The 46692-nt window shown below is 46.1% G+C and carries 31 protein-coding genes; 21 read left to right on the top strand and 10 right to left on the bottom strand.

Going from position 1 to position 46692, the window contains the following annotated elements:
• Positions 1-33: 33 nt before the first annotated feature.
• The 3 genes from AC3A8L_RS02575 (at position 34) to AC3A8L_RS02565 (ending at position 3485) form a co-directional block, all read left to right on the top strand.
• Positions 34-399, top strand: coding sequence for a response regulator (locus AC3A8L_RS02575; protein ID WP_487960659.1), 366 nt, complete (start codon positions 34-36; stop codon positions 397-399).
• A gap of 488 nt (positions 400-887) precedes the next feature.
• Entirely contained in the window at positions 888-2084 is a 1197-nt protein-coding gene (locus AC3A8L_RS02570) for an amino acid aminotransferase (protein WP_487960658.1), read from the top strand.
• A gap of 174 nt (positions 2085-2258) precedes the next feature.
• A complete protein-coding gene (locus AC3A8L_RS02565) occupies positions 2259-3485 on the top strand; it encodes a cyclic di-GMP phosphodiesterase (RefSeq protein WP_487960657.1) in 1227 nt (408 codons plus the stop codon).
• A 28-nt stretch (positions 3486-3513) separates the two neighbouring features.
• Here AC3A8L_RS02565 and AC3A8L_RS02560 read toward each other — a convergent pair whose 3' ends face one another.
• Positions 3514-4164 carry an RluA family pseudouridine synthase gene (locus tag AC3A8L_RS02560; RefSeq protein WP_487960656.1) on the bottom strand — a complete coding sequence of 217 codons (651 nt, stop codon included), beginning with the start codon at positions 4162-4164 and terminating at the stop codon, positions 3514-3516.
• Between the two features lie 349 nt (positions 4165-4513).
• On the opposite strand from AC3A8L_RS02560, the gene AC3A8L_RS02555 reads away from it, so the two are divergent.
• The 8 genes from AC3A8L_RS02555 to AC3A8L_RS02520 all read left to right on the top strand — a co-directional run bounded on the left by AC3A8L_RS02555 (position 4514) and on the right by AC3A8L_RS02520 (position 10758).
• Complete coding sequence (locus AC3A8L_RS02555) at positions 4514-5524, top strand: DNA polymerase III subunit delta' (RefSeq protein ID WP_487960655.1); 1011 nt, start codon at positions 4514-4516, stop codon at positions 5522-5524.
• 143 nt (positions 5525-5667) lie between these two features.
• On the top strand, positions 5668-6018 hold the full coding sequence (locus AC3A8L_RS02550) for a PilZ domain-containing protein (RefSeq protein ID WP_487960654.1): 351 nt from the start codon (positions 5668-5670) through the stop codon (positions 6016-6018).
• A gap of 135 nt (positions 6019-6153) precedes the next feature.
• The gene (locus AC3A8L_RS02545; RefSeq protein WP_487960653.1) at positions 6154-6930 is read left to right on the top strand and encodes a TatD family hydrolase; all 777 of its coding nucleotides are present in this window, start codon (positions 6154-6156) and stop codon (positions 6928-6930) included.
• Positions 6927-7406: a transcription elongation factor GreB gene (gene greB, locus AC3A8L_RS02540; protein WP_487960652.1), complete on the top strand. Its 480-nt coding sequence runs from the start codon at positions 6927-6929 to the stop codon at positions 7404-7406. Before AC3A8L_RS02545 ends, greB begins: the two co-directional genes overlap by 4 nt.
• Before the next feature lie 267 nt (positions 7407-7673).
• Positions 7674-8465, top strand: coding sequence for a head GIN domain-containing protein (locus AC3A8L_RS02535; RefSeq protein ID WP_487960651.1), 792 nt, complete (start codon positions 7674-7676; stop codon positions 8463-8465).
• A 55-nt stretch (positions 8466-8520) separates the two neighbouring features.
• Positions 8521-8907, top strand: coding sequence for a GntR family transcriptional regulator (locus tag AC3A8L_RS02530; RefSeq protein WP_487960650.1), 387 nt, complete (start codon positions 8521-8523; stop codon positions 8905-8907).
• Position 8908: 1 nt separating this feature from the next.
• Positions 8909-9796, top strand: a complete 888-nt coding sequence (locus tag AC3A8L_RS02525) for an ATP-binding cassette domain-containing protein (protein WP_487960649.1) — start codon at positions 8909-8911, stop codon at positions 9794-9796.
• Positions 9796-10758 carry a hypothetical protein gene (locus tag AC3A8L_RS02520; protein ID WP_487960648.1) on the top strand — a complete coding sequence of 321 codons (963 nt, stop codon included), beginning with the start codon at positions 9796-9798 and terminating at the stop codon, positions 10756-10758. Before AC3A8L_RS02525 ends, AC3A8L_RS02520 begins: the two co-directional genes overlap by 1 nt.
• A 109-nt stretch (positions 10759-10867) precedes the next feature.
• Here AC3A8L_RS02520 and AC3A8L_RS02515 read toward each other — a convergent pair whose 3' ends face one another.
• The 7 genes from AC3A8L_RS02515 to AC3A8L_RS02485 all read right to left on the bottom strand — a co-directional run bounded on the left by AC3A8L_RS02515 (position 10868) and on the right by AC3A8L_RS02485 (position 22177).
• Positions 10868-11527: an RluA family pseudouridine synthase gene (locus AC3A8L_RS02515; RefSeq protein WP_487960647.1), complete on the bottom strand. Its 660-nt coding sequence runs from the start codon at positions 11525-11527 to the stop codon at positions 10868-10870.
• Positions 11528-11546: 19 nt separating this feature from the next.
• Positions 11547-12770 carry a heme biosynthesis HemY N-terminal domain-containing protein gene (locus AC3A8L_RS02510; protein ID WP_487960646.1) on the bottom strand — a complete coding sequence of 408 codons (1224 nt, stop codon included), beginning with the start codon at positions 12768-12770 and terminating at the stop codon, positions 11547-11549.
• Positions 12770-14224, bottom strand: a complete 1455-nt coding sequence (locus AC3A8L_RS02505; RefSeq protein ID WP_487960645.1) for a uroporphyrinogen-III C-methyltransferase — start codon at positions 14222-14224, stop codon at positions 12770-12772. Before AC3A8L_RS02505 ends, AC3A8L_RS02510 begins: the two co-directional genes overlap by 1 nt.
• A 9-nt stretch (positions 14225-14233) precedes the next feature.
• Positions 14234-15001, bottom strand: a complete 768-nt coding sequence (locus AC3A8L_RS02500; protein WP_487960644.1) for a uroporphyrinogen-III synthase — start codon at positions 14999-15001, stop codon at positions 14234-14236.
• Between the two features lie 625 nt (positions 15002-15626).
• Positions 15627-18497, bottom strand: a complete 2871-nt coding sequence (locus AC3A8L_RS02495) for a S8 family serine peptidase (protein WP_487960643.1) — start codon at positions 18495-18497, stop codon at positions 15627-15629.
• A 1002-nt stretch (positions 18498-19499) separates the two neighbouring features.
• On the bottom strand, positions 19500-20903 hold the full coding sequence (locus tag AC3A8L_RS02490; RefSeq protein ID WP_487960642.1) for a type VI secretion system contractile sheath domain-containing protein: 1404 nt from the start codon (positions 20901-20903) through the stop codon (positions 19500-19502).
• A gap of 176 nt (positions 20904-21079) precedes the next feature.
• The gene (locus tag AC3A8L_RS02485) at positions 21080-22177 is read right to left on the bottom strand and encodes a diguanylate cyclase (protein WP_487960641.1); all 1098 of its coding nucleotides are present in this window, start codon (positions 22175-22177) and stop codon (positions 21080-21082) included.
• A gap of 677 nt (positions 22178-22854) precedes the next feature.
• Between AC3A8L_RS02485 and AC3A8L_RS02480 the strand changes: the two genes are divergently transcribed.
• Genes AC3A8L_RS02480 through AC3A8L_RS02465 form a run of 4 tightly spaced genes read left to right on the top strand, consistent with a single transcriptional unit; the run spans position 22855 to position 32735 of the window.
• Complete coding sequence (locus AC3A8L_RS02480) at positions 22855-24435, top strand: ShlB/FhaC/HecB family hemolysin secretion/activation protein (protein ID WP_487960640.1); 1581 nt, start codon at positions 22855-22857, stop codon at positions 24433-24435.
• Complete coding sequence (locus tag AC3A8L_RS02475; protein WP_487960639.1) at positions 24401-30208, top strand: two-partner secretion domain-containing protein; 5808 nt, start codon at positions 24401-24403, stop codon at positions 30206-30208. The genes AC3A8L_RS02480 and AC3A8L_RS02475 overlap by 35 nt, the downstream gene beginning before the upstream one ends.
• Before the next feature lie 2 nt (positions 30209-30210).
• Positions 30211-30786, top strand: coding sequence for a YfiR family protein (locus AC3A8L_RS02470; protein WP_487960638.1), 576 nt, complete (start codon positions 30211-30213; stop codon positions 30784-30786).
• Positions 30786-32735, top strand: a complete 1950-nt coding sequence (locus AC3A8L_RS02465; protein WP_487960637.1) for an ATP-binding protein — start codon at positions 30786-30788, stop codon at positions 32733-32735. Before AC3A8L_RS02470 ends, AC3A8L_RS02465 begins: the two co-directional genes overlap by 1 nt.
• 49 nt (positions 32736-32784) lie before the next feature.
• On the opposite strand, the gene AC3A8L_RS02460 is transcribed toward AC3A8L_RS02465, so the two are convergent.
• Entirely contained in the window at positions 32785-36867 is a 4083-nt protein-coding gene (locus AC3A8L_RS02460; protein ID WP_487960636.1) for a Calx-beta domain-containing protein, read from the bottom strand.
• Between the two features lie 409 nt (positions 36868-37276).
• On the opposite strand from AC3A8L_RS02460, the gene AC3A8L_RS02455 reads away from it, so the two are divergent.
• From AC3A8L_RS02455 to yfbR, 4 genes are all read left to right on the top strand, one after another.
• Positions 37277-39715 carry a glycoside hydrolase family 3 N-terminal domain-containing protein gene (locus AC3A8L_RS02455; protein WP_487960635.1) on the top strand — a complete coding sequence of 813 codons (2439 nt, stop codon included), beginning with the start codon at positions 37277-37279 and terminating at the stop codon, positions 39713-39715.
• A gap of 85 nt (positions 39716-39800) precedes the next feature.
• Positions 39801-41192: a helix-turn-helix domain-containing protein gene (locus tag AC3A8L_RS02450; protein ID WP_487960634.1), complete on the top strand. Its 1392-nt coding sequence runs from the start codon at positions 39801-39803 to the stop codon at positions 41190-41192.
• A 257-nt stretch (positions 41193-41449) separates the two neighbouring features.
• Positions 41450-42718: a sugar MFS transporter gene (locus tag AC3A8L_RS02445; protein ID WP_487960633.1), complete on the top strand. Its 1269-nt coding sequence runs from the start codon at positions 41450-41452 to the stop codon at positions 42716-42718.
• A 149-nt stretch (positions 42719-42867) separates the two neighbouring features.
• On the top strand, positions 42868-43530 hold the full coding sequence (yfbR, locus tag AC3A8L_RS02440) for a 5'-deoxynucleotidase (RefSeq protein ID WP_487960632.1): 663 nt from the start codon (positions 42868-42870) through the stop codon (positions 43528-43530).
• 184 nt (positions 43531-43714) lie between these two features.
• Here the strand turns inward: yfbR and AC3A8L_RS02435 are convergent, their stop codons facing one another.
• Complete coding sequence (locus tag AC3A8L_RS02435; RefSeq protein WP_487960631.1) at positions 43715-44164, bottom strand: hypothetical protein; 450 nt, start codon at positions 44162-44164, stop codon at positions 43715-43717.
• Between the two features lie 379 nt (positions 44165-44543).
• Here AC3A8L_RS02435 and AC3A8L_RS02430 point away from each other — a divergent pair, with 379 nt between their 5' ends.
• Positions 44544-45710 carry a ligand-binding sensor domain-containing protein gene (locus AC3A8L_RS02430; protein ID WP_487960630.1) on the top strand — a complete coding sequence of 389 codons (1167 nt, stop codon included), beginning with the start codon at positions 44544-44546 and terminating at the stop codon, positions 45708-45710.
• A 14-nt stretch (positions 45711-45724) separates the two neighbouring features.
• The coding region (locus AC3A8L_RS02425) for a ligand-binding sensor domain-containing protein (RefSeq protein ID WP_487960629.1) at positions 45725-46692 on the top strand (968 nt) is incomplete at its 3' end.

The following is a 46692-nucleotide window of genomic DNA, read 5'->3' as shown; positions in this document are numbered from 1 at the left end:
ACTCAAAGTGTTGATTGATAAAGGTTAGCCCGTATGGCAATCCCGCTACTGATATGTGATGACTCTAATATGGCCAGAAAGCAGGTCGCCAAATCGTTGCCTAGTGGCTGGGATGTGGATATCACCTTTGCTAAAAACGGCTTGGAGGGTGTGCAGGCTATACGTGAAGGCAAAGGTGAGATGGTTTTTTTAGATCTCACTATGCCGGAGCTGGATGGTTTTGGAGTATTAGAAACTATTCGCGCTGAAGACTTAAACGCAGTGGTGATTGTAATATCCGGTGATATTCAGCCCCAAGCTAAAGAGCGTGTTATGAATTTAGGGGCCTTGGAGTTTATCCATAAACCCATCAATGCAGATAAGTTAAGTAGTACCCTAGAGCGGTTTGGTTTGTTGTAGCTGCTCTATTTTGCTTCCTATCTTATTGATTAAAGGCGTTAGGGGCGAGGCAATAATAGTTTGTTCAATTAGACGAGGGCGCCTGCTTCTTCAACAAGGCGCTCAAAGGGGCGCATGCCGGGGCATGTAACGCTTTGAGTAACGCTGTTGAGGGAGTAGGAGGCAAGTATTATTGGATAAAGTATTTTTTCCTCGGCCCTTACATGCCTCGGTAACTGCTGTTGCATCATCCTGATAATGTATACCCCTAAACGAAACAAAGTCTAATAACCTGCCTCCTTGCAGGCTCCTTCGTCTAATTGGATGCGCTGTTATTGCCTCGTCCCAAGCAGTTACAGGTTAGTCGTGCGCGTGCATTATTTTATGCACTATTTCTCCTCATCTAATGACCTTGTATTTACCTGCCAAGGCAGGTGATAATCGCTCGCATAATGATTTCTCCCTGTGTAAATGGTTGAAATTAATCACCTTTTTGATGAGCGATGGTCATGTTTAACTCTTTACAGGCATTGCCTGCGGATCCGATTCTAGGTTTGATGCAGCGCTATCGCGAGGATGCTAATCCACGTAAAGTGGATTTAGGTGTGGGCGTTTATAAGAATGATGCCGGACAAACACCCGTTATGACGGCGGTAAAAACGGCAGAGGCGCAGCTGTTAGAGCAGCAAACGAGTAAAACGTATATTGGTCCAGCCGGTAACGAAACCTTTATTACGCATATGAAAGCGCTCGCATTCGGGGAGGCTTTATCCGCGTTTGATTCACGACTTGCAGCAATTCAAACGCCCGGCGGCTGTGGCGCTCTTAAGGTGGCTGCAGAGCTTATTAAGGCGGCATCGCCTTCCGCGACCATATGGGTGAGCAACCCTACTTGGGGAAATCATATTCCCTTGCTAGGTAATACCGGTTTGCAACTTTGCGAGTACGCCTATTTAAGCGAATGCCAAACAAAGCTGGATTGGCCGGCAATGCAAGCCGCTATCAAGCAGGTTAAGCGTGGTGATATTGTGTTGCTTCACGCCAGCTGCCATAACCCCACAGGCGTTGACCTGACGCTAGAGCAATGGCATTGGCTAACCGCTAAAGCGCAGGAGCAGGGCTTTATTCCTTTTGTCGACATGGCTTATCAGGGCTTTGGTGAGGGGCTTGATGAAGATGCCGCGGGCTTACGTTATATGGCCGGCGCGTTGCCAGAGCTTATATTGGCGGTATCTTGCTCAAAAAACTTTGGTTTATACCGTGAGCGCGTAGGCATGGTTGCGGTGCTATGCCCTAGCAGCATTACAGCACAGGCCGCAAAGACGCATATGTTAAGTATCGTTCGTGGTATTTACTCTATGCCACCGGACCACGGCGCTGCCATTGTGGCGCAACTATTATCGGATAAGGTACTAACGAATAGTTGGCAAGATGAGCTTAATGTTATGCGGGGTCGTATTCAGCAACTACGCTCCAAATTTGGCGTTATAATGACCGAACTGGGTTTACCTGAGTTTCAGTTTGTGGCGAATCAGCGCGGGATGTTTTCTTATTTGGGAATCTCGCAACCACAGGTAGCCTGGCTAGCCGAGAAAAAGAGTATTTATCTTTTGGGGAGCTCGCGCGCAAGTATCGCGGGCTTAAGTTACGATAATCTTGAGTATGTTTGTCATTCGCTAGCAGAATCTATTCATCGGGTGGGGTGATTTTTAATCAAATTGTTGTGTGAAGAGTGGAGTGAATGTCTCACTTTTGTCTGGTGTCGTGTGCTTGATTGCTTGCGTTGGCCTGCAGATCCACTAAAGTGGAGTTATACATGGAAGTTATCGAAATAAATACAAAATGCATTGAAGCATTAAAACGTTCGCCGAAGGTGCTGAATGTCTGATACCACTGTTAAAGTGCATGTCTCCGAGTTAAGGGTCGGCATGTATATTTCTAAGCTTGATCGCGAATGGCTCGATACGCCGTTCCTGATGCAAGGCTTTTACATCGAGTCTGTCGATGACGTGAATACTGTGTGTCAGTACTGCGAGAACGTGTGGGTGGATACAGCACGTAAAGCCAAAGCGAATGATGATACTAATACACCGACAGCATTTGCCAATGGCAATGACAAATACCCTCATCAAGCGGATGTGTATCAAGAGCATCGCCGCAGCACAGGTTTCTTTGGCCAAGCGCGTTCCTTAACTAAATCTCTGTTAGATGATATTCAACTTGGCGGTGCCATTAATACGGATTCCGCTAAAGCCACGGTTAACGAGTGCGTACAATCGGTCATTCGCCATCCCGATGCTCTCATGTGGATGACACGCCTACGTAACGAAAGTGAATATACTGCCGAGCATTGCTTAAATGTTTGTATTTTGGCTGTTGCCTTTGGTCGTCATCTCGGTTTGAGTGAAGAAGAGCTTCAGCAGCTAGGTCTGTGTGGCTTGCTGCACGATGTTGGTAAAATGCGAGTGCCGCCTCAGGTGCTGAATAAGCCCGATCGACTGACTCCCAAAGAAATGCGCATGATGATGGCGCATACGATTCACGGCCGCAATTTATTGCTCAGTGCGGGTAATATCTACACCGGTGCTATTGATGTGGCGTACAGTCACCATGAGCGTGTCGATGGTACTGGTTACCCCCGAAAATTGCCGGGAGAAGGGATCTCTCTCTTCTCTAAAATTATTGCCATTGTTGACGCCTATGATGCAATGACAGCTGATCGCTGTTACCAGAAAGCCCGCACGTCAACGGATGCCTTGAAAGTGATCTATCAAGAGCGGGGCAAGCAGTTTGATGAACAGCTGGCGTTGGCGTTTTTAGAAACTGTGGGCTTGTACCCTCCCGGCAGCGTTGTTGAGTTAGTCTCTGGCAAAATTGGTATTGTTATAGAGGCCAGCCAAAAATATCGCCATTTACCCTGCGTTTCCGTGATTTTGGATGCCGAGCATAAGCGTTTAGATAAACCCGAGATGTACAACCTGTCCTTAATTCAAACCGAAGGTTTGAGCAAAGAATACTTAATTCGACGTGTTCATCCCGACGGCTCTTTTGGTATATCGCTTCGTGAATTTCAAGAAAAAGGTCTCTTAAAATATACCGGTAGCTAGCGCTTATTCGGTATTGCTTCCTCGCCCCTTACGTAATCTGTTGAATTAGACCTTCAAGGCTAGCGGTGTGATTGATTTGCATTGCTGCGTCAGTTATCGGGTGGGTGAATGCAATCTCTGTCGCGTGAAGCAACAGCCTAGGTGCACGCAAGTGTGAATCATCGATGTTGTACAGATTGTCCCCTAATATCGGATGGCCCAGTTCTAAACAGTGAACACGTAATTGGTGAGAGCGGCCAGTAATTGGCGATAGCTTTACCAGTGACACATTGGCCTGTTCAAAGTGCGTGAGTAGTGAATATTGCGTCGTTGCTGGCTTGCCGGAATCAAAGCACACTTTTTGTTTGGGGCGATTAGGCCAGTCGCAGATCAGTGGTAGCTCTACGCTGCCGGTATCGAGCTTTGGTCGGCCCTGAATAATGGCTTGGTAGGTTTTGTGAATGTTACGCTTTTCAAATAATTGCCCCATTTCTTTTTGTGCATTATGGCTTTTAGCAAAAATCATAATGCCCGACGTGGCCATATCAAGCCGGTGAACCACGCGAATATTGGCGTTATAGGCCAGTGCGTGCGCTTGCAGGCAGTCGGGCTCTGTTTTACCGGGCACACTCAGTAAACCGGGTGGTTTATTGAGTATCAGTAGGTGTTCGTCCTCAAAAATAATATCTATAGCGGGCATAAGTGGGGCGGGATCGTTAAAAGCTAGTGGGAATCAAGCGATGTTGTTGTTTGCTTGAGCTGTGGGCGTTACGGTGCATTATCCTAAAAACCGCAGTCGAAGCGTCAAAGTATACGCATCCCCTTAGCGCACCTAACGTGCGGTAAAAATGACTCATCACCAATAAGGTGGCCACGCATTTTCACTGCATGCTATGCACACCAAGGGAATACGCATCTTTTTGACTCTCAACTACGGTTTTTAGGATTATCGCAAGAAAGCGGCACCGCTGGTATGCTGCCGACCTTGTTAGAGTGTAAATATTTTCAGCGGTGCCCATACGGCACTGTTTCAATTGAGTTAAGCCTTTATGAATTCGCCTACCACTGCTGCCTTTGCTCAACCGCCATACCCTTGGTTCTATGATTATTGGCAGCAGTTTGTCACGCAAGTGAATAGCCAGCGCTTGCCGCACGCGCTATTACTGAAAAGTATTGATGGCATGGGGACCCGTGGCCTGGCCATGGCTATGGCGCAGTTTTTGTTGTGTCGTTCGCCGGCGGAAACACAGTCGTGTGGTCGTTGCCGAGGGTGCGACTTAGTCGCAGCCGGATCACACCCCGATTTTGCTTTTTTGGAGCCCGAAGAAGGCAGTCATATTATTAAGATTGCTCAAGTTCGTGAACTCTCGCGTGTTGTTGCTAACACCGCACAGCAGGGTGGCCGTAAGGTGATACTGGTGGCTCCGGCAGAGGTGATGAATGTTGAAGCGGCCAATGCCATTTTGAAGAATTTAGAAGAACCTTCCGGTGATACCGTATTCCTGCTGGTGGGGTATCAGGCTGCACGTATATTGCCTACCATTCGCTCCAGGACGTCACAAATTGCACTGCCCACGCCCAGCTGGGATGAAGCGCTTGGGTGGTTATCGCGCAACCAAGTTAGCCAGCCTGAAGTTATTCTTCGGGCGGCAGGCGGCGCACCGGTAAAAGCATTGGAATGGCTTGATGGTAATCAGCTTGAGATTCATAACGATATTGCCGAGGCTTTAGCCAAAGGCTTAAGTGGTGCCTTGTCGCCAGTGGATGCGAGCAAAAAACTCGCGACGTTTGATGTACCGGTTGTTTTTGGTGTTGTGTTGCAGTGGTTGCAGCGCGCGATAAAAGTGAATTGCGCTGGAATGAAGGATGATCTTGAAGTTGTTGGGATATTGGCCCAGTTGCTGCCAGTGCATCTATACTCATTACTGGATACCGTTCAGGGTCGTTTGGCGCAGTTAAATGCGGGCAGTAATCCCAACAAAGTCTTAGCCTGCGAAGAGTTAATGCTAATTTTGTTAGGTTTTAAGGCCGAGCAGCAGCGCTTGGCGCGGCAAACCTAGACACTGGCGCGTTAAGCGCTTATTGTTCGCAGCAGCTTATAGAGGTTGGCTTTACTTGAAGGGCGCGATCTAGAAAAAACGCTCGTTATTTCAGTGGTACTGATTACCAGTGTGAAGCAAAATAATAAAAAAGAGGCAAAATTATGCAAGGTATTGGCGGTGCTCGTAACGGCATATTGTCGTTAACTATTCGTGATAAAGCAGTGTTATACGCCGCTTATATGCCGTTTATTAAGCATGGCGGCTTGTTTATCCCTACCAACAAATCTTATAGCCTGGGCGATGAAGTCTTTATGCTGCTCAACTTAATGGATGAGCCTGAGAAATTACCTGTCGCAGGTAAGGTGATTTGGATTACGCCTAAAGGAGCCCAGGGCAATCGTGCTGCAGGTATTGGCGTGCAGTTTGATGGTGATGATGAAACCGCCAACCGCAAAATAGAGACGTATCTTGCGGGTACGCTAGAATCGGATCGCCCTACGCATACAATGTAAGTACTAATACTGGGCTTAGGTCATTACCTAGCTCATAATCCGCGCAGCAATCGTTGCGGAAGATGTTTCGAAAGGCCGCTTGCGGCCTTTTTATGTTTTTATACTCCCTAAATTAAGTTATCAAGAGGTTCCTGCATGCTTACCGATTCACACTGCCACTTAGATAGGCTTGATCTGACCAAAAGCGATAACAGCGTTGAGGTTGCGTTGGACCAGGCGCAAGCGCGAGGCGTTAGTCGGTTTTTGTGTGTGTGCATCAGCGATGAAAACCGCAAAGCTGTGCTGGATATTGCAGCTAAGCGCGATAACGTTTTTGCGTCGGTGGGGATTCACCCTTGTGATGTTGGTGAGAGTGTTGTCAGCGATGCCACCTTAACCGATTGGTCTACGGCACCCAAGGTCGTTGCGATAGGGGAATCTGGATTAGATTATTTTCACAGTACCGACTTTGTTGAGCAGCAGAAGCAAAGTTTTGCTAACCATTTAATCGCCGGTAAAGCGCAGAAGTTACCTGTCATTGTGCATACTCGCAACGCAAAAGAGGATACTCTCTCGCTAATTGAAGAGCACGGCTGTCGAGAAGCTTCGGGCGTTATGCACTGTTTTACCGAAGATTGGGATATGGCTAAACGAGCGATGGACTTCAATTTTTACATTTCAATTTCAGGTATCGTTACCTTTAAAAATGCCGAAAGCCTGCGCGATGTTGTACGCAAAACCCCGTTAGATTATCTACTAGTAGAAACGGACTCGCCGTACTTGGCCCCCATCCCTTATCGCGGCAAGCCTAATATGCCCGCTTATGTGCGTGAAGTGGCCGAATATGTCGCCGATTTAAAAGGCATTAGTTACGATGCTTTGGCTGAAATTACCACCGCTAATTTTTTGCGTTTATTTAATCGCGCGCAATGAGCCGCTCTGCTTATATTACGCGCGTAGGCTATGAGGCGCTAAATGCCGAGCTAAAGCAGCTCTGGAAAGTAGAGCGTCCTCAGGTAACTCAACAGGTACATGATGCGGCCGCCCTCGGGGATCGCAGTGAAAATGCCGACTACATTTATGGCAAGCGGCGCTTACGCGAAATAGATCGCCGCGTGCGCTATTTGGCGAAGCGCTTAGATGTGATCACCGTTGTGGACTACTCCCCCCGCCAAGAAGGCAAGGTCTATTTTGGCGCGTATGCTGCGCTCGAAAATGAAGATGATGAGTTGGTGCATTACCGTATAGTCGGGAGTGATGAGATTGATGCACACTCCATTTGCATCTCTGTGGACTCGCCAATGGCAAAAGCGCTAATTGGTAAGTCTGTTGATGATGAAATTCGTGTCCAAACGCCAACAGGTTTGGCTGAATGGTGGATTACGGCCATTCAATATCAGCCGTTTTAGCGCTTCCCTCTGGCCTCTTAATACCTCCCATAACACCCTACTGGTAGTACTCTGCCGACTTTTTTAGCCTGGGGTCTATTATTTTTTTTGTTGTAACTCATTGATTTAAAATACATATATATTATTTGTTGAAGCAGGTGCCATATTTTTTTGGGGGTGAAGTTGCGCTTTTGAGTTATGGTGATATAGTTGTATATAACACTGGTTGACGGCAACGCCAGCTTCGGTGACTCAAATACAACTTAAACACATTGAAAGGATAAGGTTATGAAATTTATGCCAGTGGTTATCGGAGTATTGTTAGCGTGGGTGATGGTGCTTTGTACGCAAACAGCATTAGCCGAAGATATTGTTGAGCGCACGGTAGCAATCAGTGACGTTACTCAGTTACAGGTTGAGGGGGATGGGACACTGGTGTTACGTATAGGCGCCGAGCCACAACTGAAAATGACAGCCCCAATTTCGCAGCTTGATAAAGTCACCGTCAATGCTAAAGGTCCTATTTTACGCATACGTAAGAAAAATCGGTGGGGGTGGTTTTCTGAAAGCTCCAAAATCGCTTATGAAGTGACATTAACGCAATTGCAGTGGCTGGAGGTGTCGGGCGGAATGGAGGTTAATGTTCTTTCAGCGGTTAAGGCTGAAAATTTTGAATTAAATGTTAATGGTGGTAGTACCATTAATTTTTCAGAGCTTACGGTTAACAATAAGCTGCAATTGAAATTAAATGGCGGCTGTGATTTTAAAGTTGCCAGTTTAAATGCGAATGAATTAGAAATTCATGGTAATGGCGCGTCTGATATTACAGTTGCCGGTAATGTTAAAACGCAAACCCTTAAGTTTAATGGTGCATCAAATTATAACGCCTATGCCTTAGAAAGTAGTGTGGTCGATATACATAACGCGGGTGCAAGCGACGTTAAGTTATGGGTGAAAGAAAAATTAGATTTGCATTTAAATGGCGCCGGTACCGTCCACTATTACGGAGACCCGAAAGTTTATTCGAAAATATCTGGTGTGAGTGATGTTGTACGTAAAGGCGATGTTCCTCCTCTTTAGTGCGAGATTACAGTTATGGCTACAGTTTATTTATCATTAGTATTGAGGTGTGCTTATGCAGGATCAGTGGAATGATGATCAGCCCATTTATCGCCAGTTGCGCGACCGTATGGTGGGCTTAATTTTAGAAGGGGCGTTTGTTGAGGGTGATGCAATACCCTCCGTGCGCACAGTGTCAGCTGACTATCAAATTAATCATTTAACCGTATCAAAGGCTTATCAAGCATTGGTTGATGAAGGTTTAGTCGAAAAAAGAAGAGGGTTGGGTATGTTTGTTATTACTGGGGCACAAGATAAAATATTGAAAGCTGAAAAAACACAGTTTTTAACCGTTGAGTTACCTAAGCTAGTGCAGCGCATAGAGCAGTTAGGTATCTCTAAGCAAGAGTTGCTGGGTTATCTGCCTTTACAGAATACGCAACCTGAAAGTAAGGAGGCGTAACGTGAATATCGATACTAAGAGTGATTTTATTGCTAAGGCCGCGGGTGTTAATAAACGTTACGGAAGTCATCAAGCATTAAAAAATATTAATTTCACTATCGAGCCTGGGCGCATAGTCGGGCTTATTGGTCCGAATGGGGCAGGTAAAACAACGTTATTAAAAGGGTTGTTGGGTTTGGCCTCGGTGGACGGTGAGTTGAATGTGTTGGGTTTAAATCCAGCAAAGCAGCGTACCCAACTGATGGAGCAAGTCAGCTTTATTGCCGATACCGCTATTATGCCGCGCTGGTTAAAGGTGAGTCAGGCTGTCGATTATGTGGCTGGCGTACACCCACGTTTTAACCGTGAAAAAGCACAGCATTTTTTGGCCAAAACAAACATTAAATCCAATAGCCGTATCAGTGCTTTATCCAAAGGCATGATTACCCAACTTCATTTGGCTTTAGTAATGGCTATTGATAGTCGTTTATTGGTGTTGGATGAGCCCACATTGGGTTTGGATATTGTCTATCGTAAGCAGTTTTATAATGCGTTATTAAGTGATTATTTTGATGAACAAAAAACCATTATCATCACGACACATCAAGTGGAAGAGATTGAGAACATATTGACTGATTTGATGTTTATTAATCGCGGTGAGCTGGTATTGGATTTACCGATGGAATCTGTCGGGGAGCGCTTTACTGAATTGAGTGTGACGAAGGCGCAACAAGCCGAGGTTGAGCAGGCCGGTTATCGCCCGATTAGTGTGCAGCAACGCTTGGGTGGCGTAAGTCTGTTATTTGAAAATGTTTCGAGTGATTTATTGGCTCCGTTTGGGCAAGTGCGTACGCCAACCATTGCTGATTTGTTTGTCGCTAAGGTTAATCCAACAGAGGTGGGAGTATAATGGAACGCTATATTATTCCGGTTAAACGTGAAATGTGGGAGCATAACGGTGCGTTTATTAAGGCGCCTATCGTTATTTTTGTTTTGTTATGTGTGTCAATACTTGTTGCAATAGCCGTCGGGCGCGCATCAGAGTTTAGTCATAGTTACCAGTATGATAGCCACGAGGAAACACAGCATGAAGGTGATGTTCGTGAATTTGATTATCACGACATTGTCATAGGTGAAGAAGACGTGCCGCACAGCAATCATGCAGCAAGTACGATGCCTTTTCCGGATAAAGACGTGAGCGAAGGTGCCGGCATAATTAATAATGTTGGTTATATGGCTTTCTCGGGTATTTTATTTTTCATTTCACTGACGTATCTCTTAGGGTGTTTGTCGGCTGATAGAAAGGATGGCAGTATTTTATTTTGGAAGTCGATGCCTGTTAGCGAAACGCAAAATGTATTGACTAAAGTGGTTGTAGCTTCCTGCGTATTGCCGGCCATTGCGTGGTTGTGTGCCTTAGCCTTTAGCTTAGTATTGTTGTTGGTTGTTACGGTGCTTGCGGTAATGTCTGGTTTTGACGGGGCAATGGATATTGTCTGGGCTGAGCAAACATTTATAGGCTCAGCTTGGCAATATGTAGGATCATTTTTAGCTGCATCGCTATGGCGTTTACCTCTAGTCGCTGGGTTATTGCTAGCTTCGGCATATGCGAAAAAAACGCCTTTTCTCGTGGCTATTATTCCCTTGCTGGGCAGCGTGATTTTTGAAAAGATTGTCTTTGGTTCGACGGGAATGTTGTCGCTGTTTATGAGCTATATCTTTCCTGATTTTTCCACGGCGTCGAGCGCCTCTTCGGGTTGGGGTGATTTGTTTGCGGTCTTAACTTTAATGCAGTTTTGGGTAGGTACTATTATCGCGGCTGGTATGTTGTACGGTGTTGTTTGGTTGCGAGAAAATCGTTACGAAAATTAATTTTTCAATATGTTATTGAGTTTTACCGCATAAAAAAACCCCGTTAAGGCTTAGTGTTAACGGGGTTTTTTTATGACTAAAAGGGTGCGCGTCTATCTGTTGCGTGTACTTATAAAAACGATGTGCTTGTATCGATGATTATTTCTTTGTGGGTAAATGGGTGTTTGAACTGTAAGGTCTTAGCGTGTAAACAAAGGCGCGGTTTATTACTCTGAGATTCTTGATGGCCATAAAAGGGGTCGCCTAAAATAGGGTGGCCGATAGCGTCTAGGTGTACGCGTAATTGGTGGGTTCGGCCGGTGAGTGGGCGTAGCTCAAGCAGTGCGATATTTTGTTCGGGGTTGCTTTCAAGTATCGTGTAATGGGTTACGGCTTCTTTACCGTTGGCATCTACTTTTTGAAGTGGAATATCATCCGGATTTGAGGCTAGCCTTAAATCAATACTCCCTTTCTTTTGTGCTGGAATACCCCATGCCAGTGCGTGATACGTTTTTTGTACTTTACGCTCTTGTAGCTGCTTTTTTAAGGCGCCTTCGGCTTTTTTCTGTTTGGCAAAAATCAATACGCCAGAAGTATCACAGTCTAGGCGATGCACTAAATGGATTTCATCAAATGCCGACTGTAATCGGGTTAGTGCGCAGTCGTTTGTATGCGCCGCTCGCCCTGGGTTACTCAGTAAACCGCTGGGTTTATTGATGGCCAGGTAGTATTCGTCTTGAAAAATAACGGGCGGTAAGCCCGCTGGAGGTTGATAACTAAATATACGCATTGAAAGGGGATGTTCCGGTTTAAGGGATAGTTTTGCTGGGTAGCGATGTATTGGCGCTGTGCAATAAGCCTTGCTGAAATAATGCATTGCTATTCTTGTGTTCACCTAAATGGCTTAGTAAGCGAGCCAGTTCTGCATAGGTTTCGGGCGCTGGTTTAAGCTTTAGGCTTTGTTCTAAATAGTCGCGCGCTTTACCCCAGAGTTCACAGCGCAATGCAATTCGCCCTAGGGCTAGCAGCAATATGGGGTTGTCGCCTTTGTGGTCTAACCAGCGCTCGGCGTATTGCAGTTGTAAGGCGGTATCTTCAACTTTGGTGCGGGCAAAAAGATTAATTAATTCATCGTCGTAATGTTTTTTAAGTAGTTTTCGTAGGATGGGTTCGGCCGTTGTATCGCACTTCAAATTAAGTAGCTGTTGAATGTAGGCGTATTCCAGTGTGCGATCTTGTTTGTTGCCTTTAGGTATCGTTTGCCACACGCTACTGAGGGCATCTGGTGTTGTGGCGCAAGTAATCAGGCCTTGGTAAATATTGCGTTCGAGGTTTACTTGTTCATCATTCGATAATATACGGGCTTTTTGGAAGCGAGGGAGTAGTGCATGCAAGGCGGGCCAATCTTGTTGGTCGCGATGTAAGTTCAGTAGCATGGTTAATAAACCGTGATGCAAGCGGTGTTGGCTGAGTGCGGTATTAATCAAGCGCAAGGCTGCATCGGTTTGCCCCTGCTTTTGGTGATAGCGCGCGCGGCTCATCAATAATGTTACCGCATGGGCTTTGTCATCTAGGCGCTCGGCTTGCGATAAAAAGCTGTCGGCTTCATTAAATTGATTTAAATCGGCAGCGGTATTAGCGGCGTTAATTAGGCTAAGTGTGTCGGTGTCCTGGCCTTTAGTTTTTGCAATTTTTACAAAGTTGCGGTGGGCTTCATGAATATTGCCTTCCCAGAGTGCGGCCATGGCGCGCTCTTGGCGTTTCCACAGTAAGCTTTGTGATTTAGCGGGCCACCAAGTAACGGTTTTAAGGGTGGCCTTCCATGTTCCTTTGATCAGCGCTATTGACCACCAAATACTGATGAGAATTAATATGAAAAGCAGTACTGCCATCCCAAAACGCATTTCGATAATCTGACCGCCTACAGCGATTAATACGTAGCCAGGGTCGCGCTGCATCATCGGAATGAGGAACATTGCAGCGCAGCCGATAAAAATAAAGGGACAAAACACCCACACTAAAAACTTACGCATTAGCGCGCTCCTTTTGTCTTGCTGTTGTTTAAGCCCGCGCTAGGTGCATTTAAACGGTGTTGCTCAGCAATATAGCTGTGTAATAGTTTTAGTGAGTGTGAAATGTCGGGTAGTATCGGTGCAATATCTTTTTGCGCGAGTGCAATCACTTCTTCGGCAAAGGCGGCGCGTTTAGGGGATTCAAAATAATATTGATTAACGAGTTCGCTGGCCGCTTTGAGACTTTCTTGGTAACTGACGGTATCTTCTTTAAGTAATGATATTTGTGCTTGTTCTAATAACAGGCGCGTATTCAATTGCATTAGCTGTAAACGCTGTTGTGAAACAATAGGGTTGGCGAGCTCTGTGTCTGGGTACATTTCGAAAGAGTTACTTAAAAAAGACAATACGTTGTCCATTTCACGTTTGAATGTTGCCCAGGTAGTTTCGCGCATAGGCTCTTTCTTTTTACTGTTGCTAAAGCGTTCCTCTTTGCCGGGTAGGGTGGGTAGTTGTTCAATGGCGCGAGCGAGCGAGCCTAACTTTAAATAGAGGCCTTGTGTGTCTACCGATTCGATTAAGCGCAGCGCTGTAATTTCTTCTGCGAGCAGCTTGCGTATAGCAAACAGTTCTCTATCGCCTAAGCCAGCGCTAACGCGTTCCATGATGGCGTCTGCACGGGTGAGTAACGCAACAGCATTGGCCGGTGTGCGCTCCATCAATACGCGCTGGTTGGCCAGCTTAAGAAGGTATTCCGCCTCGGCTAGTAACCAGTCTTCGCGTGATGTTGTTGAAAGGCCTGTTAGCCGCTCTTGCTGGCCATTTAAGCGTGCTTCATGTTCTTTTATTTGTAGCTTTAGTTTTTGAGACTCGGTTGTGGCTTCACGGCTGACTGCCTTGAGCTCACCGTCGACGGTTTGCCTTAATGCTTTTAGCTGATTGGACTGGCTTTGTTGATCACTAGAAAGTTGGCTCTCCAATTCACCCTTTAAGGTGGTTAAAGCACTTTGGATATCAATATTTTGTGTTTGGTAGCGCAGGGCTTGTTGATAGCCCCAATAGCCTGCGGCAGCAGTTGTTCCCCAGCCAATAACAATTAAGGTTCCAAGTAGCCAAAACCCTTTTTTTGAGGCTTTTGGGTTTTGTGTTGAAGCGGGTGGTGTTGTAGCCGTTGGTGTTTCAATTATATCGATGGCTTCGCTAGTGGGTTGTGGCTCGCTAACAATGATAGCTTCTGTAGCTTCTGTAGCTTCTGTAGCTTCTAAGGTCTCGGCCTCTGTATTGGCCACGGGTTGTTCTGGCGCTGGATTTTCTTCTATTAAATGGCTGTCAGTTTCGGTGCTGGTCGTTAATGCGTCGCTATTGTTATCGGGCAGAGACGTATTATCTTCTGCAGTATTCTGCGCCGACGTTACTGTCGCGTTATCGTCTGCTGGGGTATCGCTGGTAGCTGTATTGTTGGGCTTATCGTTCATCGATAATCCTTATTGTGAGCGTGAGTGAGTAAGGCATTGGCGTGTGGCGGCTAGCATGGCGTCTTGGCTGGCATTCGCCGCCACAGTCACGTTACTAAAGCCGGCTTCACGGGCCTGGGTGGCAACCCGTTGCGCGGGTACAATTAAGGTCGTTTCGTGTTTATTCATGGTAGAGGGTAGTGCTAAAAGCAAGTTTTGCAGTGTTTCTCCGCTAAATAGTGGAATTATATGCTGCCTATTCTCCGGTAATGCGGCACATTGCTGAGCTGCTTTGTTGGGCAATGTTCGCTGGTAAAGTTCACAATAACTTACTTTTGCGCCGCGCTGTTCGAGTACTTCGGCTAGTTTGGGGCGTCCACCTTGGCCGCGACAAATTAACACTTTTTGATGGCTTACCTGTTGCAAGCTAGGAAGCGCGAGCAAAGCCTCGCTATTCATCGCCTCGCCGCATTCAATAACGTCTGCTTGATGGCTGCGCACAGCCTCCGCGGTTTTGCTACCTACGGCATAAAACTGAATGCCGGCGGGCATTTGGGGCCAGTAGCGATCAAGCCAGTCAAATGCGTGAGCAACAGCATTTTGGCTAACAAAAAGGACATGCTCAAATTGATCTAAGTCTAACACCAAGCGTTTAATAGCTTGCTGAGCCGCTTCGCTACTGATCGGTACGATTTCGAGCAGTGGCAAGGCTACGGTTTCCCCTAGTGTCGACAACTGTTGCTGCCAGAGTGTGTTCTGGTGGCTAGGGCGAGTGGACCAAAAGAGGGGGCTGTGCATGATGATTCATGACCTTGTGTAATAAGGCATGAGTTTACTGCAAGTGCTGCAACAATCCCACTGGATAGCATTTTAGGGGGTAGTTGTGAGCAGAGTGGAATCCTTGTGTTTAAAAATCATGGTTACAGCGCCTAAGCAAGAAGTTTTCATCCGCATGCCTTCATTGTGCAGTGATGTGTCCTCGCTTTGGGGTTGCGGGCTAAAATACACGGGTCACCCACATTCGTGCTAAACGCTAAAATTTTATTAAGCTTTACTCTATCTATGTAGTTTCTGTTTGGGTGTCGTATAACTCAGTGCCTTAACAGTGGTGGAGCTATGTTATCTAAATCATTATCATTATGATTCTTGGATTGAGTTGGCGGGCACAAAAAAAGCGCAAAGCCATTAAGCAATTGCGCCTTTTAAATTTTCAGTTGATGCGGTTGGAGCTTCATCTCCAACCGCATTGTGAGTAAGTTAGGGACGAGGAAACAATATTTCATCCACTAATACTTGATATCGACTCCCCTACCTTCGTTGCTCAAAGCGTTACATGCCCCGGCATGCGCCCCTTTAAGCGCCTCGATAAGAAAGTCGATCTCTTCGCCTAATTGGATAAACTATTATTGCCTCGTCCCTTAGTTTAATTAATGTAATTATAGTTTGGGTTTAAGACAATATTGCCAATGGCGATATCGCCTTTCCAGCCATTTTGGTGATCATACCGAATACGGTATTTAGTTTTACCGTTTTGGCTGTTATCAGCATGGTGGCTCGCCCAGCCCGCCAAGTTAAGACTTACGTGCTGCCATTCATTTTTATTGGCTGCGCTGACATTGTGCCAAATGGGTACCCAGCTATCCCTGTCAGGGTAGTAGTACTCCACATACAGAACACCTTGGTTGCCGCCCCATTTGTGCATGTCGAAATCCAATATCCATTTCTTGGGGTTAATATAGCCTTCATTAAATTCAAGTATGGCATCGTCGTAGGTTTGGGTGAAGTCGGAACCCATACCTGAATAGTTGGAGGCTTCAAAATAAAAATAGTTAGAATTACCTTGGTGATCCATTTGTCCGGCCGGGCCTGCCGAAGGCCCAGTGCCTAATGATGGCGTTCCTTTGTAACCGAACATGTGACGCCAAGGGCGCTGGCCGCTCACCTTTAAGAAGGGGTTGTAGGTACTAGCAAGAATAATTTCAGCGCAGGAGCCTCCGTCACAAGTTGCGACAAGTGAAGCGTTTTCTGAGTCCAAACCTATATTGCGCGGATCAATAAATAGTTTGTATAACCCGGGTACAGGGTTTTTTATAAAAATATTTTCGATATTGTTGCGATTGTCTCGCTCGACACCACTTGTGCCCAGTAGGCTGTAATAGTCATTGCCAAAATTGTTACCGGCATACTGGTGCGTAACACTTCCATCTACATAGCGATAAGCGTAAAGGTTGAAGTCTAAGACAAGTGCATTCTGTGCGTTGGTGACAGCGGGTCGATCTATCCACGCCATTGTTACGTTAAGCTCTAGTGTGCCGGGCTTTACGTCAATGTAATAAGCTCCTTGCGTCGCGTGATTAATGCCTGCGTTGGCTTGATCGTAGCGATCACCGTGAGGCAGCGACCGCGATCCACCGAGGAGGGCGTCGTGAACCAGCGGCAATTCTTTTGCGAAAGGGTAAGCAGAAACATTACTGCGAACAGCGTTTTGGGCCATGGTAATATTTTCTACGTTTGCAACACCCCAACCTTGAGTGTTTTGTTCGAACTGGGTTAGCGGGTAGCGCTCTGCCGTATTGATCATAATGGCTTTCGCCATAGAGGTAGTTGGCCTGTTAGAAAAGGCTTCGGCAACTTCGCCTACCGCTAGCGATCCACCTTCACCGTCATCATTACCATGAATGGCACCTTCGGCCCACATCTGGTAAAGAATGCCGAACTGCCCAGCAACGTAGGGGGCGGCTAAACTTACTCCGCACACAGCTTGACTGGCAAGATTAATACTGGTGTCTGAGGAAGCTACTGCCGTGTTGTAACAATGCTCAGCAATAAGGTCGGGTTTTACACGATTATCGGGAGTAATCATTTTAACAGAGCTTAGCGTGTTGGTTGGTCCGAAGCCCCAAGTGTGATCACTCTTATCGGTGGAGCGGTTAAAGTGAATACTTCCTACAGCAACTCCATTTTTAGCGTAGGCAGGCTGCATTGTGCTCCGGCCATCGTCTGGATCACTGCCTCCTCTATTTCCCGTTGGCGTCACCATTAAAATATCATTGGCTCGAACAATTTCATCGACTTCACGTGCGATACTATTGTAACGATTAGAGTCCGCTATAGCATCGCCTGTGTAGGTTTGTTCTATACCGTCAACGGTTCGCGTTAATATTTCATAATGAGGGATGGAGAAATTTTTACTGCCAACTTGTATTGGGGTGCGTAATGGACCTGCTAATTCAGCAACCGCGTCGCTCAAGGATGTTTCCCCTACGCTCCAGCTAAGCCTCCCTGCAACTAAGTCGCCGAGTTTATGCCACTCACCGAGCAGAAAGTTGGCATTGGGTGTTGGGCCGGTGGTACATCGATGTATATCTGAAGATGAAGCGCTAATACCGTCACTGCCTATAACACTAAAAACCACCGTGCCGTGGCCCAAGGCGTTAAAATCACCACCGTTGCCGAGTTGGCTTTTACTGAGGGATATACCTTCATAGCTGCTTCTTGCGATTGTTTGTTGGCGCTGCATTACAAAATTATCAGTGCCGTCATCGTTTTGGAATGCCATGTGAGATTCGCGAAAACCGGAGTCCCATACTGCTATGTTAACGCCTTGGCCAGTGTAATGACCTACGCTGTTACAGGATTCGTCAAACGAAGAAAGTGGCGTAGTGCCATGGGCTGCTCGGCTAATTACGGAGTCTATAGTCAGTGTTTCGCTAACGTTATCGAGAGATGATTCGCTTACATTAATAACTAGGTCTGAACTTAGAACTGTGGTTAATTCTCCAGTATTCAACTCCAAAAGTATACTCGAACTTTTCGAGTGAATATTGATGTTGGCTTTAATTTCGTGTGCGATTAAAAACTGTTTAAACTGTTCTTTAGTGTTTTTTTTTGCGTTAGCCATTACCACAATGTAAGCGTCGCGCGGGCCAATATCGGCGATAATTTTTCTCGAAACTGATTTTTGTAGGCGCTCTGTTAGTTTCATCTCAGGTAAGTATTTTACAGCCCATTCAAAGGCATCGCCGTGAATCTCCCCAAAATCACCTTTGGCTAGATAAATGCCGGGCGCCACTATTTGCACAAGCTCTAGTGACTCACTTAGGTCCGCTTGTTTGGTGGTTTTTGAAATCTTTGTAAGATACAAACTGCCTTCGTTACTAATTTTACCCGTTAGCAGTAGTGGGGAAATCGCCCGTGTCTCGGTGTCTATTTGGAAATGCATATAGTCGACTATTTCTGCCTGCGAAATTACAGGCGTTAACGACGCCAGTATCGCAGCATACAACTTTTTCATTTTATATATTCCTTTGTTATAGTTTGATAATTATGCTGGTGATTAATAAGTGGGCGCTACACTGATTATGTGTTGGCCGTTATGTTTTATTTTTAGATTATTTTTTTCGGGCGGATAGTAGCACTAATTTTTTCGTTAATAAAAATAGTTTCTATGTGATGCGATTGTGTGTTTTTGCTTATATTGGAGAGGGTGGGAGTAGGCAATGAGCATTTCGATCAAGTGTTGTATCCATTTTGCTCATTTGGGATGTCTTGTTTTAGAATGTTATTTTTTATTATTTTTCCTATTGATATTCTGAAAATAATAATTTTTTTATGTGTTGTAGGCTGTTTTTTTGTTTGATATTTTTTGTTTTGAATGTGGGGGAGGCTTTTTGAATCGACGTGTGTTCGGGGGCGAGTGGTCATGCTGTCCAAAAAATATGTCCCTATCGCCGCTCTTGGGAAATAGTCGCGATGCAATAAAGTAGAGGTTGATTTCGAATTGGCTTTTTGTAGAGAAATTACCTATTAATTTTTATGAACTCGATAAGAATATTCAGCCGGCCGAAGTGTTGCTCGTAAGCAGTAAAGGCGAGACTATTTCGATAATGAGAAAAGATTTGATCTTTATGGTGTGAAAATGAAATAAGGGGGGGGAATGCATGCCTTGCGCTCCATCAAGGTATGCATCGAGTGTTCTGGGTGTAAATATTCGCAACTGTTTAGGTAGGCTCGGAAAAACGCATTTCCTCAAAAAACGAATTTTTTCTGAACGCTATTCGGATATGTGGTGCATCTGGATGTTGTCTAAGGATGGTTTGGGCGGCCCATGAAATAATTTGTGTGTGGGCTAAGGCCACCTCTAAAAATACACTTTTTCCGCGATAGCGGTGCTACCGTTTTTATGGCTTCTCGGGCGCTTACTTTAACTCTTTTAGGGTGTCATCTAACTCACCTCCGGTTCTGCAGGAGGTGAGCTAACTCTCTATGGCTGAATAGTTAAAAAAACCAATTGAATTTAGTGGGAAAAACTCACCCAGCGTTGGATTAATACCGCATCACTATGTTTTACCGATTGCACAACGGTGAGTCCCGTATTTTCCAGTTTTTCTACAGCTTTTGCGGGTAGATAGGCGCCGGTGGCGGGGACCAGTAGTTCGTCTCCGTCGCTATCGTAAGTAACGTGGAAGGGAAGGCCATCGATACTGTTATTGCCGTTAACCAAAGTCATTAATACTAAGTAAGCGCTGTTGGCCCACAGGTAAAAAGATTTTTTGGCGTTATTGTCGGGTAGTTCTTCAAAGCGAAGGCTATCGATTGGGCTAGTTTTGGCGCCGTAGGGTAGGCGAATCATAAATTGCGGGGCGCAGGCAAATAGGTTTTGGGCGCCGGCGGTAGTGCGTACTTGTTGCCAAGCGTCGCTTTGAGGCTTGGCGGCTTGATCGTCCAGTAAAGCTTCAACGCTGCTATAACCTGAGGTGCTAATGGTAGCGCCGGTCAATAGGCGAACATTGGCTGCCTGTGCAAAGCGGGCGAAAAACTGTAGAAGTTCGGCGTTGGCTTCTGCCATATTAATATCGACTAATATGGCATCGTAAGGTTTATTGCCGGCGACGGCTTTGTCTGCAATTAAATTGCGGTAAAGTTCAGAGGCTTCGATGCTGTTTGTATGCGTGTCTACATCGTGTTGGATCGCTTGCAAGTTTGCATCAACTATATGCAGGTGGCAGGCACGGTCGGTATCAAGTTTGCGGTTAATTAAATCGACACAGCGCCAGCTGGCTTCTAATTCTTTAAATTCACTAGCGTGCTTAATACTGCGCAATAAATCGCTGGCGGCGGCTTCTACAGCAGCAATATATTCTTCGGCGCGTGGATCTAATTGCGTTTCAATGTGGGGGGCAATGGTTTGGCGAATTAGTGCTTCTACCGAAAACCCAGTGTCACTTTGTTGTTTTGCACTGCTGAGCACCGAGTCTAATAAATTCTCAGGCAGAACATCGCGGGCTTTTGCGGCTATTTCTGTTTGCTCGATTAAACCGCGAGCCTGCAGTTGCGCAACGGCGTTTTGGAAGTGTGTTTTAGAGTGTAGTTTTTCGATGAGGTCGCGGTATTGGCTAAAGGCTGCAACGTTTTGATAAAGATAATCGGGGTTTAAGTCGTCAATGTCGTCAAAGCGAATGGTGTTATCGCAAATGGCGAGTTTCAGTTGTACGCTTAATCGTTCAAAGACTTCTTCAAAGTTATCTTTGGTGATGCGATGGTGTTTGCGCTTTAGCAGTGAGGCTTGTTTGCCGCTAGGGTGTAGGCCGCTGAAGTTACCAATCACGGCGACTTTCCAAGCGCCACTGCCTTTGGGCGCTAGCGGGGTGGCGTTTGTTTGGGGTTGGGTAATGTTGGATTGCACGCTGAGCTCTGGCAAAAGACACCTCATAAAGTGTTGGGTAGCTAGGGCGCGTCCTTGTGGCTGCAACCCTTATTCAAGGTGGCATGTTACGCAATCGTGCGGATAAAAACTATCGGCGATGTTGTTGTGGATGTTAGAAGTGAAGCGCGCGGCCAAGGCGGCCGCATAGATGTAGCGAGATGGTTTTGCTACTAATTCAAGGGGGATATTCGGAAATGATCGCGGCCGTTTTCTTTGACTTCATAAAGGCAGGTGTCTGCACGCTTCATTAGAGCTTCAGCGGTTTCTTCTCCGTCGCTTAAGGCGGCACCAATACTGGCCGACGGCGTACATTGCTTGCCACTTTCGAGCGTTATGACTTGTTTGATGGTATCGCGCAAACGAGTGAGCTGAGCTTCAAGTCCATCGATGGAGTCTACATCTACGAGAATAACCGTAAACTCGTCGCCACCTAAGCGTGAGACCGTATCCACTTCGCGTACAGATTCAACTAAACGTTGAGCGATTTTTTTCAACAAAACATCGCCCGCAGGGTGCCCTAGGGTATCGTTAATTGCTTTGAAGTGATCTAAGTCGAGGTAGACCAGCGAAATGAAGGTGCAATTGCGCCGGCTATTGCGCAAAGCTTGCTCTAGGCGTTCATCGAATAGGCGGCGGTTGGCCACGCCGGTAAGGTCATCTTTAAAGGCCAGTAATTCTAGATAATTACGGTCCTCTTGTAGCTCGCGAACTAGTCGATTCAGTGTGGATGTCATTTCGTTTTCAACATCAGCTTGGTCGCAGACATCGAGATTCTTTTCGCGGATAACACGCCGCGCAATATCAGCTAAGTGCTGCAGCTGTTTTTGGATCGACTGGTTGTCTTCTGTTGGGGTTGTTTTGGGGTTGGTTTCCAGCAGGGTAGAGGGTACATAAATACCACCATCAATAACCTGCTGAATGGCAAAAACAATATCTTCAGGGGCTAAGCTTTTAGGAATAAAACCACTGGCGCCGCTGCCCAGTGCACTCAAAATAACTTGGGGTTCATCGCGTCCAGAGACCATCGCAACGGGCAGTGCCGGGTCGAACTTTTTGAGTTTCTGTAATATATCCAAGCCGTGGTCGGCGCCTAGATTATAATCCAATAAAACGAGGTCGATCTCAGGATCTTGCGATTGAATATCCAGTGCTTCTTGACCGGTTGCAGCCTGCAATACGGCATCGCAAGCCAGCTGTGTAACCAGTAGCATTTCTAAGCCTTGGCGGAAAAGTCCATGGTCATCAACAATGAGTACTTTAATGCTCAACGGAATATGGCCTCATCTTCGGTTATTCTGTGTTTGGTGAAATCCTACCCACTAAGAATGGCTGATGCTTTGCCTGTTGGCAACTACTGCAGGCACTGCGCTGACGGGAGGTTCATGAAGTGTATACTGTAGCATTCTTTATACCCTATTAATCTATTAATAGTTATTTGTCAGAGCCCTAAACCCCGCGTCAGTCTAGAGTATTCGGTGCAATATGATATGACTGCAATAGCAGTTTGGTGGGGCTAAGCTATCATTTGAAGTACGTGTTTTTTATTGTAAATGGATTAATAGTCGTTCATTTGTTGACGGAATAATGACGCTAACGGGATTGTTGGTCGGGCGTAATTATTTTGTCAAAAACTAGTCACACTTTTTATTATATCCTTTGTTTTTTTTGTAACTATTTAGCCATGCACAAATAGGCCGGCAAACTGATCATTTACTGGGCCGCTCAAGCCATCTACGACTTTGTGCTCCTGCAAAGTCTACCCCCACGCATCCTTGCTGGGGCTGGGCGCTATGCAAGCGTTCCTGACGCTTGAATGCCCAGAAAATAATCAATTCGCCTTTTGGGTGGCATTATTTCGACGGCACCTGAATAGTTACGTTTTTTATCGTCGCCGATCTTGCTCTACGAGTGATGATACTTTTATAAACACATTTTATTGATTGAGGTGAAACGGATTTATACCCCTATTTTTTCAGCCATTTTACTGTGGTTATTAAGCTTTCCTGTTTGGGGGCAAGTGACCGATCAACTGGGTGATGCACGCCTGAAGGTTAGCGTGCTGACATTAGTTGAAGTGGATAGTGAAGTGTCCGCAAAACTCCCTCGTGAACCATTGTTAAAACAGTTGGAGTTAGAGCGTGCCCGTTTCGGTGAGACAATGTCGGTGGATGAATTACACCAGGTTGCAGATGCCTTAACGCTGTACGTACGCAATAAGGGTTACGTTTTTCACTCTGTTTTTTTACCGCCACAAAAAATCGAAGATGGCTTTGTAGCCTTGAACTTACAAAAAGGCGTACTGAGCTCTGTGCATGTCATTAATAATACTGCGTTGGCCGATGCGCGTTTTAGTCGTGTATTTAAAGATCTTGTGGGGGGTGTTCTTTATGCCCCAGCCATAGAAGATAGGGTGCAGGCGTTAAAAATGCAGGGTGGTTTTGAGGTTTTTGCTTTTTATTCGCGCGGGGCTAAAACAGGAGAAGCGCGGCTAAACCTAAAAGTGGATAAGGCTCGCCAGCGCACATTTTCATTAAAGGCCGATAACTATGGTAGTGAGAGCAGTGGCAAGCAGCGTTTAATTGCACAGTATTCTGAATTTCAGTTAACAGGCCACCACGACCGATTATCGTTAGCGGTATTGCGTTCGGTGGATGACGTGCCGAATACCTACGGGAGTCTGTCGTACAGTTTGCCGTTTGCTGGCTTGCGTTATGGGTGGGATATCAGCGCGAGCAATAACCAGTTTGAAGTGGGGGCACGCTTTGCCGCACTGGGTTTGACGGGGGACGCAAGTACCGTGCGCACGGGCTTTACAAAACACTTTGGCTACCATGCTAAACATCGCTCTCGGATGCGTGTGGGTTTGTATCAAACGCGCAATATGCTGAATGCTGAAGGCAGTGACAGTGTGCAACAGGAGTTGAGTCAGGGGCTGTCTTTACAGTGGTTTAAAGACAAACAGTGGCAAAAAAGCAGTGCCTTAATGAGCTGGGTTGTCGATCTTAGTCATGGTGAATATGTCGTTGAAGGTGTGCCTGACGGTGAATTTAATAAAATGAATTTAAGTACCTTCTGGTTAAAAGGTATGGCGAGTGGGCATGCCCGTAATATTGCACAGCTTAATGTGCGCGCCCAAGTGAGTGATGTTGGGCTTCCGAGTGTTGAAGGGTTCTCGTTAACCGGTGCCGACGGTGTGCGCGGTTACGCGGCAGGGGGCTTTAATGCCGATAATGCGGTGCTGGCTTCATTTGAATGGCGCTTTGCGTCGCTATTACATTTCTCGGAAAATCAACGGTGGCGCATTGAACCCTTTCTTATCGGTGATTGGGCCGCGGGTAAAAAAGAAGGCTTAAGCGATGGCCTCGAGACAGATGCGCACTATGCGAGTGCTGGCCTGGGTTTACGTTTCGACTGGGGGCGTCATTTCACGGCTCAAGTGACTGCGTCTAGCGCCCTTAATGGGGAACTGAACGGTAAAGAGGTAGAGGGCGATGGACAGGTTTTGTTCGAAATCCGCTGGTATTAAATTTCGCCGCCGGCTTTATATAGCGGTATTGGCGGCCTTGTCGAATAGTGCTTACGCATTACCACAAGGCGGTAAAGTAACCGTGGGCGATGCCAGTATTCAAGATGCCGGCGATAGCATGAATATTCATCAGGATTCGCAGCGTGTGGTGCTGGACTTTGATAGCTTCAGCGTGGATGCCAACGAAACGGTGAATTACATTCAGCCTAATAGTGATTCAGTGGCACTTAATCGTGTGCTGGGCTCCGAGTTATCTGAAATTCATGGTGCCATTAATGCCAATGGTCACGTTTATTTAATCAATCCCAACGGTGTTTTATTTGGCGAGGGTGCTCAGGTAAATGTGGGTGGCCTTGTTGCCACAACGCTGGATATTGATAATCAAAGTTTCATTAATCGGCACGAAAATTTTGAAGGTTCTAGCGGCGCTTCCGTAGTCAATAAAGGCCACATTAACGCCAGCAACCGCGTGGTATTGATGGCGACCGATGTACTTAATAGTGGCGATATTCAAGTGCCGGCCGGCGAGATTATGCTGCGCAGTGGTAATAGCGTTTTTCTGCACTCAGCCGGTAGCGAGATTCCTATATTGGTGGAAGACCCGCAGTTGAGTGGGGGTGTTGTGAACGAAGGTTCGTTGAGTGCCAGCCGTGTAGCGTTGGTATTGGACGGCCAAGAAGGTCGCGATATTTATGAAGGTGCGATTAATAATCACGGCCTAGTACGCGCCGTGAGCGTAACGGGTGAGGGCGGCAGTATCGAATTGCTGGCGGCCAGTAGTGATGTGATTAATACCGGCCGTTTAGATGCCCGTGCGAATAATGGCGATGGCGGCACTGTTAATATTGAAGCGCACCGCTATGCTCAAACGGGTGAACTGAATGCCAGTGGTGCCAATATTGGCGATGGGGGTTTTGCGAATATTCACGCGAAAGACACCATTGTTTTGCACACCGATAGTGAGTCGCATATTGACGCTGGCACGCAGGGCAATGGCGGCGAAATGATCGTGTATGCCGATAATGCAACATGGTATCGCGAAGGTAGTGAAATATCAGCCCGCGGGGGCACTATTGCCGGTGATGGCGGTTTTGTCGAAGTATCGGGCCGCAATGTGGTTGCGGTAGAAAGCCCTGTGGATATTGGCGCGAACAACGGTAAAGGGGGTTTATGGTATATCGACCCGACCGATATTACTGTTCAAGAGGGCCCCGCTAATACTAATGGCGATTTTGTGTTGAACGGGGATGATTACATTTTCACCTTGGATCTTCCCGAGCAGGCAACGTCAACAATTAACAATCTTTCTTTACAAGATACCTTAGTTAACTTTGGAAATGTCTACCTCGATACCGCTTCCGGTGCGCCGGGTACAGGCAATATTACCTTTGATGCCATGATTGATTTTATTGGAATACCGGCGGGCAGAGTTATGAGCCTGCGTGCCGATAACGATATTGTATTTCGAGACGGTGCAGGTTTTACCCATACCAATAATGGTAATTGGAGCCTCAATCTTGAGATGAACGCCGGCGGCTCGATTACTTTTGAAGCCGGCGCTGCAGTGGCTTTTAGAGGCGGCAGTGTTAATGCCATAGCGGTTAATGATTTTTCGTTGCTAGGCGATGCTCTGATTGTGGGCGGTGGTGATATTAATATCAATGCCGGTAACGATATTGTTATGGCGCAGGATAGTCTGTTCAATTCAGGTTCATTTCAGACAACTTTAATTGCCGGTAATAATGTCACGTTAGCGGATATTACAAGTACCAATACGACCGACAATGCGATTAGCATTACTGCGACCGCAGGCCAGATATTGGATGATGGTAATGCAGCTAACGGTTTGCATGCGACCGAGGGCGGTATTTTTTTACAAGCCGTGAATGGTATTGAAAGCGTTGCTTTAGAAACCAGCCAGTTAGGTATTCACAATACTGTGGCTGGCGATGTCGTGTTGAATAATACGGGCGACCTTTCACTTAACCGCCTAGCACTAGGCAGTAATATGGCAATGTCCATTAGTGCCACTGGCAGCCTGACGTATGTTGGCGATGCGAGCAATGACTTAGATGGCACACTTGCGTCAACGCTGAGTCTCACCTCTGGTAATGAAATGGTGATTAACGGCCGCATGGCTGACGAGACTGGCGGCTCTGATCATGACCTTGATATTAACTTGGTTGCCGGTACCGATTTATTGATGTTGGATGGTTCAGTTTTAAGTTCTGGCTTAGGGTTATTTGATGTTCAAGTATTGAGTGGTGATGCGACTATAACCGGGTTGAATACACAAGCCATGGTAAATAACGCCATTACAGTTTCCGTACTTAATGGTCAAATTTTAGATGGCGGTGATAGTCGCATCGATTTAAATGCGCCCAATGGCGGTTTCTTTTTACGTTCGATGGGCGATATTGCTGGACTGGAATCGGGAACCAATACCTTCGATGTTATTTCTGCCACCGGGAATATTGAATTAAGTGATATAGCGAGTTTTGCCGCCGAGCGCATAGAAGCTCCGGGTAACGTGACAATTAATGCAGCGAATGGTTTGGCTATTCGTGATTCGGTGATTTTGAATGCTACCGATTTTACGGTAAATACCAGCGGCTTTATTCGCATGCCCGTTGGTGCGCTAAGCGTAACCGGAACAATGACTCTTAATGGCAGCGATATTTTTCAGCAAAATGGTTTGCGCGAAGTCGCCCTTAACGCTAATACATTGCTGCTTAATAGTGGTTTTGTGGGGGGGGATGTTGCGCTCAATACCAATACACAATTTTTAGATTTGCGTAATACTGGGGCCAATACCGTAACCTTAACCAACGCGGCAGATTTATCTCTTACTCATTATGCTGCCACTACAGGCTCGACCATTGTCGAAACAACACCGGGTTTCGATTTAACTGTTGTTAATGCCATTGAACTAGATGGAAATTCAGCAGCTTTAACATTAAATTCGGGTAACACTTTATGGCTTAATGCCAATATTTCAGACCTTACGGGCACCGTGGACAATGCCACGCAGTTGTCATTATTGGCAGAAGGCAGTATTCAACAGTTATCGATGGTTAATGCGGGTGCGGGCGATTTAATACTCAATGCCGGTGGAGATTTAAATTTAGGTTCGGTGGCAGGGGCTTCGGCAGCGATAACCGCGGGCGGTAATATTACGGATGCTAACGATGCAGTATTAAATATTGCGGCATCCATTGTTAGCCTTTCAGCGGGAACTGATGCGGGCTCGGTTGCTGATGCACTTGAAATAAGTACCAATGCGCTAACTTTAGGGGCTGGCGATGCTTTTGTTGTTAACGATGGTGCGTTGGCGCTAACAATAGCGGCTATTGATAATATCAATATCACACTGGCCACCGGCGACTTAACCTTACTGGATTCACTCCCTAATATTACCGGGAACAGTGTTTTTTCCGTGCCTGGGGGTAGCCTTATTATTCCCGATGCCGGCTGGACATCTCCGGGCAATTTAACCTTAGCGGCAATGGATTTTATTGATAGCGACCGTAGGTTAGTGCTAAGCGCTACTGACGCTGATATTACGCTTACTGCAATGGCCGGTAACTTAACGTTTAACAGTGTTTTTAATCAGCTGGCTTTCGATGCCCAAACATCGACGGATACGCTTACAGTGAATGCACTGAACGGCATTCAGATAGATGCATTAGCTGTGGGCGGAAGTGCATCAATTAATGCAAACGGAAATATACGATTAACGGAAGCTATTTCTGTGCCGGGAACTTTAAGCGTGCAAACTGTGGGCACGGGTACATTACAGATCGCTGATGCCGGGTTAAATACCCTCGGCGATTGGGTGTTCGATGTTGCATCCCTGCAAGACAGCGATCAAAATGTAATTGTGTCGGCGAATACTACAGCGCTAACATTACGTAATCAGCTACAGCCTATTACCCTTAATACCACTTTTTCGCAGCTCGATTTATCGAATGCTACTGGCAGCGCTATTACATTACAGCAAACGGGCGACTTAAGTATTAACAGCCTAAATGTTGGTGGCGATGTGAATATCGATGTTGATGGGAATTTAAACTTTCTTCAAAGTAATCCCGTGGTAGTTGGCGATTTATCATTGGCGGTAACTGATATCCTGGCTATTGCGGATAGTGGCCTTAATCTTGTGGGCAACCTTACGGTTAATGCAAACACTGTCGTTAATGGCTCTGGTGTGGGCACTACCCAATGGCAGGCAGGTGCCTTTACGCTAAATGTTACTAACAGTATTCAGAATAACGCCTTGCAGATTGACGCTAGCAATCTTAATCTCACCGCCAGCGGTACCAACGCACTGAGTGTGGCACTGCAAAACAACACCGTTATTTCTGGCTTATCTACCGCTAATGATTTAACCCTTAATTCCCTTGATGATATACAACTATTAACCAGTACTGCTGCCGTTAACGGGTTGTTTGATATTCAAACCTCGGGAACCGTGACCTTACCCGATACAGGCCTAACGGCAACGGCATTATCGCTACAGGCGAATAATCTTGTTTCAGCAAGTGGCGGGGCAGTAGGTTTGACGGGTGAAAGTGCAATACTGGTATTAAATGGTGATCAGTCCTTGGCGCTCACAAGCGAGCTGGACACCCTTGATCTCACGTTTGCTGCCGACAATTCCTTGTCTATAAACAATACCGGAAATTTATTACTCAGTAATTGGCAGGCGGCCAATGCGACTCAGGTAGAGTTAACGACTAGTGGTGTATTACAACTGCCTGTAAACGGTATTGGCGCAAGTTCACGTTTAAGTATTAACGCGGCGGATATTGCAGATGGCGATAAAACGTTTAGCTTTTTAGCGCCAGAATTACTTGTGAATTTAACCAATGCGCAGGGCGAATATGCGTGGCAGTTAAGTGGTGGCGTTGTAGATACTGTATTAGCCGGGCAAGCGGGTTTAACGATTATCAGTGATAACGCTTTAACTCTGCAGGATTTAAATAACGATAATCAAGCCGTTAATATTAGTGATGGTAACTTTACGGTTTTATTAAATGATGGCGATTTGAATATAGAAAGCAATATTACCGCGAGCGATCTTTCGCAGGATAGTGAGCGTAATGGCATCATTGATTTGGCTGTCGAAAATGGCGATATTTTCGTAGGCCAATTAGGTAATGTAAAAATACTATCGAGCTATAACGTTGGTGGTCTAGACAGTGTGGATGAGGGTGTTCAAAACGGCATTACTTTAAGCTTACTGGACGATACCGCCACTGAGCGACAAATTGTATTGGGAAATGGCAGTAGCACCGTAGAGTTGCAAACAATAGGTAGCGATATCGAATTAAACGCATGGCCTATTGCTACAGCGCAAGGCGCGCTGCGCAATATTGTGCAAGCCGAGGGTGTACAAATAGAGGCTTACACCCTAGCCGGTGACGCAATGACCGGTAGAGTGATCCTTAACGGTGAAGTCGTTACAGCAGAGCCGTGGCAGCAAATTCAAGAGAATAGAACCCTAACGATCGTGACAGAAAAACCCCCTCTACCTTATGAGATCGAAGAAGTATTGGGTGATATGACGGATGCTGGCGACAGTATAGTGATCGAAGATGAGCTTCAAGTGGTGGCTGATAATGTGGAGTATCAATTCGAGGCAGTATTTGGTAATAGTTGCCAAGAATTTGATGAGCATAATGCTAAGCGTTGTCGTATAGATGCTGCATTAAAGGCATTTTTATCCCATTGGCTAGTCGGTGGTGAGTTGCCACCATCTTCCGAGATATAATTATGCGATTTTCTATACAATATTTGTGTAAAGCATTATTAGTATTAATGGGAGGAGTATTTTTTTATTCTTCACATTGTTTTTCCGCGCCTAAAAGCGAAGCTGAAAAACAAGTTCGCGCTCAGTTTGTGTATAACTTCGCCAACTTTGTTGAGTGGCCAGATGATGCCTTTGATAAGCCAGAATCGCCCATTAAAGTGTGTTTGTTTGGTCGTGTTTTCTTTGCGCCTTACTTATATACCTTTAATGGATCACTGATTGGTAATCGCATTCTCGATGTTTCTAAAGCCGATAATATGGATGATATTCGTGCTGGGTGTCATATTCTTTATGTGGGTGAGGATGAGCGCGTTAGGCTGCCCACATTCTGGAAGCAGATACGTTACATCTATGTTTTAAGTATTGGGGAGCGTAACGGTTTTGCTGATAAAGGCGGCATTGTTAATATTTTACGTACACAAGACCGTGTTCAGTTCGACGTAAATATTGAAAACGCACTGATTAATGGCTTGTTTTTAGATTCAGATTTGTTGGCATTAGCCCGTATTATTAAACGTAATACGGAGGCCGCACGTTAATGAAGGCTTTTTCTCGGTATCAAGACTTACCGATACAGCGCAAGCTTTCGATTATCGTGGTGATTGGTATTGTTAGTGCAATTATTGTTACGGTCGCTAATTTTATCTCTTTTGATCGAGATAACGTTAAACGTGATTTAGTTGAAGAAATGCGGGTGCTTGCGCGTATTACCGCCGTGCGCAGTGCGGTTGCCGTTGCTTTTGGCGATCGAACAAACGCAGTCGAGAATGTTTCTGCACTTGAGTTGCGTTCAACGGTGCAGCACGCTTGTATCTATGATGTTCAGCAACAGTTGTTTGCCGAATACTTACGACAATATTCGCCTTTTAGCGGGTGCCCTTCAGTTTTGGATTACGATTACCCCAACGGTGACCTTGCTAACCGTAATGCTCAATTACTAGAAGTTGTCGAGCCTATTGTTCGAAAAGGCAAGCCTTTGGGTTTTGTCCTGGTTGGCTCGGATTTATCGCCAATTTCCGAGCGTACACGTAAGTGGGTTTCCATTAGTTTTTATGTCACCCTTGCAGCTTTGTTTGTCGCTTATTTAATTACGCGCCGGTTGTTGCGTGCTGTTGTACAACCTATTGTGGGTTTATCGGCAGTTATGGACGAGGTCCGTAAAAGTAATGATTTAAGTTTACGCGCTAAAGCCAAGGGCCGTGATGAGGTAGGCTTGTTGGTGCATTCCTTTAACGACATGCTAAAAATTGTCGAAAACCATAATCACGATTTAGAGTTACTTTATCGCGGTTTAGTCGAAAAAAGTGCCGAAGCCGAAGCCACTGCAGCCTCGCTGGAGTTGCGTAACGCTCACGTTAAAGATCAATTTGGCAGTGCCGCGCACGATCTGCGGCAACCTTTGCAAGCCATGGCTATTTTTGTGGATACCCTAAGTCATAAAGTAAATGACGCAGAGCAACACAATATTCTCGATAAGCTGAAACAAGCTATGCTCAACCTCAATCATTTATTTACCGAAATATTAGATGTTTCGCGTTACGAATTCGATGCCGCTAAAGCCGCTACACAACCCACATCCATTAAAAATTTATTGTCGAAAGTGTATTTAGAGTTCGAGGCAATTGCGGCTCAAAAACATTTAAAGCTACGTTTTTATACGCCTGACTATAAAGTGCTCGCGCATGGTGCTTTGCTAGAACGTATCATTCGAAATTTGTTAAGCAATGCTATTCGTTACACGGATAAAGGTGGCGTGCTATTGGGCTGCCGCCGGCGTGGTGAAACGTTAGTTATTGAAGTCTGGGATACAGGGCGCGGGATACCCGCACAAAAGCAAGACTCAATTTTCAGTAAGTATGTACAGGTGAGTGACGAGGATCGTACGGAAAAAGGCGGGTTCGGCCTTGGGCTGGCTATTGTTAAGCAGTTTGTCGATAGTTTGGGTTATGACTTAAGTGTGCAATCTGTTGTTGGGCGAGGCACTGTGTTTCGTTTGATTGTACCTTTAGCACCGAATACGGTCGTGAATAAAAATCTTGCCCGTGATGTCAGTGATCAGCGTTTTGAACGTAGGCAGTCGGCGCTGAAAAAAGCCACATTCGATAGCATGCAGGATGAAGCGGCATCGCATATCTTATTGATTGATGACAACGAAGTTGTTCGTGATGCATTAAAGCTGACGCTGGAAGGTTGGGGTTTTAGCGTTGATGATTTCTCTGATATAGATAGCTTGCGCACGTTTTACAGTGAGGGTGGAAAACTCCCTTTTTTAATTATTTCTGATTATGAACTAGCCGATCACATTACGGGCGACCAAGCTATTGCGGCCGCGCGCGCAATTTTTCAATGTGAACTTCCTGCTTTTATCATATCCGGCACAGAATCCGAACTTGCTTGGGATAGAATCAAAGACTTGGGTTTCAGCTCTCTTCGAAAACCCATAAAGCCTGCCCGATTAAGAGCGATGATTAATCATTTTGTGAATTGATTTATTATCGCTCTTTGTCGGGCAGGTTTCAGCGCATAGGTCGATCGCTTTAAGGGGTAAATCTCAAAACGGTAGGGCTTTTGTCGGGTATAAAAGGCGCACTGTATTTGGCGGTTTCTTGTGTAATCAATAACTCGTCCAAATACCAAGCGGCTGTTTCGGCATTGCTGGTATCAAAATACCCGAAGTTTAAGGGTGCGGTAGTTTCAGTGCTGAACACGGTGGCTAGAGTAGTGTTTGAGGGCTGCCCATTAACGAAAAGCTGTAGCTGCTGATTTTCCAGCGAAATGGCAATGTGTACGGGGCTATCAAGGGCGCTGGCATCGTAAACGCTCACGCTGTTCTCGTTACCTATTTGTAAGCGCCATTCATGACTCTCACCATTATTGTGCAGTGCCAAGCCAAAACCATCTTCGCCTTCTGGCATCTCGCCCCATTGTAATATGGGTGTAACCGTCGGCATAGTGGCAGGCGGTAGTAACCAAAATTCGAGTGTCCAATCTGGAGTTATAAACTGATGTTCTCGTTTGATTGTGTAGTTTTGGTTATCCACCAAAAGACTCAGTTCGCTAACAACGAGTTGATCTGTCGCCATCGGTGTGCCTGATGCGTTTAAGCCCGTGCTATTAATTGTGCTATCAAAATCGCGGTGATAAAAGCGATTAAAATACTGATTAAGCGTACCGGTGTTGATCGTTGAATTATCGGAAAGCTGAAAATCAGAAAATCTATCGCCGAAGACTTGTCCTGTCTGTGAATCAAACCAATAGTTAAAAGTGAGTGTTTCCGTTGCGCCTGTTGTTGCGTTGTTGTAATGCATTAATAGCGAGGAATAATCACTTTGCGAGAACGTAATTTTTTCTAGGGTGCTATCACCACCTAAGTAAAAATGACTATTGTTAAAGCGTTGCATTACGATATCAGAAGTGGTTTCTTCATCGCCAAATGAAGGGGGCGTACCAGAAAGTAAGTAGGTGTCGTTGCCGTCGCCGGGTGCCCAGTAATAATGAATAAACGGGATTTCATTATCAAGCGTGAATAGTGGTGCTGAGGTGTTGATACCCACGTTAATCTCATCGTCTCCCGCACCGCCAGTGACCGAAAGCTGGAAAAGGGCGCTGAGCAGTAAGTAGTCGCTACCGTTACCGCCTTCTATGGTAAGTTGTTGGCAGCTTGCACGCAGAGTATCGTTTCCGTCACCGCCTTCAATGTGGCAGTTTAAACCGCCGGAGAGGAAAAGTTCGTCATCGCCATCTTCCAGTAAAAGATCTTTGTTGCCGGCATGAAAATTTTCTTCGGTCACCTCATTGCTTGAAGGGCCGCTAGCGTAAACGGTATCGTTGCCAGCGCCAGCGCTTAATTCATCATTGCCTTGGTCTAGATATATTTCGTCATCGCCACTGCCACAGGTAATGGTATCGTTGCCCGCTCCATTAGCGAATATTTCATGGGTACCTTCTCCGCAGTCGACGAAATTATTCCCATTACCGATGAAAATAGTTTCGTCGCCAGGGCCTGCGTCAATCGTATTATTGCCGTCGTAAGCCCATATTTTATCGTTGCCGTTACCGCCTATTAAAATATCGTCATAATCACCTCTGGCGGCAAATAGTTCGTCGTCACCGTCGCCACCGTCTAGTGTGTTATTGCCGTCGCCGCCAAAAAGACCATCGTCGCCAGCATAACCATAAAGTGTATCGTTACCGAGTTCGCCAAAAAGGTCGTTACTCAAATCGTTGCCATAAATAATGTCGTCGCCCTCACCACCAAAGGCGTTGGTTCCAGTTGTGTATAAAATATCATTTCCGGCATCGCCAAAAGGTGACGTCGCATGAACTTCGTCGTCGCCATCTCCACCCTCACCGGTATTTGCTGCAGTAATCAGGTCATTACCTGCTCCGCCATTAGCGTAGCCAGTGGCAGTGAGGATATCGTCACCTTCATTTCCGTAAGCTGCATCAGCATTAATAGTATCGTTGCCTGCGCCGCCTTCCGCTAGGCCGCCTACGGTTAAGGTGTCGTTGCCATCACCGCCAAAGGCATTATCTCTACCTTCTAAATCGATAATGGTATCGTCGGTATTAAAGCCCCAGTAATTATCATTATCTGCGCTTGGTGCATGAATTATTTGCCGAATATCGGCAGCGCTCAGTTCACCATCGGCAAAAATAAAGCGTTGTATTGACGATTGAATACCGCCCGCGTCGGTAAAGAAATTAGGGGCCGAAAAACCTTGTTCTTCACTATCGAGGTAAAAGCTATATTCATCATATTGGCGAATAAGTACTGAATTAATCGAGACTCCAGGCAGGAGGATTTGATCAATAAAATCGCCTTGTGATTCAAATGGGTCCACCGATACGCCGTTTTGGAGTATAAAAATATTTTCACCAGAGCCGCCGATATACGATGTTCGCAGGCTGCCCGCTAAATAAATATTGGTGCCTGCACCACCTGTAAAAGTATCTGTGCCCGCTTGGCCGATGAAAATATTAATATCGCCGTCACCCATAAACGTGTTTATTTCGTCGCTTGCAAAATAAAGTTGAATGTTACGGCTTAAGGTATTGCCGGCTTCATCGTTCGCTGAAACTTGCAAAATATTAAGGCCGTTGATGAGTTGCGAATAGGGGATGTTTAGGCGTGCCACGGTTTCTATTGCGTTACCATTTATGCCTGTTCCATTAAGGTCGGCAGTGAGATTGCCAATTGCGATGTTATCGTCGAAGGTAAAGTCGAGTGTCAGCTCAGTGGCATCTAGCCCCTTGGGTTGAAGCTCGGTACTTAGCTCTGTGGGTATTGCGGCAGCACTAGATGAAGAGCTGTTATTGCTCTCGTTATTGTCTTCACTGTTAGCTGTGCCGGCATTGATATTCGCAGTGTAAATATTAATGCTCTTGTTTGCCGGCACAGTGCCGGTAATTTGTTGTGTAGTGTCACCATCAAAAAACGTAACGACATAATCAATAGGGGCGTTTGTAACGTTGGTTAGCCTGTAGCTTTGCACTGTCGTTGGGGCTGTGGGCCAAGCAATATTTCCCCATCCTTCACCACTTTCTTGGATTGGGGTCTCGGTGCAATTAGCTTGTAAGGTTAGCGTACAGCGGTTGGCTACAGACAAACTGAGGCCTGCAACGGTGCGTGTTAGATAAGCGCGTTGTTCGCCTGCGGTACCTGGTAGCGTATTTTGTAGTGTCGTGCTGGCCGACATGAGAGGGCTATTTTCGGCTTGCGCGGTGCTGTTATAAATAACGCCATAGCCATGCACTGTGCCGGTAAACTCGGCGAGAGTACCGCTTAGCAATACGCGAAAATACTCGTCATCTTCGTTTCTGGGCGCCGCACTGTTTTGATCGTTAAGTAAGGGAATAGAGATTATTTTGCTTAGCTGACCCACCTCAAAAACCACTTCACCACTCATCGCTAGGTAGTCTTCATTAGCGATAGCGGTTCCATTTTGGGTTTGATAATACAGGCGAGTGGCTTCGGTGGCCGGCGCGTCTAATGCAATTTCTAAAAGGACTTCTGAAAAGAGTTCGCTTTGGGCGCGTGTGGTTACCGAAAAGGGTGCGGCGTTACCCAATAGCTGTACTTGGGTGGATGCTTCGTCCACATAAAATTGAGCATCGGCGGCTAGCCAGCCAAACGATAGTGCCGTGTTGATTTTAACTTGTGGTAACAGTGCAGTCGCGCGTGCGGTATTGGCATTAAGGATAAAGGCTTGTGGGCCTTCGCGCTGCAGCCAGGTTTGATAGTCAATACTATTTTCACCCTGTACGGCAGCATTGCCGTTAAGTTCTGTGGCTAAGCGGCTATCAGTCAAGCCCGAGGCGTTCGTCTCAATGCGTAATGTAAAGCCAGTACCCTCGGGCGCCGTGCTGACGTGTTTGGCGTTATCGGGGGTTAAAGTGGGATGGCCCGCGGCAATTAAACCTTGCACCGTTGCGGTTACGGTAGTGGCTGTGGCGCTAGTACTACTTTGCGTGTTTGTTGCGTTTTCAAAGTCGTTACAAGCCGTACATAGAAGTGTGCTTATTAGCGCTGTAGCCAAGCTTCTGCGGTGAGCTCTTAAAGCTTGAATGCGTAAAATGGCCGACGGTAAAAAGTTGGAGCCAAAAAAATGCTTATCCATAGATACAAAATTCCAAAAAGGTATTCTTGATGTGACGCAATAATGATGAGGGCGACATTCTCGCATACTTCTTCTCATTTGAACAAAAAATAGTCAATCTCGAGTTTGGTTTCAAGACGATTGTGTGCTGATTCACGCAGTGTGGGAATAAGGACGATATTTCAGTCAAGTGTTTGAAAATGACGCTGCACGTTTGAAAGTGGCGCGAGCATTGTGGTTATTGGGGGCTGCAAAGGAGGTGCATTATTGTGCTGCGTTAAGTGGCACTTCTTGTGGCGGCTTAGATTTAAGCATACGGAAGTTGAGTCGACGTAAGCTTGTGAGGGTGTCACTCTCCGCGAAAATAATGAGACCTGCTGCTTTTAGATGTATTGAGTCATGCTGGCTAGAGTGCGATTACCTGAAGAAAATGACACGGGTTGCAGTCGATTGTGAGAATTCTTCTATCCTTATACAAGCAGTCTGTTTTTATCTGTACCGAGAGCGTTGTGATGTGAAAGGGTTTGTACTTATGGGGTTGAGTTCAGTACTGCAAAACCTAAAGGTTGGCATTGTCTGTGTGTGTTATGCGTTGGTGTTGTTGGCGTGTACCACCACGGGTTATAGCAAAGCACCCACGGCTTTCGTGTTGGACGGCGATAGTGATATTAGCGATCAGGTGTACATAGAGCGATTATTGGCAGAGCTGTCGCTTGAGCAAAAAGTAGGGCAGATGACCATGTTGGCGGCCTACATTTTTTTTGAAACAGACGCTAACGGTCGGCAGGTGGTTAATACCGCAAAGTTAGATAAAGCGTTGAATCATTACCATGTGGGCATGTTCATTAACTCACCGGCAAGCCCTTACAGTGTTGAACAGTGGCAGCAGTGGATAGATACCCTTAATACATCCAATAGCAGCCACAATATTCCGCTTTTTGTTGCTACCGATTCCATGCATGGCGCCTCCTTTGTTGAAGATGCTGTTTTACTGCCGCAGAACATTGGTCTAGCGGCAACGCGAGATATCACAACCGCGCAGATTGCCGCGAGTATTACCGCACAAGAAACCGCCGCCGCCGGTATTTTATGGAATTTCGGCCCGGTGCTAGATGTGGGGCGGCACCCCTTGTGGCCACGCTTAGAAGAAACCTTTGGTGAAGATCCTTACATCGTGAGTCAATTTGGGGCCACGATGACAGAAACTTTCGAAACAGCTGGCATGGCTTCCACTTTGAAGCATTTTGTCGGTTATTCGGTCCCATTAGATGGCAAAGACCGCGCCCCAGCTTACATACCGGATGTGCAGTTGTGGCAAGAGCACATGCCTGCGTTCAAGGCGGCTATAGCGGCGGGTGCCTCAACGGCGATGGTGAACTCAGCGTCGATCAATGGTGTGCCAACCCATGCCAATAAGGCCTTGTTGCAAGGTGTATTACGTGAGCAATTAGGTTTTCGCGGTTTGATCGTATCCGATTGGGCCGATATTAATTATTTACACACGCGCCACAAAATTGCGGACTCTAAAAAGAAAGCTGTAGAGCTTGCCATTAATACGGGCATTGATATGAGCATGGTCGCAACGGAGTTTACCTTTCCCGAATTACTCGTCGCACTGGTTAAGGAAGGCCGTATTAGCGAGCGTCGCATTGATGACTCGGTACGGCGTATTCTGGCACTCAAGCATAAACTGGGTTTATTCGATCAATTACAGCCCGGGCATTGGGCGCAGCAGCGTAAATCTCCTCCTGTTTTAGCGGCCGAAAAAAAGGGCTATAAACAGCAAGCATTAGCGTTGGCAAATAAAAGCATGACGCTGCTCAAAAATGATAATCACACGTTACCTTTTCCCTCGACAGCAAAAATTTTATTGGCGGGCCCTGCGGCCAAAAGTTTACATGCTTTGAATGGAAGTTGGTCTTACAGCTGGCAGGGTGATGATGACAGCCTTTATCCGAGTGATACTCAATCCTTGTTCGATGCGTTACAGACGTTGTTCGGCATTGAAAATGTTATTAATCACGGCGAGACTGATTTTTACGCCCCGGAAAATGTCAACGCTGAGCGCATAGCGCAAGATGCCCAAGGCAGTGATTACATTGTATTAGCGCTAGGTGAGGGTGCTTATGCGGAGCAAATTGGCTCGATAGATGATTTAACGTTGCCGGCGGCGCAGTTGCGTTTGGCGCAAGCTGCCATTGCTACTGGCAAACCCGTAGTGGCTGTGATGATGGCGGGGCGCCCACGTATTATTGCGCCGATAGTTGATGGCCTGGCAGCTATTTTGTATGCCTATCGGCCAGGAGATCAGGGTGCGCAAGCGATCGCACAAACACTCGCGGGCATCAACAATCCAGCCGGTATATTGCCGTTTAGTTATCCGCAATATACCGGCAACTTAATGACTTACGATCACCTTATCAGTGCTGCGGCCCGCCAGCGGCCTAAAGCCGACGCTACCATGGATGGCTACTCACCACAGTGGCCCTTTGGTTTTGGTTTAAGTTATACCGAGTTCGAGGTTACAGGCCTAACCGTACGTACGGCTAATGGGGCGGCGCAAAAACAATTTACACGCGGCGATCGCGTAATCATCAGCGTGCAAGTAAAAAACACGGGTAAACGTGCGGGCGCCAAAGCGATTGATCTTTATATTAAAGATCACTTCGCGTCACTCACGCCAGCCAATAAGCGCTTAAAGCGTTTTACACGTATTGATTTAGCGGCAGGCGAGCAAAAGACGGTTGAATTTACATTAACGGCAGACGATTTCACTTTTGTGAACAGCGCGCTTCAAAATGTTGCCGAGGCTGGAGATTTCACACTTGAAGTTGCAGGCTTAAAAACTGACTTAACCTTGCTAGATTAGTAGTGGGGGGCTTATTTGGGCCTGTTTGGGTTTGGTAATGCTGCGAGCTTACCAAGAATCATTAAAATAATTTTAAAGACGGCTTATGTTTTTTTCCGATTCTATATTTAACGTCAACGATATCACTTTGATATTAGTCATCTTCGAGAGCATCTCTTTTTCGATATTGTTATTGGCTGTACGAGAAGGTCGAGTATTAAGTTGCCGCATTTTGTCATTATTTTTGCTGGCGACAGGGTGCGAAGCGCTGGATACCTTAATGTATTGGTGCGCCCCCTTAAAGAATGGTTATTTGGCCGATCATGTTTATATCTTCTTTATTTTTAAGGTGGCGGCCTTTTTACAAGGGCCTTTGTTGTATTTGTATACCACCTCGGTACTTTATGGCACCATCGGCCCCGTGAAAAAAGTGATGCTGCACGGCATTCCTGCGCTTTTATTTCCCGCTTATTTTGCGATCATGATGGCAGAGCTTGGGCACGATACGGTTGTCGAGGGCGTTTTTCATTACAGTTTGCTGTTGGATAGCTGGGCGTTTAATTGGATAGTCTATGGCCCTAGTGTGCTAACGCTTGTGTATGCATTAGCCTGCGTAAAGAGTATTCGTGTTTATGTTGAAGGGTTGAAGGAAACCTACTCCAATGTCGATAAGATTGATCGCAACTGGTTAAAGTTGTTAATTTACGGGTTCTTATTTACGTGGTGCTGGAATTTCGCCAACATCATATTTGCAACCACCGGTTTGACGTCTTTATCCGCTTTATTTGGATTGACCGGCAACTACTACGATTTGATTTTTATAAAAGCATTAGCTTTCTATAATCTATTATATTCACGTATGGCACTGGGGCGTGCTTCGCCACGCGGTCTCGATGATACAGTAAGGCCTGTGATTGTAGCGGTTCCGGGCGAACGGGCTGAAAACGATCAGCCTTCTGCTGTTAATACTACCGATGCTAGCAATACCGATGCTACGAATATAGAGACTACTAATCCCAAGGCTATAGCGCCTTCTCACGCCGTGGCACCCGTTAAAGAGAGCGAGCCAGCGGCTATTGCGGCAGTGGTTGAGCCGGCCAAACCAGCGGTAGCGTTGGAAACCCCAAGTCCTGAAAGTACCCGAGAAGACAGCGACGAAGTGCCGATAGCGTTGGTTAATCGTTTAGTGGCGCTAATGGAGCAGGAGCGTTTATATCTAGAGCCAGAGCTAACCGTAGACCAGCTGGCGCGTGCAGCGCGGTTACCGGCACGCCAAACGTCGAATATTATTAACCGACACTTTGGTGTTAACTTCTTTGAGTATGTCAATAATTACCGTATAGAGCATGCCAAAGCGCTTTTGTTGGATGGCAGCAGCTATTCAATCATCGATATTTCAGAAATGTCGGGCTTTAATAGTAAGTCGGCTTTTAATCGTTTCTTCAAAAAAATTACAGGAAAGACACCTTCTGAGCATCGTAAATCGGCGACTCAGTAGCCCCGTAAGTTAAAAGGCGCAAGCCTAAAAGAGAGCGCGGTATCGTTGTTTTGCTGCGCGTCTTCTTTAAAATCTCATGCCCATTCATAAATTGAGGCAAAATACGCCTCCATTTTTCACCTATATATTTGCACTGCTTGATGGTCAATGCGGTAGTATACGCATGTTTTTGAAATCGGCGGGTATCGCGGTTTCCCGAGTAGGGTATTCCTGTTTAATTCACTTTCTCGCACCGCGAGAGCAATGTAGGAGGTCGTATGGCTGTAGCGCCTAATGTCAATGAAAGTCCCGTGAGCAGTGAGGGCTATGTGCCCGGCAAAAGCTATTTAATGCCGCTGGTTTGGTTAACATCTTTGTTCTTTATGTGGGGTTTTTTAACCTGCTTAAATGATATTTTAATTCCGCACTTGAAGGGTGTCTTTGAGCTTAGTTATACCCAAGCGATGTTGGTGCAGTTTTGTTTCTTTGGGGCCTATTTCATTGTTTCTATCCCTGCAGGCGCCTTGGTTAAGCGCATTGGTTTTCAGCGCGGTATTGTTTTGGGTTTAGTGATTGCCGGCTTGGGGTGTTTGATGTTCTACCCCGCTGCAGGTATGCGAGTATACGGCCTATTTTTAGCCGCGCTTTTTGTTCTGGCTTCAGGCATTACTATCTTACAAGTCGCAGCCAACCCCTTTGTTACTGTTTTGGGTTCACCCGAAACAGCCTCTAGCCGTTTGACGCTAACCCAAGCGTTTAACGCGCTGGGTACGACGATTGCCCCCTCGTTTGGTGCCTTTCTTATTCTTTCGTCGGCACCAGAGGGCGCTACTGTCGCTGAAATACACGCTTATGAAGCCGCTTCGGTTCAGGGGCCTTACGTGATGCTTTTTGGCGCACTTGTTTTGTTGGCGGTGATTTTTGCCTTTATCAAGTTGCCTAAAGTTGTTTCTGGCGCGGATGTTAAGGGACACGTGAGTGGCTCTTCGGCATGGGGATACCGGCACTTGGTATTGGGCGCGGTAGGTATTTTTGTTTACGTGGGCGCTGAAGTCTCGATCGGTAGCTTTATTGTTAACTTCTTGGGTGATCCGAACATTGTGGGTATGACCGAGCTTGCTGCAGGTGCAATGCTCACTTACTACTGGATGGGCGCTATGGTGGGCCGCTTTATTGGTGCTGCTGTTATGCGTTATTTACCGGCTGGTCGCGTATTGGCTTTTAATGCAGTTATGGCGTGTATTTTAGTGGCGATTGCCATGGCCACATCGGGCAAGCTAGCTATGGTCGCTATTTTGGCCGTAGGTTTGTGTAACTCAATTATGTTCCCGACTATTTTTAGTTTGGCGTTACGTGGTTTGGGTGAGCACACCAGTCAAGGTTCAGGCATTTTGTGTATGGCGATTGTGGGTGGTGCGATTGTGCCATTAGCGCAAGGTGCATTGGCCGATAGTCTTGGTCTACAGGTGGCGTTCTTCCTGCCAATATTGTGTTATGCCTTTATTGCTTACTATGGTTTGGTCGGCTCTAAACCTAAAACAGCCTAATTGTGTTTTGCAGCGCCAATTCTGGCGCTGCTTATCGGCTCATTCAGCCGCTTTTTATTCCTGATAACCTCAGCATAATATCGCTTTGTTTTGTTGCCCTGTTTGGCGCAAAATGGTTGCGACTATTTTAGGGTACCTGAGGATTTTCTATGTCTAGCTCCCCATCAAAATCAACTCTTGGATTCAAGAGCGAAGTTCAAAGCCATTTTTTTGCGTATATCAGTAAAATTCGTTGGATTATCCGCTGGGGGTTAAAGCGCAATGCCATCCCCGAAAATGTTATGGAGCACAGTTGGGAAGTCGCTACCATTGCGCATGCGATGGCGATACTCAGTAATAGCCGTTTTGGTAGCGAGTACGATGCGAATTTAGTGGCCACTACAGCCCTGTATCACGATGTATCTGAAGTGATTACGGGTGATATGCCAACGCCAATCAAATACCACTCTAAAGGGATGCAAAAAGCGTTTAAAGAAGTTGAGGTGCAAGCGGAGCGCGAATTGATTGCTCTTTTACCCGATGACATGAAAGCGGACTTTACGCCGCTAGTGGTTTCGTCTGAGGTGCCAGCAGACGTTAAGCGACTAATAAAAGGCGCCGATACCTTGGCGGCTTTCCTTAAGTGCCAAGAAGAATTAAAAGCGGGCAATAGTGAATTTTCAAAAGCGGCGGAAGACATTGCTGCACGCCTGGCCGCTTTTAATATGCCTGAAGTTAACGCATTCCTCAGTATTTTTGCACCCAGCTATAAACTTACGCTAGACGAGTTACTCAATGGTAGCGAAACTGTGCGAGGGTTTAATCAGACTTAGGGGTATGCATTAAATAACTTCCCGTTTTTGAATTCCTGGGGGCACGCTTGCCTTCGTTAAAAATATTTGCAATAGCCGGCTATTACGCCATATTTTCGCCTCGTCAAGCGTACACCCACAAACCCAAATTCCAGCAACTTATTCAGTGCACGCCCCTAATTGACATTTCATTTGGCGATGGTAATTATTTTAAGCGAACCGTCACTAGATGGCCTTTTGTTAATGCCGCAACAGAATCTACTTCGCCCATAACATGGGTTGCCGCTAGTGATACGGTAACCACTTTACGTGTTTTCTGATCTTTAATTTTTGCGGTGAAGTCGTCGTGGTTAATGGCTACAATTTCACCGCTAATCGTCGGTTCTAGGGCTGGCTTCGGCAGTGAAATTTTAACACTCTGGCCAGCCTGCAAGTCGTCGATGCTGGCGGTTGTCCCTTTAATCAATACACGACTTTTGTTATCAAAAGAAAAGCGTTTCACCTTGCCATTCCTTACTTCAATATTAATGACATTATTCAAGGTATCTACACTGGTAATAACACCTTGTGTGGTCGCGGTTGCAAAGCTGGAGGTGCTGAATAAAGCAATAGACGTAAAAAAAGCGGCAGTAGAAAAGGTTTTTGCTAAAGACATTAGTTAATTTCCGGTAGTGTGTGGGGTGTTCGTTTTGTGTGTTTATTGTACATGCCGAGTGTTACCTGTAGTTACATAAAGTTACGCTTGATTAGACTTAATAATGTTGTTTTTTTATTAACGGTGTTGTTTAAGTTATTAAAATTAAGATAAAAGACAAAAGCTTGGCGGATGAAAATATTGAGTGCTAGCTCATTATAAAATGCCAATTATTTAGCGTGCCGTAGGCGTGAAAAAACGAAAGATGACGGCTATATTCGTTACACAATAAAGAGTGTTGTTATTTGCGTTTTTACCAGCGCTGTAGTCGATGCGACCAAAGCATGATTGTTGTCGGTTCTTTTCTATACTGTAATAAATAGCCCGATTGGATTTGTGTGTGCCTTCTTTTTTAAGCTGGCAGGACCTATTTGCTCTTTGCAGAGGGTTTGCCAATCCCCGAACTGCCAAATTACTTTTCACGACTCTTTTTACGGTGTGGGTGGGGCTGGCTGCGGCTGAAGAAAATACAGAAAAACCGCGTAAACGCTTGAATGTAAACCTGCATTTTTATGAAGACCCTGCATTGAGCTCCTTGGGTGAGGTGCTTGCTATTACGCAAGATAAACAGGGCTTTATGTGGTTTGGTGGCAAAAATGGTTTGGCACGTTTTAATGGTTACAGTGCTCAGTTATTTCAACACAATAGCGCCGATATCAGTTCTCTTTCTACGAATGCCGTGAATGATTTAGCTGTTGATGAGCAGGGGAACTTGTGGATTGCCACCTACTGGGGTTTGAATCGATATGACCCTGCTCTTGAGCGTTTTGAGCGCTTTATGTTTGACCCTGAAAATTCACGAAGTTTAAGCCACAACAGTGTGTTGCGGCTTAAAATTTCGCGCTCGGGTGATTTGTGGGTAGGCACAGAGGGCGGCCTCTTACGATTTAACCCCGATACAAAGGATTTTGATCGTTTCCTGTTTGATCGTCACAATGCCTTCAGTTTAAGCGGCAATGCGGTGTCGGCAATAGAGGAAGACCAAGATGGCAATTTATGGGTAGGTGTACAAGGTGGCGGCATTGATATTTTTGACCCTAATGCGCAACGTGTTATTAAACGCTTGCATTATGACAAAAATGATACCGAAAGCTTAAGTCAAAATGACGCGACCTCTATTGAGAAAACGTCCGCCGGTAACATGTGGGTGGGCACCTATTATGGTTTGAACCGATATCTTGGCGCTGGAAAATTTGAGCGTTACTTGGCTGACTTTCATGATAGGCACTCTTTAGGATCGTCGAACGTTAAGCACATAATGGCTGATGGCGAAAATATTTGGCTGGGGACTGGCGATAAAGGTCTGATGCTATACCGGCCTGAAACGAATGACTTTGATCAGTATTTCGCCGGTAATTATGGGGAAAGCACTACAGTTTCAGCATTGTTTAGCGACGACAGCGGGGGCTTTGGGTTGGGTTTTCCCCTGGCAGAATTGCACGTGTTAACCGGTATGCGGCTGCGTTTCATACCTATCAAAATGAGTACAAAAATCCCAATAGTTTAAGTAATACGGATGTGATGTCTTTAGTCGAAGATGATTTACATAACTTATGGGTGGGTACACGCTACGGGCTGAACTACTTAGAGCTTAATCAGGGGCGCATTACGCGTTATATGCATGATGGTGACGACCCTTCTTCATTGCCCTCCTCAATGGTTAGTGCGGTTGCTATTGATGCTGATGATTCTGTGTGGGCCGGTACGGCGTGGGGTGGCATTGGGCGCTTGAACCCGCAAGCGGGTAAGTTTCGCCGTTATATGCCTGAGAGCGATAATGATATGAGCTTGGTTAATCGCGAAGCATGGTCTGTATTAAAAAATAGCCGGGATGAAATTTGGGTAGGTACTAATGCGGGTGGTTTACACCGCTACCGTCCGGCTATGAATGATTTTGTGCGATACCATTTTCGGAAGCCGGGTGAGTCATCCTCTGGAAGGGCTGTCAGTATTGATGAGGACGACACCGGGGCTTTGTGGATTTCGACTGACAAGGGACTTTTTCGATTACCCCAAGAGCACCAAGATTTTGGTGCTAGCCTAGCTCAAGATATTGACGAGGTTTCAACGGAATCGTATTTCGAGTATTTCGACGAGCAAGGTGACCAAGTCATTAGGCCAAGTATTCCTGTGATAAAGGATACCTTTCAAGATTCACATGGCAACCTCTGGTTTGCGACTGAAGGTGGCGGTGCCAGTACGTGGAATCGCTCAGAGAACACCTTTCATGAGTATTTGGTGGAAGATGGTTTAGCACATAATACGGTTTCATCAATTGTAGAGGATGATGCTGGCTTTATTTGGATGAGTACCGGTGGAGGTATTTCTCGCTTCGATCCGGAAGCAAAAAAGTTTAAAAGCTTCACAACCGAACATGGCTTACCTAACGATATTTTTAGCCATCCAGCAGGGCTTAAGCTTGCTGGGGGGAGTGTGGCATTTGGGGGCGTAGGCGGCCTAAGGGACGAGGCAGTAATACTTTATCCAAT

The organism is Marinagarivorans sp., from assembly GCF_982758155.1.
The sequence above is the reverse complement of the archived record's forward strand: the minus strand, read 5'-3'. Positions and strand labels throughout refer to the sequence as shown.

Bases quoted from the DNA above. Each gene is read 5' to 3' on its own strand.
- AC3A8L_RS02545 (WP_487960653.1), top strand. From the start codon at position 6,154: ATGCTTACCGATTCACACTGCCACTTAGATAGGCTTGATCTGACCAAA.
- AC3A8L_RS02460 (WP_487960636.1), bottom strand. From the start codon at position 36,867: ATGGATAAGCATTTTTTTGGCTCCAACTTTTTACCGTCGGCCATTTTA.
- AC3A8L_RS02520 (WP_487960648.1), top strand. From the start codon at position 9,796: ATGGAACGCTATATTATTCCGGTTAAACGTGAAATGTGGGAGCATAAC.
- AC3A8L_RS02500 (WP_487960644.1), bottom strand. From the start codon at position 15,001: ATGCACAGCCCCCTCTTTTGGTCCACTCGCCCTAGCCACCAGAACACA.
- AC3A8L_RS02575 (WP_487960659.1), top strand. From the start codon at position 34: ATGGCAATCCCGCTACTGATATGTGATGACTCTAATATGGCCAGAAAG.
- AC3A8L_RS02565 (WP_487960657.1), top strand. From the start codon at position 2,259: ATGTCTGATACCACTGTTAAAGTGCATGTCTCCGAGTTAAGGGTCGGC.
- AC3A8L_RS02555 (WP_487960655.1), top strand. From the start codon at position 4,514: ATGAATTCGCCTACCACTGCTGCCTTTGCTCAACCGCCATACCCTTGG.
- AC3A8L_RS02570 (WP_487960658.1), top strand. From the start codon at position 888: ATGTTTAACTCTTTACAGGCATTGCCTGCGGATCCGATTCTAGGTTTG.
- AC3A8L_RS02505 (WP_487960645.1), bottom strand. From the start codon at position 14,224: ATGAACGATAAGCCCAACAATACAGCTACCAGCGATACCCCAGCAGAC.
- yfbR (WP_487960632.1), top strand. From the start codon at position 42,868: ATGTCTAGCTCCCCATCAAAATCAACTCTTGGATTCAAGAGCGAAGTT.
- AC3A8L_RS02445 (WP_487960633.1), top strand. From the start codon at position 41,450: ATGGCTGTAGCGCCTAATGTCAATGAAAGTCCCGTGAGCAGTGAGGGC.
- AC3A8L_RS02530 (WP_487960650.1), top strand. From the start codon at position 8,521: ATGCAGGATCAGTGGAATGATGATCAGCCCATTTATCGCCAGTTGCGC.
- AC3A8L_RS02515 (WP_487960647.1), bottom strand. From the start codon at position 11,527: ATGCGTATATTTAGTTATCAACCTCCAGCGGGCTTACCGCCCGTTATT.
- AC3A8L_RS02475 (WP_487960639.1), top strand. From the start codon at position 24,401: ATGGACAGGTTTTGTTCGAAATCCGCTGGTATTAAATTTCGCCGCCGG.
- AC3A8L_RS02535 (WP_487960651.1), top strand. From the start codon at position 7,674: ATGAAATTTATGCCAGTGGTTATCGGAGTATTGTTAGCGTGGGTGATG.
- AC3A8L_RS02455 (WP_487960635.1), top strand. From the start codon at position 37,277: ATGACACGGGTTGCAGTCGATTGTGAGAATTCTTCTATCCTTATACAA.
- AC3A8L_RS02470 (WP_487960638.1), top strand. From the start codon at position 30,211: ATGCGATTTTCTATACAATATTTGTGTAAAGCATTATTAGTATTAATG.
- greB (WP_487960652.1), top strand. From the start codon at position 6,927: ATGAGCCGCTCTGCTTATATTACGCGCGTAGGCTATGAGGCGCTAAAT.
- AC3A8L_RS02495 (WP_487960643.1), bottom strand. From the start codon at position 18,497: ATGAAAAAGTTGTATGCTGCGATACTGGCGTCGTTAACGCCTGTAATT.
- AC3A8L_RS02560 (WP_487960656.1), bottom strand. From the start codon at position 4,164: ATGCCCGCTATAGATATTATTTTTGAGGACGAACACCTACTGATACTC.
- AC3A8L_RS02435 (WP_487960631.1), bottom strand. From the start codon at position 44,164: ATGTCTTTAGCAAAAACCTTTTCTACTGCCGCTTTTTTTACGTCTATT.
- AC3A8L_RS02450 (WP_487960634.1), top strand. From the start codon at position 39,801: ATGTTTTTTTCCGATTCTATATTTAACGTCAACGATATCACTTTGATA.
- AC3A8L_RS02510 (WP_487960646.1), bottom strand. From the start codon at position 12,770: ATGCGTAAGTTTTTAGTGTGGGTGTTTTGTCCCTTTATTTTTATCGGC.
- AC3A8L_RS02550 (WP_487960654.1), top strand. From the start codon at position 5,668: ATGCAAGGTATTGGCGGTGCTCGTAACGGCATATTGTCGTTAACTATT.
- AC3A8L_RS02465 (WP_487960637.1), top strand. From the start codon at position 30,786: ATGAAGGCTTTTTCTCGGTATCAAGACTTACCGATACAGCGCAAGCTT.